The 57671-nt window shown below is 36.4% G+C and carries 51 protein-coding genes, 1 pseudogene and 1 other annotated feature (2 of these 53 running past the window's edge); of the genes and pseudogenes, 44 read left to right on the forward strand and 8 right to left on the reverse strand.

Annotated elements, in window-relative coordinates:
- The 3 genes from CBF33_RS03355 to upp form a co-directional block, all read left to right on the forward strand.
- Positions 1–558 carry the 3' portion of an L-threonylcarbamoyladenylate synthase gene (locus tag CBF33_RS03355; RefSeq protein ID WP_126761592.1) on the forward strand. The gene continues 483 nt to the left of window position 1, outside the view, so the window shows 558 of its 1041 coding nt (coding positions 484–1041); the start codon falls outside the window, past its left edge; its stop codon occupies positions 556–558.
- Between the two features lie 39 nt (positions 559–597).
- Complete coding sequence (glyA, locus tag CBF33_RS03360) at positions 598–1836, forward strand: serine hydroxymethyltransferase (RefSeq protein ID WP_126761594.1); 1239 nt, start codon at positions 598–600, stop codon at positions 1834–1836.
- Positions 1837–1911: 75 nt separating this feature from the next.
- On the forward strand, positions 1912–2541 hold the full coding sequence (gene upp / locus CBF33_RS03365; RefSeq protein WP_126761596.1) for a uracil phosphoribosyltransferase: 630 nt from the start codon (positions 1912–1914) through the stop codon (positions 2539–2541).
- Between the two features lie 28 nt (positions 2542–2569).
- Here the strand turns inward: upp and CBF33_RS03370 are convergent, their stop codons facing one another.
- Positions 2570–2800, reverse strand: coding sequence for a hypothetical protein (locus CBF33_RS03370; protein ID WP_126761598.1), 231 nt, complete (start codon positions 2798–2800; stop codon positions 2570–2572).
- Between the two features lie 151 nt (positions 2801–2951).
- On the opposite strand from CBF33_RS03370, the gene CBF33_RS03375 reads away from it, so the two are divergent.
- From CBF33_RS03375 to CBF33_RS03435, 13 genes are all read left to right on the forward strand, one after another.
- Positions 2952–3377, forward strand: coding sequence for a hypothetical protein (locus tag CBF33_RS03375; RefSeq protein ID WP_126761600.1), 426 nt, complete (start codon positions 2952–2954; stop codon positions 3375–3377).
- Between the two features lie 2 nt (positions 3378–3379).
- Positions 3380–3976: a hypothetical protein gene (locus CBF33_RS03380; protein ID WP_126761602.1), complete on the forward strand. Its 597-nt coding sequence runs from the start codon at positions 3380–3382 to the stop codon at positions 3974–3976.
- Between the two features lie 100 nt (positions 3977–4076).
- Complete coding sequence (locus CBF33_RS03385; RefSeq protein WP_126761604.1) at positions 4077–5258, forward strand: FtsW/RodA/SpoVE family cell cycle protein; 1182 nt, start codon at positions 4077–4079, stop codon at positions 5256–5258.
- A 19-nt stretch (positions 5259–5277) separates the two neighbouring features.
- Positions 5278–5628: an arsenate reductase family protein gene (locus CBF33_RS03390; protein ID WP_126761606.1), complete on the forward strand. Its 351-nt coding sequence runs from the start codon at positions 5278–5280 to the stop codon at positions 5626–5628.
- 12 nt (positions 5629–5640) lie between these two features.
- Entirely contained in the window at positions 5641–5970 is a 330-nt protein-coding gene (locus CBF33_RS03395; protein ID WP_023605798.1) for a glycine cleavage system H family protein, read from the forward strand.
- A 50-nt stretch (positions 5971–6020) separates the two neighbouring features.
- Positions 6021–6271, forward strand: a binding site (T-box leader).
- Between the two features lie 57 nt (positions 6272–6328).
- Complete coding sequence (locus tag CBF33_RS03400; protein ID WP_126761608.1) at positions 6329–7366, forward strand: methionine ABC transporter ATP-binding protein; 1038 nt, start codon at positions 6329–6331, stop codon at positions 7364–7366.
- A complete protein-coding gene (locus tag CBF33_RS03405; RefSeq protein ID WP_023605800.1) occupies positions 7353–8045 on the forward strand; it encodes a methionine ABC transporter permease in 693 nt (230 codons plus the stop codon). Before CBF33_RS03400 ends, CBF33_RS03405 begins: the two co-directional genes overlap by 14 nt.
- A 15-nt stretch (positions 8046–8060) precedes the next feature.
- Positions 8061–8882, forward strand: a complete 822-nt coding sequence (locus tag CBF33_RS03410) for a MetQ/NlpA family ABC transporter substrate-binding protein (protein WP_126761610.1) — start codon at positions 8061–8063, stop codon at positions 8880–8882.
- Between the two features lie 160 nt (positions 8883–9042).
- The gene (locus CBF33_RS03415; protein ID WP_126761612.1) at positions 9043–9420 is read left to right on the forward strand and encodes a DUF1033 family protein; all 378 of its coding nucleotides are present in this window, start codon (positions 9043–9045) and stop codon (positions 9418–9420) included.
- A complete protein-coding gene (locus CBF33_RS03420) occupies positions 9350–11434 on the forward strand; it encodes a DNA topoisomerase 3 (protein ID WP_126761615.1) in 2085 nt (694 codons plus the stop codon). Before CBF33_RS03415 ends, CBF33_RS03420 begins: the two co-directional genes overlap by 71 nt.
- Positions 11435–11519: 85 nt before the next feature.
- Entirely contained in the window at positions 11520–13832 is a 2313-nt protein-coding gene (locus CBF33_RS03425; RefSeq protein WP_170167738.1) for a DNA translocase FtsK, read from the forward strand.
- A gap of 167 nt (positions 13833–13999) precedes the next feature.
- Positions 14000–15478, forward strand: a complete 1479-nt coding sequence (locus tag CBF33_RS03430) for a DUF1538 domain-containing protein (protein WP_126761619.1) — start codon at positions 14000–14002, stop codon at positions 15476–15478.
- A complete protein-coding gene (locus tag CBF33_RS03435; protein WP_023605805.1) occupies positions 15478–16134 on the forward strand; it encodes a P-II family nitrogen regulator in 657 nt (218 codons plus the stop codon). Before CBF33_RS03430 ends, CBF33_RS03435 begins: the two co-directional genes overlap by 1 nt.
- Positions 16135–16192: 58 nt before the next feature.
- Here CBF33_RS03435 and CBF33_RS03440 read toward each other — a convergent pair whose 3' ends face one another.
- Positions 16193–18286, reverse strand: coding sequence for a cation:proton antiporter (locus CBF33_RS03440; RefSeq protein WP_126761621.1), 2094 nt, complete (start codon positions 18284–18286; stop codon positions 16193–16195).
- A 121-nt stretch (positions 18287–18407) separates the two neighbouring features.
- Between CBF33_RS03440 and rlmN the strand changes: the two genes are divergently transcribed.
- The 19 genes from rlmN to clpB all read left to right on the forward strand — a co-directional run bounded on the left by rlmN (position 18408) and on the right by clpB (position 42194).
- Positions 18408–19481: a dual-specificity RNA methyltransferase RlmN gene (gene rlmN / locus CBF33_RS03445; RefSeq protein WP_126761623.1), complete on the forward strand. Its 1074-nt coding sequence runs from the start codon at positions 18408–18410 to the stop codon at positions 19479–19481.
- A 69-nt stretch (positions 19482–19550) separates the two neighbouring features.
- Positions 19551–20519, forward strand: coding sequence for a PhoH family protein (locus tag CBF33_RS03450; protein ID WP_023605808.1), 969 nt, complete (start codon positions 19551–19553; stop codon positions 20517–20519).
- 5 nt (positions 20520–20524) lie between these two features.
- Positions 20525–22699 carry an HD family phosphohydrolase gene (locus CBF33_RS03455; RefSeq protein ID WP_126761625.1) on the forward strand — a complete coding sequence of 725 codons (2175 nt, stop codon included), beginning with the start codon at positions 20525–20527 and terminating at the stop codon, positions 22697–22699.
- Positions 22699–23166 (forward strand): rRNA maturation RNase YbeY, encoded by a 468-nt coding sequence (gene ybeY / locus CBF33_RS03460; RefSeq protein ID WP_126761627.1) that lies wholly within the window; start codon positions 22699–22701, stop codon positions 23164–23166. The genes CBF33_RS03455 and ybeY overlap by 1 nt, the downstream gene beginning before the upstream one ends.
- On the forward strand, positions 23147–23542 hold the full coding sequence (locus tag CBF33_RS03465; RefSeq protein WP_126761629.1) for a diacylglycerol kinase: 396 nt from the start codon (positions 23147–23149) through the stop codon (positions 23540–23542). Before ybeY ends, CBF33_RS03465 begins: the two co-directional genes overlap by 20 nt.
- Before the next feature lie 21 nt (positions 23543–23563).
- Positions 23564–24466 (forward strand): GTPase Era, encoded by a 903-nt coding sequence (gene era, locus CBF33_RS03470; protein ID WP_023605812.1) that lies wholly within the window; start codon positions 23564–23566, stop codon positions 24464–24466.
- 40 nt (positions 24467–24506) lie between these two features.
- Positions 24507–25295, forward strand: a complete 789-nt coding sequence (gene recO, locus CBF33_RS03475; RefSeq protein WP_126761631.1) for a DNA repair protein RecO — start codon at positions 24507–24509, stop codon at positions 25293–25295.
- Between the two features lie 272 nt (positions 25296–25567).
- Positions 25568–26470, forward strand: coding sequence for a glycine--tRNA ligase subunit alpha (gene glyQ, locus CBF33_RS03480; RefSeq protein ID WP_126761633.1), 903 nt, complete (start codon positions 25568–25570; stop codon positions 26468–26470).
- Complete coding sequence (gene glyS / locus CBF33_RS03485) at positions 26470–28554, forward strand: glycine--tRNA ligase subunit beta (RefSeq protein ID WP_126761635.1); 2085 nt, start codon at positions 26470–26472, stop codon at positions 28552–28554. Before glyQ ends, glyS begins: the two co-directional genes overlap by 1 nt.
- Before the next feature lie 111 nt (positions 28555–28665).
- Positions 28666–30522: a DNA primase gene (gene dnaG / locus CBF33_RS03490; protein WP_170167739.1), complete on the forward strand. Its 1857-nt coding sequence runs from the start codon at positions 28666–28668 to the stop codon at positions 30520–30522.
- Between the two features lie 20 nt (positions 30523–30542).
- Positions 30543–31655: an RNA polymerase sigma factor RpoD gene (gene rpoD / locus CBF33_RS03495; RefSeq protein ID WP_023605817.1), complete on the forward strand. Its 1113-nt coding sequence runs from the start codon at positions 30543–30545 to the stop codon at positions 31653–31655.
- Positions 31656–32104: 449 nt separating this feature from the next.
- The gene (locus tag CBF33_RS03500; RefSeq protein WP_170167740.1) at positions 32105–35383 is read left to right on the forward strand and encodes a Cna B-type domain-containing protein; all 3279 of its coding nucleotides are present in this window, start codon (positions 32105–32107) and stop codon (positions 35381–35383) included.
- A gap of 121 nt (positions 35384–35504) precedes the next feature.
- Positions 35505–35930, forward strand: a complete 426-nt coding sequence (locus CBF33_RS03505) for a hypothetical protein (RefSeq protein WP_126761641.1) — start codon at positions 35505–35507, stop codon at positions 35928–35930.
- A 30-nt stretch (positions 35931–35960) separates the two neighbouring features.
- Positions 35961–36677, forward strand: coding sequence for a tRNA (adenine(22)-N(1))-methyltransferase (locus tag CBF33_RS03510; protein WP_126761644.1), 717 nt, complete (start codon positions 35961–35963; stop codon positions 36675–36677).
- Complete coding sequence (locus CBF33_RS03515; protein ID WP_126761646.1) at positions 36667–37470, forward strand: Nif3-like dinuclear metal center hexameric protein; 804 nt, start codon at positions 36667–36669, stop codon at positions 37468–37470. The genes CBF33_RS03510 and CBF33_RS03515 overlap by 11 nt, the downstream gene beginning before the upstream one ends.
- 13 nt (positions 37471–37483) lie before the next feature.
- A complete protein-coding gene (pepT, locus tag CBF33_RS03520; protein WP_126761648.1) occupies positions 37484–38722 on the forward strand; it encodes a peptidase T in 1239 nt (412 codons plus the stop codon).
- A complete protein-coding gene (locus CBF33_RS03525) occupies positions 38722–39003 on the forward strand; it encodes a DUF1294 domain-containing protein (protein ID WP_023606146.1) in 282 nt (93 codons plus the stop codon). The genes pepT and CBF33_RS03525 overlap by 1 nt, the downstream gene beginning before the upstream one ends.
- A gap of 19 nt (positions 39004–39022) precedes the next feature.
- Positions 39023–39487, forward strand: a complete 465-nt coding sequence (locus tag CBF33_RS03530; RefSeq protein WP_126761650.1) for a hypothetical protein — start codon at positions 39023–39025, stop codon at positions 39485–39487.
- A 115-nt stretch (positions 39488–39602) separates the two neighbouring features.
- Positions 39603–42194, forward strand: coding sequence for an ATP-dependent chaperone ClpB (gene clpB / locus CBF33_RS03535; protein ID WP_126761652.1), 2592 nt, complete (start codon positions 39603–39605; stop codon positions 42192–42194).
- Positions 42195–42235: 41 nt separating this feature from the next.
- On the opposite strand, the gene CBF33_RS03540 is transcribed toward clpB, so the two are convergent.
- Positions 42236–43456 (reverse strand): GNAT family N-acetyltransferase, encoded by a 1221-nt coding sequence (locus CBF33_RS03540; RefSeq protein ID WP_126761654.1) that lies wholly within the window; start codon positions 43454–43456, stop codon positions 42236–42238.
- 177 nt (positions 43457–43633) lie between these two features.
- Between CBF33_RS03540 and lepA the strand changes: the two genes are divergently transcribed.
- Positions 43634–45460, forward strand: coding sequence for a translation elongation factor 4 (lepA, locus tag CBF33_RS03545; protein WP_126761656.1), 1827 nt, complete (start codon positions 43634–43636; stop codon positions 45458–45460).
- 101 nt (positions 45461–45561) lie between these two features.
- Here lepA and CBF33_RS03550 read toward each other — a convergent pair.
- Positions 45562–45780: pseudogene (locus CBF33_RS03550) on the reverse strand (tyrosine-type recombinase/integrase); the annotation flags it as partial.
- A 188-nt stretch (positions 45781–45968) separates the two neighbouring features.
- Here CBF33_RS03550 and CBF33_RS03555 point away from each other — a divergent pair.
- Positions 45969–46163: a hypothetical protein gene (locus CBF33_RS03555; RefSeq protein ID WP_126761658.1), complete on the forward strand. Its 195-nt coding sequence runs from the start codon at positions 45969–45971 to the stop codon at positions 46161–46163.
- 80 nt (positions 46164–46243) lie between these two features.
- Here the strand turns inward: CBF33_RS03555 and CBF33_RS03560 are convergent, their stop codons facing one another.
- Together CBF33_RS03560 and CBF33_RS03565 are read right to left on the reverse strand one after the other, a co-directional pair.
- The gene (locus tag CBF33_RS03560; RefSeq protein WP_126761660.1) at positions 46244–47005 is read right to left on the reverse strand and encodes a DUF1828 domain-containing protein; all 762 of its coding nucleotides are present in this window, start codon (positions 47003–47005) and stop codon (positions 46244–46246) included.
- Positions 47006–47020: 15 nt separating this feature from the next.
- Positions 47021–47458 carry a DUF6978 family protein gene (locus CBF33_RS03565; protein WP_126761662.1) on the reverse strand — a complete coding sequence of 146 codons (438 nt, stop codon included), beginning with the start codon at positions 47456–47458 and terminating at the stop codon, positions 47021–47023.
- Between the two features lie 1001 nt (positions 47459–48459).
- On the opposite strand from CBF33_RS03565, the gene CBF33_RS03570 reads away from it, so the two are divergent.
- The 3 genes from CBF33_RS03570 (at position 48460) to CBF33_RS03580 (ending at position 50698) form a co-directional block, all read left to right on the forward strand.
- Complete coding sequence (locus tag CBF33_RS03570; RefSeq protein WP_126761664.1) at positions 48460–49377, forward strand: Kiwa anti-phage protein KwaB-like domain-containing protein; 918 nt, start codon at positions 48460–48462, stop codon at positions 49375–49377.
- Positions 49378–49397: 20 nt separating this feature from the next.
- Complete coding sequence (locus CBF33_RS03575) at positions 49398–50006, forward strand: hypothetical protein (protein WP_244919678.1); 609 nt, start codon at positions 49398–49400, stop codon at positions 50004–50006.
- A gap of 251 nt (positions 50007–50257) precedes the next feature.
- Positions 50258–50698, forward strand: coding sequence for a hypothetical protein (locus CBF33_RS03580; protein ID WP_126761666.1), 441 nt, complete (start codon positions 50258–50260; stop codon positions 50696–50698).
- A gap of 391 nt (positions 50699–51089) precedes the next feature.
- Here the strand turns inward: CBF33_RS03580 and CBF33_RS03585 are convergent, their stop codons facing one another.
- Both CBF33_RS03585 and CBF33_RS03590 read right to left on the reverse strand, forming a co-directional pair.
- Positions 51090–52073: a DNA/RNA non-specific endonuclease gene (locus tag CBF33_RS03585; protein WP_425330195.1), complete on the reverse strand. Its 984-nt coding sequence runs from the start codon at positions 52071–52073 to the stop codon at positions 51090–51092.
- Positions 52074–52474: 401 nt separating this feature from the next.
- On the reverse strand, positions 52475–53296 hold the full coding sequence (locus CBF33_RS03590; RefSeq protein ID WP_126761668.1) for an EbhA: 822 nt from the start codon (positions 53294–53296) through the stop codon (positions 52475–52477).
- Between the two features lie 418 nt (positions 53297–53714).
- Here CBF33_RS03590 and CBF33_RS03595 point away from each other — a divergent pair, with 418 nt between their 5' ends.
- The 4 genes in view from CBF33_RS03595 to CBF33_RS03610 are tightly spaced (at most 21 nt apart) and all read left to right on the forward strand, a layout consistent with a single transcriptional unit that may run on beyond the window.
- Positions 53715–55145 (forward strand): 6-phospho-beta-glucosidase, encoded by a 1431-nt coding sequence (locus CBF33_RS03595; protein WP_126761726.1) that lies wholly within the window; start codon positions 53715–53717, stop codon positions 55143–55145.
- Positions 55146–55166: 21 nt separating this feature from the next.
- Positions 55167–55481 carry a PTS cellobiose transporter subunit IIB gene (locus CBF33_RS03600; protein ID WP_126761670.1) on the forward strand — a complete coding sequence of 105 codons (315 nt, stop codon included), beginning with the start codon at positions 55167–55169 and terminating at the stop codon, positions 55479–55481.
- A 16-nt stretch (positions 55482–55497) separates the two neighbouring features.
- Complete coding sequence (locus CBF33_RS03605; RefSeq protein ID WP_126761672.1) at positions 55498–57480, forward strand: BglG family transcription antiterminator; 1983 nt, start codon at positions 55498–55500, stop codon at positions 57478–57480.
- A gap of 21 nt (positions 57481–57501) precedes the next feature.
- A protein-coding gene (locus CBF33_RS03610; RefSeq protein WP_126761674.1) for a PTS cellobiose transporter subunit IIA crosses the window boundary here: on the forward strand, positions 57502–57671 show its 5' portion. The gene runs 166 nt beyond the window's last position; 170 of the gene's 336 nt are visible here — the first part of the coding sequence; the start codon lies at positions 57502–57504; the stop codon falls past the right edge of the window.

Consider the following 57671-nt stretch of genomic DNA (forward strand, 5'->3'; position numbering starts at 1 on the left):
GCAGGTGTCGTCGACGATGGTGCCACACGAGTAGGAGTTGAATCAACCGTTTTAGATTTGAGCAGTGACGTTCCCACGATACTTCGTCCAGGTGCGATTACTTTAGAAATGTTAAAACCATTGGTACCTGAAGTTGTAGAAGATACGCATTTAAAAAATCAGGAAGCAGCTCCCAAAGCTCCGGGAATGAAGTATAAACACTACGCCCCTGATACACAAGTCGTCATGGTAGCTTCAGAAGATTGGCCAAGTGTTAAAGAATGGTTACAAACAACTCCTTTAAATGTAGGGCTTTTGGCGACGGCTTCAATATACGAATCGCTTGATAAAAACAAGATTGTTTGGTTCTCACTGGGGAATAGAGATTCTGTTTCCACCGCTTTAAGTCATCTGTATGCTGGGTTACGTGACTTGGATGAAATAGAGCCAAAGTTAGATGTGATATTAGCTGAGATGATGCCAGAAGAACATGAGGGGGTCGCCTATATGAATCGGTTGAAAAAGGCGGCAAATTATCAATATTTTAATGAATGGTCACAGGAAAATGAAAAAATATGATACAATTAGCTAAAGAAAGTCAAGAAAGAGGGCGATAGTATGAGTTTTAAAGAAAAAGATCCGATGTTATGGCAAGCCATTGCAAATGAAAAAAAACGTCAACAACGTAATATTGAATTAATTGCATCTGAAAACTTTGTTTCGGAGGCGGTAATGGCTGCACAGGGAAGTATTTTAACAAACAAATACGCTGAAGGCTATCCGAATAAACGTTACTATGGCGGATGCGAATATGTGGATGTTATCGAGCAATTGGCTATCGATCGTGCTAAAGAATTATTCGGTGCAAAATTTGCCAATGTTCAACCTCATTCAGGCTCTCAAGCAAATGCCGCAGCTTATATGGCGTTAATTCAACCAGGGGATACCGTTTTAGGAATGGATTTAACGCATGGTGGACATTTAACGCACGGTTCGCCAGTGAACTTTAGTGGAAAGACGTATCAGTTTGTTCCTTATGGGGTTGACCCTGTTACTGAAGTGATTGACTATGAAGTCGTTCGAATTAAAGCACGTGAAGTAAAACCTGCCCTTATTATAGCTGGAGCAAGTGCGTATGGTCGTGAAATTGATTTTGCGAAATTCCGTACCATTGCAGATGAAGTCGGAGCTAAGCTGATGGTCGACATGGCACATATTGCTGGACTAGTTGCAGCTGGGTTACATCAAAATCCAGTCCCTTATGCAGATGTTGTCACAACGACAACGCATAAAACTTTGCGTGGCCCTCGTGGAGGCTTAATCTTAACAAATGATGAAGCACTTTCTAAAAAAATAAATAGTGCTATTTTCCCTGGTTTACAAGGTGGACCACTTGAGCATGTGATTGCCGCAAAAGCTGTTGCTTTCTATGAAGCACTAGATGATACGTTTGTTGATTATCAAAAACAAGTGATTGCCAATGCAAAAGCGATGGCTCAAGTCTTTAACCGCTCAGAAAAAGCACGATTGATTAGTGGCGATGTTGATAATCACTTACTCCTAATTGATGTTTCTGAATACAAACTAACAGGAAAAGAAGCGGAAGCTATCCTAGATAGTGTTCATATGACTGTCAACAAAAATACTATTCCGTTTGAAGTATTAAGTCCTTTCCAAACGAGTGGTATTCGCATAGGGACACCTGCTATTACGACCCGTGGTTTTAAAGAAGCGAATGCGACACGTGTGGCGGAATTAATCGACCAAGCACTAATGCACCCTAAAGATGAAGGTGTTTTATCTAATATTGAAAAAGAAGTGCGCGCTATTTCTGAAAAATTCCCACTTTATAAATAAATCCGGAATTAGGGTAGTTATTTTAAGTAGAATGCTTTACAATAGATAAGGATAAAAACGAAAAGGAGAATCATTATGGGAAAATTTCAAGTCATGGATCATCCATTGATCCAACACAAATTAACAATCATTCGCGATAAAAATTGTGGGACAAAAGTATTTCGAGAAGTTGTTAATGAAATTGCTATGTTAATGGCGTATGAAGTATCACGTGATATGCCTTTAGAGCCGGTTGAGATTGAAACACCGATGGGTAAAACAACACAGCACGTGTTAACAGGTAAAAAGGTAGCAATTATTCCTATCTTAAGAGCAGGAATTGGAATGGTTGACGGCATGCTCGAATTAATTCCAGCAGCAAAAGTTGGTCATATTGGGATGTATCGTGATCATGATTCTCTAGAGCCAGTTGAATATTTTGTTAAGTTACCTTCAGATATTAGCACACGTCAATTACTAGTTGTGGATCCAATGCTTGCAACTGGTGGTTCTGCTATCTTAGCAGTTGACGCGCTTAAAAAACGCGGGGGAACAAACATTAAATTCGTTTGTCTTGTGGCCGCTCCTGAAGGGGTAAAAGCACTACAAGAAGCTCATCCAGATGTTGATATTATCACTGCAGGACTTGACGAAAAACTAGACGAAAATGGCTACATTTTCCCAGGTCTAGGAGATGCTGGTGACCGATTATTCGGGACAAAATAACAACAAAAAAAGATTAGTCTTTGTGGGACTAATCTTTTTTTATGTGTAAGTCGTCATAACTTACTACTAATTTTCCTTCACTTTGAAACATTAAATCATCATTATCTTCGGTTTCATCAATTTCGATGATTGCGGAGTTGGTGAGTTGTTTAAATACCGTACCTGATTCGACTTCACCATCATGAACAAATGTAACGGGTGTCTCTGGAGTAAAAGCTACTCCTTCTTCACTAACTGCTTTTTTTGTCGGTCTAAACATAGCCTCTCAACCTTTCTTAAAAACATATAGGACGACATATATACTAATAGTATAGCACATTTATTAATAAAAATCGAATTAGGACGTTTTATGAAGAGAGTCGATTAGACGTAGATTTTAGAATATAGTAAAATGGCATGGAGGTGAAGACATGAAAAAGTTAAAACTAACGATGATACTATTAATAGGCACTCTCTTCTTTTTAACAGGCTGTCAAGCATCAGGGCAAGAAGAAGCTAAAAATAAAGATAATCAAGCGCTGATAGGAAAGTGGGAGCTATCTTTAATAAACGAAGGAGTGGCAGAAGAAAAATCAGATGGCTTGATGACTTTTGATGAACACGGAAAAATGTTTAGAACGAGTAAACATGAAACATCGGGTACCAAAGCGTACTACCAAGTGAAAGCGGATCGCCTTTATTTTGCAGATTCAAGTAAAGCACTTCAAGAGCAAGTAAAACAAGAAGGCTCGTTACACTACGACCTTGAATGGGAAAATGATTCGCAAGTGGTATTGTGGCATGCTGACCATGATTTTGGTTTTTTATTAAAAAAGGTAGAAGAAGAGGATAAATAATTATGAAAGAAATTTGGCAAAATAGCCTAATTGTTACGACGTCACTAGTCATTTTTTCTCTCATGCTATATTTTTTTACACCGTATATTCGATTAGAACAGTTTCAATATGGAGAAGATTCAGTTCTTAAAGAAGAAAAAATTGAAGTGAATAAACACCTTGTGTTGACTCGAATACAAACTGATGATTTTATCTATTTTAAACACAAAGAGAGAGAGAATACGCCTATTGAACAGGTTAAACTTTTGGTGATTGAAGGTAACAAACAGGCGGAAGATTGGCAAAATCTATTAGCGGCAGAATCTAAAGCGACAGAACAATGGCTCGTTTTGCCTTTAAACCAGTGGCGTGAGCCAACTTACGCTGATATCAAACGACAAGTAATGGTTTTATTGGAGCGCGAAGATATCGAGGAAGTAGTTATTTGTTCAGATAAAGATAGATATGACTGGCTTTTAAACCCATTGACGAAGGAGATACAAGAGCAAAATAAAGCGTGGTCGGTTAAGTACGAAGCTAGTTTAAATACTTTTAAACCTAAAAATTTATGGTATCACTCTGATTTTAGTTATTTGTTTTACTGGTCAGTTAATCCCTAGTTGTTTTATTAGTTTTCTTTAAGCTCACGATAAAATGCTAGCAACTTATAGTAGATTGACGTATGATAATAAGAGATATTTAGAAGAAATGAGCGATGAGATGAATAATAAATTAAAAACTTTTGATAGTCGAATTGACTATGGTATTATACTTCCTGTTTTTATTTTATCATTGGTTGGTTTGTTATCATTGTATGTATCATTAGTCAATGACCCGCTAAATCCTAATGTTTTGACACTGATGTTAAAACAAATGCTTTGGCTTTTATTAGGAGCTGTTGCGATAATCGTTGTCATGCAATTTAGCTCCAAAATGTTATGGAAAGCGACGCCTTATTTTTATGGCTTTGGTCTGTTTATCATGACGATACTATTAAAGTTTTACGATAAAAACTTATACAATAGCACGGGGTCAAAAAACTGGTTTAATTTAGGGCCTCTTTCCTTTCAACCTTCAGAGTTAATGAAAATAGCTTACATATTAATGCTAGCTTATATCGTAACCAAGCATAACAGTGAAAATAGTCATACTTTAAAAAATGACGGTATTTTGATTGGTAAATTATTTTTAGTAACAGTACCTGTTGCCATCCTATTGAAATTACAACAAGACTTAGGAACGATGCTTGTCTTCGTCGCTATTTTAGGTGGCGTGTTTTTAATGTCAGGTATTTCGTGGCGTATTATCGTACCCACAGTCGTTGTTTTTATAGCACTTGGATCAGGGATTATCTACTTAATGTTGTCTGAAAATGGGCGTCAGTTTTTATACGATGTGGTTGGGGTTAAACAGTATCAGTTTGCCCGGATAGACTCATGGTTAGATCCTTTCCATGATACAGCAGGAAAATCTATGCAACAAGCACAGGCCTTGATTGCAATAGGGTCTGGGGGCCTTTTCGGTAAAGGATTTAATGTTTCAGAAGTGTATGTTCCCGTTCGTGAATCTGACATGATTTTCACGGTCATTGCGGAGAATTTCGGATTCATCGGAAGTGTTTTTGTTATTTTTACGTATTTTATTTTAATTTATCAAATGATTCGTGTATGTTTTGATACAAACAATGAATTTTATGCGTATATCGCGACAGGAATTATTATGATGATTTTGTTCCATGTGTTTGAAAATATTGGGGCTAATATTGGTTTATTACCATTGACAGGGATTCCGTTGCCTTTCATAAGTCAGGGAGGGTCTTCACTCTTAGGTAATATGATAGGGATAGGCCTAATGCTTTCGATGAGGTTTCAACAAGATGATTATATAAAATTACAACGATAACAAATAAAGGAGATTTTAGATGATTACTTATTACTGGTACAAACGTTGTTCAACATGTTTAAAAGCAAAAGCTTGGTTAGACCAAGAAGGAATTGAGTATGATATCATAGATATGGTTGAGACACCTCCTACAAAAGAGCAATTTGTAGAGTGGATTAACACTAACGATTTACCACTACGTCGTTATTTTAATACGAGCGGTCAAGTTTATCGCAAAGAAGGCTTAAAAGATAAAATCGATGGCATGTCTGTTGAAGAAGCCGCAGAACGCTTGAGTCAAAATGGTATGCTAATCAAGCGACCATTAATCATTCATAATGGAAAAGTCATACTTGGATTTAAAGAATCTGAATATGAGCAATTAAAATAGGAGTCGAATAAAATGAAAAAATTAGTTGGAAAATACTTTTGGATTAAACAAGAAGATGAAGGTTATCGTATTGGATTAACCAATCGCGGGCAAGATGATTTAGGGACGATTAGTTTCTTAAGTTTACCGCGCGTTGGAGAAGAGCTTGAAGTCAACGAGTCATTTGCAGATGTTGAATCGGATAAGACCGTAACAGAATTATTAACACCGCTTGCTGGTACTGTAGCAGCAATTAACGAAGAGGCATTAGACGACCCAACTGTCGCCAATGCTAAAAATGAAGATTTTGCTTGGCTTATGGTTTTAAATGGTGTTGACAAGAAAGACTTTGAAGCATTATAAACTTGACAAGCTAAAAACCGCTTGCTATAATGCAGTTACTTTAAATAGCAAACAATGCTTTGAAAAGAAGAGTACATTTGAACGGCACGTTTAGAGAGTCTGGTTAGGTGAAAGCAGATCGTGAGATACAGATGGAAGATGGTCTTGGAGCATGATAGATGAGCACTTTGCAAGTCTATGACGGTGACACCCGTTATCGTGTCTCGGTATAACATTTTTTTAATGCGTACCGATAGAGGTCATAATTGTAAGATTATGATAAACAAAGGTGGTAACACGAACTATACGTTTCGTCCTTGTGTCGTTTGACACAAGGACTTTTTTTATGCACTCAAAGCTGAGAAGGAGGGGGTTCAACATGATACAGTTACGAACAGTTAATAAAGAGTTTAAAACAAAAAAAGGAACGGTTCATGCGTTAAAAAATATCGATTTTCGAGTAAAACAAGGTGATATATATGGCTTGATAGGCTATTCGGGTGCAGGCAAGAGTACGTTAATTCGCTTGCTAAATGGGTTGGAATTACCGACGACAGGTGAAGTCATTATTAATAATCAAGTCATTAATGAACTAGGTAAAAATGATTTAAAAGCATTTAGAAAGAAAGTCGGCATGATTTTCCAACATTTTAATTTATTATGGTCACGAACAGTCTTAGAGAATATTCAGCTGCCATTAGAATTAAGTCATAAAAATAAAGAAGAGCGTGAGGCGAAGGCAAAAAAGCTCATTGAACTTGTTGGTCTAACAGGTAAGGAAAATGCCTATCCAAGTGAACTCTCTGGTGGGCAAAAACAACGTGTAGGGATAGCTAGAGCGTTAGCTAATGACCCAGAGATTTTACTTTGTGATGAGGCAACTAGCGCACTAGACCCTCAAACGACGGACGAAGTATTAGATCTATTAAAACAAGTAAATGAAGAGTTGGGTATTACGATTGTCATGATTACCCATGAAATGCATGTAATTCGTAAGATTTGTCATCATGTCGCTGTAATGGAAGCAGGACAGATTGTAGAATCCGGCTCCGTCTTAGATGTTTTTTCTCAACCCAAAGATGCTGTGACGAAGCGTTTTGTTCAAAAAGAAACATTACCAGGCATTTCATTAGACAAGAAAAACTTACAAGAATTGGCACAATCTTTCAAAGATGGGAAGTTGGTGCAACTGACGTTTACTGGTGATAAATCCCAACAGCCATTAATCTCACAAGTGATTAAACACCATGATGTGATACTTAATGTCATTCAAGGTCAAATACAAGCAGTCCATGAAGGCTCAGTTGGAACCTTGATTGTAGAGATGGTAGGTCCAGACGAAGCGGTTGTAAGTGCGCTAGAATTTTTAAACGAACAAGGCGTAAAAGTGGAGGTGGCCAACGATGAAAACGAGTAGTTTTATGGAAACGTACTTCAACTTTGAAAAAGTTAAAGAGATTGATTTTTTACAAGCAACGAAAGAAACACTTTATATGACAGTCATCTCGATGATTTTGGTTATTTTAATTGGGTTTACGATTGGTTTACTCCTTTTTTATTTAAATCGTAAAGATACGTTAGGACATAAAATCATGTATCAAGTTGTGTCGATTGTGAGTAGCGTGTGCCGCTCAATTCCATTTATTATTTTGATGATTCTGATTATTCCTTTTACAAAAGCTTTATTAGGGACATTTTTAGGAACGCAAGCTGCGATTCCCGCATTGGTAATTTCAGCTGCACCGTTTTATGGAAGAATGGTTGAAATAGCCTTAAGGGAAGTTGATCAGGGTGTTTTAGAAGCGGCAGAATCTATGGGGGCTTCGACAGTTCAAATTATTACCAAAGTTTTAATTCCGGAAAGTAAGCCCGCTTTGATTTCAGGAATAACTGTGACAACGATTACGATGATTGGCTTTACCGCTATGGCGGGTGCTATTGGTGCTGGTGGATTAGGTGGACTTGCATACTATCAAGGTTACTCGCGACAAAATATGACGGTAACGATGTTCGCAACCATTTTAATCTTAGTCTTAGTTTTTATGATTCAATATTTAGGTGATTGGTTAGTTAAGAAAGTAGATAAACGTTCATAAGAAAGAGGGATGAAAATGAAGAAAAAATGGTGGAGTTTTGTCGTGGTATTAGGGGTTGTATTAAGTCTGGCTGCATGTGGTAAAAAAGAAGAGACTTCTTCGGATTCTGTATTAAAAGTAGGTGCGTCACCAACGCCACATGCTGAAATTTTAGAGCATGTGAAACCCAAATTAGCTGAGGAAGGTATCGACTTAGAAATTGTGACTTTTGAAGATTATGTCTTACCGAATAAAAGTTTAGCTGAAAAAGAGATTGATGCGAACTATTTTCAACATATTCCATTCTTTAATTTGACAGTGAAAGAAAATGGCTATGACTTTGTCAATAAAGCCCCTATTCATATTGAATTATTGGGACTTTATTCGCAACGTATTAAAGATGTAAAAGAACTAAAAGACGGTGCGACTATTATTGCGAGTAACTCAGAATCAGATTGGGGACGTATTATTACTATTTTACAAGAAGCAGGCTTAGTCAAAGTTAAAGAAGGAACAGATTTGCTAACCGCAACATTTGAAGATATTGAAGAAAATCCAAAAAATCTGGTATTTAAAAATAATGTCAATCCAGAATTGTTAGCGGCTGCGTATCAAAATGATGAAGCTGATTTGATTGCGATTAATGCAAACTTTGCTGAAGGTGTGGGTTTAACTCCTGAAAAAGATGCGGTGCTTGTTGAGCAAGATAATTCGCCTTATGCTAATATCTTAGCCGTCCGTAAAGAAGATGAAAATGATCCAAGAGTCAATGCGTTGTTAAAAGCGTTGCAAGATCCTGAAACACAAAAATGGATTGAAGACAAATGGAACGGAAAAATTAAACCTGTTTCAAAATAAAATCATCATTTAACTATCAAAAATCATTTAAGTTCTTACTTGAATGATTTTTTGATAACGGCATTAAGGATAATGGGCGTTTTATCACAAGTAGAAGAGTTGAACTTATTTAGAAAAAAGCCTACACTTGTAATACTATAAAAAACGAAGGTGATAGGGAATGTATCAAGTAATCGAAATGTATGGAGATAGTGAGCCATGGTGGTTTTTTGAGGATTGGGAACAAGATATAGTGGATTGTAGCGAGTTCTCTGATTTTTTAACAGCGCACACGCACTATCACGCTCTCTATCAAAAACACGAACGTGAATATCCAATGAAAAAAGAAAAGGATTATTTTTTAGCCGCTTTTTGGAAGGAAGGCGACCTTTTATTTTGTGAAGATTGCGATGAGGATTTACAACAGTATAAAGGCTTGCTACTATTAAAGAATGGAAAAAAAATAACGATGGATGGGATAGAAATTAATGAAACAACTTATTATAGCGGAAAAACCAAGTGTTGCCCGCGATTTAGGCAAGGTGCTGGGAACGAATAAAACAACTAAAACGTATTTAGAAGGGCCAAATGTGATTATCACGTGGGCGTTAGGTCATTTATTAACATTAAAAATGCCCGAAGATTATCATCCAGAGTGGAAGACTTGGAGCATGGAAACGTTGCCGATGATTCCAAAAAAATCTGGGATAAAACCACTACCAAAAACACGTGGACAGCTGCAAAGTATTTCAAAATTATTGAAACGCTCGGATATTGAGGAAGTTGTCATTGCAACTGACGCTGGACGTGAGGGTGAGTTAGTAGCGCGTTGGATTTTAGAATATGCACGGTATCAAGGTCCAGTTAAGCGTTTGTGGATTTCCTCTCAAACAGATAAGGCCATAAAAGACGGCTTTAGAAAACTACGCCCTTCACAAGAATTTGACGCGTTATATGAATCAGCTTTAGCTCGTTCTCAAGCGGACTGGTTGGTAGGTCTAAATGTCAGTCGTGCTTTAACGGTCAAATATGAAGACAGCTTGTCAGCGGGTCGCGTGCAAACGCCGACGCTTGCGATGGTGAGAAAACAAGAAAGAAAAATAGAAACCTTTCGTCCAGTTAATTATTTTGAGTTGAAAGTCGTTTCAGGTGGATTAAGCTCTCGCTTGAGTTTAAAAGATAACGTTTTGTCGTTTCGTTCGCAAGAAGAGGCAGAGAAAGTAGAAAATGCTGTCAGAAATGAAAGTTTAACTATCACAAATGTCGAAGAGAAGCGTCGTAAAGAATGGTCGCCGCTCCCGTACGACTTAACTGAATTGCAACAAGTAGCAAACCAACGCTTTGGTTATTCAGCGAAGAAAACACTAAATATTTTGCAAGGATTGTATGAGCGTCATAAAATTGTCAGCTATCCAAGAACGGATTCTAAACACTTAACGCAAGATATTGAAGCGACGATGAAAGACCGCTTACAAGCGGTTACGCATTATCTTCCAGCGAAAGGAAAAGAAGCTTTAAAACAAGGAGCGACAGTTAAAAATAGAGCGGTTTTCCAAGACCGTAAAGTCACCGATCATCACGGATTAATACCGACTGAGCAATTAGCACGTGCAGAAAAATTAGATAATGACGAACAACGCATTTATTTACTGATTGTTGAGCGATTTTTAGGCTTGTTTTTCCCGCCAAGTGTCAAAAAAACGCAACGTTATAGTTATCAATTAGGAACGTATTCAGGGAAGTTTGAAGAGAGTTTTTATGAAGAGTTAGGTTGGCGACGGGATGAGAAAGAAGGGCATTTGACAGCTTCATGGAAAAAAGGAGCGACAATTCCTTTTGATATTACGACGGAAGCTAAAGTGACAACACCTCCTTCTCCTTTAACGGAATCTATGTTACTGAGTCATATGGAGAAACATAATTTAGGAACACCAGCCACGCGGGCAGAAATAATTGAACGATTAATTCAATCGGAATTAATGCTACGTGAACGCTCACGTTTACAAGTGACGCCTAAAGGAAAACAATTACTAGAATTAGTGAATCCGTCACTTGTCACACCCGAACTGACAAGTCATTGGGAGCAAGCACTTGAAAAAATTGCCGCTGGAACGTTGAAACGTACTGAATTTATCCGAGACATTGAAAAAGAAACGACACAACTGGTAAAAGAGATTAAGCAAAGTGAGAAGAAATATACTGATTTTGCACTGACGACTAAAAAATGTCCAGAGTGCCAAGAACCATTACGAGAAAAACGTACACGTAATGGGATGATTTATGTTTGTTCAAATGTAGAATGTGATTATTCGCGACGTAAAGACCCTAAAGTGTCGAATAAACGCTGTCCTCAGTGTCATAAAAAAATGGAAATTTTAGAAGGTAAAAACAGTGCCTTTTTCAAATGTAAGCACTGTGCGATTACTGAAAAAATGACAGGCAAAAAAGAACGTCGAAAGAAAATGACAAAACATGAAGAACGTAAGCTAATGAAGAAGTATAATCAAGAAGCAGAAGCAGAAGAAAGTCCGTTAGCTATCGCTTTGCGACAAGCAATGGAAAAAGAGAAATAGACAGAGCCGATTGTGGTTCTGTTTTTTTTGATGTCACGTGTTTCTTCAAAATAGTGTATAATAAGAAACGTCAAGGAGGATGAAAATGGCAAAGAAAAAAACGAGAAAAAAGCGTACCAAAAAACAGCAAGCGCAAGATGAACGTTTGATGTATCTAGGTATCGGCTTTGTTTTTATTATTATCGGCTTATTAGCTATTTTTAAATTAGGATTTCTAGGTATACTAATCGCTAATGTTCTACGTTTCTTAGTAGGAAATACCTTTCCAGTTATGGGCATTTTCTTAATGTTCTATGGTTTTATCATTATGATAATGGGCAAAGAAGTCTCACTGAAACGACCCAAGATTTTTTATGGCATACTGGTTATTTATTTAAGTTCGCTATTATTTATTCATGCTTGGTGGTTTAGAGGACATATATCTGAAGAAACGCATATTATTAGTTTAACGTTTCAAAAATTGCTGACAGATATTCGCGCTAACACGATAGAACAAACAGTAGGAGCAGGTCTGATTGGCGCTACGTTATATACGGTCACACATTTTTTAGTTGCTCAAGTAGGAACGTATATTTTAAGCGTGATTGGATGGATAGCAGGGGCTATTTTGTTATTTGATATTCAGTCCAGTCAAATCTTAGCCGCTTTAAGCAAGATAAAGGAAAAAGGTCAGACGTCTATCCAAAAACTCAAAACAAAGCGTCAACAAAAAACAACAGATGCTCCGACTGAACGTGATAAAAAAACAAAATCACCTTCGATGTTAAATAAAGTTCAGGAAAAATTTTCAGAAACCTTTGTTGATGAAGCTGACACGGAATCTGCTGTTGAGCCTGAACAAACCGTTTTAGAGATAGATAGCTATCAAGAGCGTTATCAAGAAGAAGAAAAACAACTAGAGATTGCACAGGAAGAAGAAGTAGAAAATGAGCTAGTCGAATTTGAACTAGCTGGTGAAACTGAAAATCTCGACTATCATTTGCCACCGTCAGCATTGCTCAATGATATTCCTTTAACCGACCAAAGTGCAGAGTATGATTCGATTGAGAAAAATGTTGAGATTTTACAACAAACGTTTCAAAGTTTTGGCGTGGACGCTAAAGTCGTTCGTGCGAGTTTAGGACCGGCGGTAACGAAATATGAAATACAACCCGCAGTAGGGGTCAAAGTCAGTCGCATTGTTGGCTTAACTGATGATTTGGCATTGGCTCTTGCGGCAAAAGATATTCGTATGGAAGCGCCGATTCCTGGAAAATCTTTGATTGGTATTGAAGTACCGAACAATACGGTTAGTACGGTTTCTTTTCGAGATATTATTGAGTCGCAATCAGCTGAAGATAATCATCTATTAGAAGTACCGTTAGGACGAGATATTTCTGGGCAAGTGATTTCAGCGAATCTAGGAAAGATGCCACACTTATTAATTGCGGGTTCGACTGGGAGCGGGAAATCGGTTTGTATCAATGGGATTATCACAAGTTTACTGATGAGAGCGAAACCGCATGAAGTCAAACTAATGATGATTGATCCGAAAATGGTGGAGTTAAATGTCTACAACGGGATTCCTCACTTACTAACCCCCGTCGTTACAAATCCAAGAAAAGCTGCCCAAGCGTTACAAAAAGTTGTAGAAGAAATGGAGCGTCGTTACGAACTTTTTGCGGCGAGTGGTGTGCGAAATATGGGTGGCTATAATGATATGGTTCGTCAACATAATTTGGAAGATGGCGAAAACCGCCCTGTTTTACCATATATTGTCGTTATTGTAGATGAGTTAGCAGACTTAATGATGGTGGCGAGTAATGAAGTTGAGGATGCGATTATTCGGCTAGCTCAAATGGCGCGTGCAGCTGGGATTCATATGATTTTAGCGACACAACGTCCAAGTGTGGATGTTATCACTGGGATTATCAAAGCCAATGTTCCGTCACGTATCGCGTTTGCTGTATCAAGTGGAACGGATTCACGAACAATTATTGATAGTAATGGTGCTGAAAAACTTCTCGGACGTGGTGACATGTTGTTCTTACCAATGGGTCAAAACAAACCTACCCGGGTTCAAGGAGCCTTTATTTCAGATTCAGAAGTGGAGAAAATTGTCTCTTTTGTTACAGAACAGCAAGGTGCAGATTATCAAGAAAATATGATGCCGTCTGATGAGGTGACAACGACTAATCCAGCTGAGTCTCAAGATGAACTTTATCAAGAGGTCGTCGAGATGGTAACTGAGATGGAATCAGCAAGTATTTCAATGATACAACGTCGATTTAGAGTTGGTTATAACCGTGCAGCACGACTCATTGATGAACTAGAAGCGAATGGTATTGTAGGCCCCTCTGAAGGTAGTAAGCCTCGTAAAGTTTTGGTTAGCAGTATCGAAATAGAAGAAACAGAATAAAATTAAACACAGTAGAGATGGAAGACGATATTTCGTTTACTGTCTATCTACTGTGTTTTTTATAGGTAAGTTAATAAAGGTTTTGATTAAGGTATGTTATACTATTAAGTAGCTTGTGAATTTCAATAGAGAGGAACAAAAATCTATAAGACGAAAGAGGGAATGCTTTGAGTGTATTAAAGTCTAAATTTAAAGATGTGGTGATGTCGGTACTGCCAATTAGCTTATTGGTTGTTATCCTTCACTTTACTATAGTGCCGTTAGAAGGACCGGTATTTGGTCGTTTTATCTTAGGTTCTGTGAGTCTGATACTAGGTCTAACAATTTTCTTGCTTGGTGTCGATATTGGGATTACACCGATAGGGATTTATCTGGGGAAAGGCCTTGCTAGATCAAATAAGTTATCGATTGTTGTCATAGCGTCATTAATCTTAGGGTTTTCCATATCAGTGGCAGAACCCGATTTACATATATTAGCTGGACAAGTAATGGAAGTGACGAGTGGCGTTATTGATAAAATGAATCTGGTAGTCGTTGTCTCGATTGGCTTAGCGTTTATGGTTATGATTGGACTGGTACGCATTATCAAGAATATTAAACTAAGGATGACGTTTATTATTACGTATCTTCTCATTTTAGTAGCTGCTATTTTTTCTTCTTTTGAGTTTCACGCGATTGCGTTTGATGCTTCTGGTTCCACTACTGGCGCGATGACTGTTCCGTTTATCTTAGCGCTAGCAGTAGGTGTTGCGAGTTTAAAAAGAGATAGTGAATCAGCTGAAGAAGATAGTTTTGGTTTGCTTGGATTAGCATCGGCAGGAGTGATTTTTTCAGTCTTGCTTTATAGCATCGTGACACAACCCGGAGATTTATCCGGTTCGCTAGGCGATACGAGTATTCAGTCGACACATATTTTCCGTGTTTACTTCAGTATTTTACTTACGGTAAGTAAAGAAATCGTGCTAGCCTTACTTCCTATTGTGTTTTTCTTCTTTTTATATCAAATCCTTTATTTAAAAGCCCATGCTGAAATTATTCGCCGCATTATCGTCGGTCTGATTTATACGTTTGTTGGATTAGTATTATTCCTAACGGGTGTCAATGCTGGTTTTATGGACGTAGGAAAAATTATTGGCCAAACGATTGCCACTCAACACAGCTCAACTTTTACCGTCTTGATTGGTTTTATATTTGGTGTTGTGACGATTTTAGCTGAGCCAGCTGTACACGTGTTAACCCATCAAATAGAAGAAGTTACGAACGGTTATGTGCGCCGTCCATTAGTCTTACTGGCTTTGTCGATTGGAGTAGGCTTGTCAGTGTCGTTATCCGTGATTCGAATAATGAGTGATCATTTGGAACTTTGGCATTTCTTATTACCGGGCTACATGATATCATTAATGATAACCTTTTTAGTCCCAGAATTATTTGTTGGGATTGCGTTTGACTCAGGAGGAGTGGCGTCAGGACCGATGACAGCCACATTTATTTTATCTTTTGCAATGGGAGTAGCTGAAGCAATGCCAAATGCAGATGTTCTAGTAGACGGATTTGGTATTATTGCAATGGTTGCTATGACGCCATTGATTGCCTTGCAATTATTAGGGATAGTCTTTAAAATGAAATCACGTAAGGAGGGGCTATAATGGCAAGTTTATTATTAACAACGATTGTTGATGTAGGAAAAGGCAGTAAAGTGTTAAAAATCGCAAGAAAACATGGCATAACTGGGGGCACTATTTTCTATGGAAAAGGAGCTGTCAATGATAAGCTATTAAAATTATTAGCCTTGACCGATGTAAAAAAAGAGCTTGTTTTAACCATTGGTAAAGAAGAATGTGTGAGAGAAACAATTGAAGATTTGAGGAAATGCTTAAAATTAGATAAAAAAGGACAAGGTATTTGTTTTACAATGGGAATTGGACAATATGTTGGACTTCATTATGAAGAAAAAAAGGGTGATCGAGACATTATGGCAAAAGGAGAACAAAGTATGTTTGAATTAATCACTGTCATTGTTGAACGTGGTCAAGCAGATGACGTCATCGATTTAGCAAATGATGCAGGTGTCGAAGGTGCCACAGTAATTCATGGGCGTGGTTCAGGTATTCATGAGCGTTCGAAAGTATTCGCCATGTCGATAGAGCCAGAAAAAGACGTCGTATTGTTAATTACAAAGAAAAGCGATACGGCAGAGGTCATTCAGTTAATTGACCGAGCATTAGATTTAGAAAAACCGGGTTCTGGCGTGTTATTTGTGCAGCCAATCATGGACGCTATCGGTATTTATCGGGAAGATTAATTATTGACAATATAAAAAACAGGAACGAACTGTCATGTGTTACAGTTCGTTCCTGTTTTTAATTTTTTTCAGCTAGCTCACGTTGCAGCAGTGTTCCTTCATAATACAATAAAGACTGACGCAGTCGATTAGCTGTGTCGAGTGTGATTTTACCAGAGGTATACAAGTCATGAATTGTTTTGCGTTCACTATAAACAGTCATATTATAAAGCTCTAGCAATTGTTCATCGTAATCTTCAGAAGGTTTCATCTGTGAAAATTTAATCCGTTGTAATTTGTAATAATACTCATGCTGTTTTTGCTGAGCGATTTGCTTTCTTAATAAATCAGGTTCCTTTTCAGCATTTAGTTGGATTTGATATGTTTTTAAAGCTTGTATCGCTCCCTTAGTTGCTTGGTATTCAAAGTTTAACCACGATGTTTCGTGATGACTTTGCCAACGTTGCTTCATGAATGTTTTTTCTAGTTTTTGTAAAGTATTATAGGAAATACGATGAAAAAAGTAACGCCAATTTGAATAGAGAATAGATTCTTTAGAATTTAAAAATGATAAGTAGTCCTTTCCAGTGGCCAACGAGACTTTTTCCGATTCGATTAGACGATGGATGGCTTCTTTTTCACCATTAATCGCAATTTGTTGGATTAACCTCTCGGTGTCGGCATATAAATGATGGGTATCGTTACTGTGACTTTCTTTATGAAGATGTTGTAAACGTCGATTTAACTCATGAATTAAGTCACTCGTCACACGTTCATTTTCAGCTGTTTCAATATTTTTTAGCGATTTAATGGCATTTTGAGTCATTAATTTTCGTGCTTCTAATTCAGTTAACATGCCGGTGTCTTGATAAGCGTCTACTAAGCTATTTTCACGATAACCTTCATCTCCTACTAAAAGTAACTTTCCTTTACGCTTTGTCATAATCGGAAGGGTAAACGTAGCCACAAGAAGACTTGTGACAACTACACCACAAGCAAGAGCAATCATCAGTGCGCGTTCTTTAAAAAAACGACCATTGTCCATGATGAACGGCATTGACATAATAGTTGCCATTGTGACCGCTCCGCGCACACCGGTAATTCCTGTTAAAAGAGCTTCTTTAAAAAGTGGACGTGTCACTTTCGGATGGTTTTTATCAAAAAAATTCCACCACATATAGGCGTATGACCAAAGAACACGCACGGATAAAAGAACAAACCAGATTGCTAAAATCCAAATAATGAGTAGGGTGTTATTAATATTAGGATTCGCAATGGTTTCACTCATTGCGTCAGGAAGCTCAACACCGAGAATCACAAACACAACACCATTTAAAATGTAGACAAGTATTTCCCACATTCTCTCCGTGACTAATCGTGTTTCAGAGTAGTGACTTTTAAAGACGGTAGTTTGATTAATCGCAATAATTCCTGCAGCCACAACGGCAATGACACCCGACGCATGAAAATGTTCTGCTGTAATATAAATAACAAAAGGAGTCAGTAATTGAATAATTGCATGTAAGACAACATCTTGAATTCCTTGATGAGCCAGAAAAAGTTTGAGGAAATGGATGAAGATCATTAATAGAATACCAATAAGAGCACCGACGAGTGAGATGTAAAAAAAGTTGCCAATCGCTTTAGTGAGTGAAAAATAGCCTGTCATAAAAGCAGCTAACGCGTATTTAAAGGCAATCAATCCACTAGCATCATTAATCAAACTTTCACCGCTGATTAAGTTCATTAATTTTGGTGGGAGTTTGACTTGCTCGGCAATGCCTTGAACAGCAACCGGGTCTGTGGGAGATAGAACAGCTATTAGTGCCATGGCAAGAGGTAAGGGGAATGAGGGAATCAGCCAGTGAACAAACCAACCGCCAAGAACGGTTGTAAAAAAAACAAGCACAATAGCATATCCAAAGATTGGCGCACGTAGTTCCCATAATTTATCTTTCGGGTAGTGCTTAGCATCATTGAAAAGTAATGGCGCAACAAATAATAACATGAACCAGTCCGACTGTAAGGTGATTTTAACATCAAAAATAAGGGCAATGCTTAGTCCTATGATAATTTCGATTAAGGCAGTAGGTAAAAATAAAATATAATGACTTAATATATTGGAAATAACAACCAATCCAATAATCATAATACTAGAAACAAGTATGGTCATAGTTTTCACTCCTTTTTTTTATTATAACAAAAAACGTAGGTTGTGAAATCTTTTTTTGAAATTGCAATTCTGTAATTTTTGTAATATAGTGAACAAATAAACACAAAAGAGGAGTTTTTTAATGAAACCATCAATTTTTGATTTAACGTATGATGCTTTGACAGAATGGCTATTAACCAACGGAGAAAAGAAATTTAGAGCTACACAAATTTGGGATTGGTTATATGTTAAACGTGTCACGAACTTTGAAGAGATGAGCAATCTCTCTCATGCTTTGATTGAAAAATTATCAGCGAGCTTTATAATGACACCGTTACAAACGGTCGTCGAGCAACAATCTGCAGATGGTACGACAAAATTTTTATTTGAATTACAAGACAAACATATGGTGGAGACGGTGTTAATGCGTCACCATTATGGTCTGTCTATTTGTGTGACGACACAAATTGGTTGTAATATCGGATGTAGTTTTTGCGCGAGTGGCTTGTTGAAGAAAAAACGCGATTTAAATGCAGGGGAAATTGTCGCTCAGCTTGTGACTGTTCAACGTTTCCTTGATTCTCAAAACAAAGGAGAACGCATTAGTCACGTTGTGGTAATGGGAATTGGCGAGCCTTTCGACAACTATGATAATGTCATGACGTTTTTAACTATTGTCAACGATGCCAAAGGGCTAGCAATCGGTGCGCGTCATATGACGGTTTCGACAAGTGGTTTGACACATAAGATTAAAGAATTTGCCGATGAACCACTGCAAGTCAATCTAGCGATATCCTTACACGCGCCTAACAATGAGTTGCGTACATCTATTATGCGAATCAATCGCAGTCATCCGCTTGAAAAATTAATGCCTGCAGTTGATGAATACTTAGCGAAAACAAATCGTCGTATTACGTTTGAATATATCATGCTGGCTAATGTCAATGACCAACCAGAACATGCTAAACAGTTAGCGGATTTGTTAGCAGATAAGCGTAAACTAGCGTATGTCAATTTAATTCCTTATAATCCAGTGAGTGAACACGACCAGTACCAACGAAGCTCAAAAGAAGCGGTTCTTGCTTTTTATGATGTCTTAAAAAAACGTGGCATTAACTGTGTCATCCGTAAAGAACAGGGAACAGACATTGATGCAGCGTGCGGTCAGTTAAGAAGTAAGCAATTGAAAAAGCAAGAGTCACAAGTAAAACAGTAAGATTCTTTTTAAGTCGCTAGAAGTGTGGTATTATTTAAGAGATATAGGAAGAAAAAGGAGCGACAACTGTTGACAGAAAATACACCTGTAACTTTAGAAATAAGTGTGACAAGTCAAGAAGAGGCGAGCCAGTTATTAGGGCCGCAAGATAAACATGTTACGCTTTTAGAAGAAAACCGACACGTAACGATTAATGCTCGAGGCGAAACAATTCAGATAACAGGAGCTCCTGAAGATGCTCAAATTATTCATGATGTTTTAAAAAAATTACAGCTACTCACATTACGTGGCATACCTGTAAATACAGCAGATGTCGTGACGGCATTAAAAATGGCCAATAAAGGGACACTTGCTTATTTCACAGATTTATATGAAACAGAAATCTTAAAAGATAAAAACGGCAGAGCCATTCGAGTTAAAACATATGGTCAAAAAAAATATGTTGAAACGATTAAAAAGAAAGATGTCACCTTTGGGATTGGCCCAGCTGGAACGGGTAAGACATTTTTAGCCGTTGTCATGGCTGTATCTGCTTTAAAAAAAGGTGAAGTCCAAAAAATTGTTTTAACACGCCCTGCTGTAGAAGCAGGTGAAAATCTAGGGTTTCTACCGGGAGATTTAAAAGAGAAAGTCGATCCGTATTTACGACCGATATACGATGCTCTTTATGCCGTATTCGGTGTTGAACATACTACGCGTTTAATGGACCGTGGTGTGATTGAAATTGCCCCGTTAGCGTATATGAGAGGACGCACGCTTGAGGAAGCATTTGTGATTCTTGACGAGGCTCAAAATACAACAATCGCCCAGATGAAAATGTTTTTAACGCGTCTAGGGTTTCAATCTAAAATGATTGTAAATGGAGATGTTTCACAAATCGACTTGCCTAAAGGCGTCATGAGTGGACTCGTTCATGCTGAACAAAAACTCAACCGTATCCAACGGGTAGGATTTGTTCATTTTGATTCAAGTGATGTCGTCCGTCATCCCGTTGTATCGGAAATCATTAATGCTTACGGTGAAAAGGATAAGGAGTAGACAACATGTATAAATTTGAAGGGCTAAAGGAACGATTTGGAAAACGATATATCTTAATCATATCGGTTATTTTTGGGATATTACTATTCTTGTTTCTATACAGTAATGTACGCCCTAAAGACTTGGATATTCGTGAAGGTCATCTAGCAAGTGAGACGATTCGAGCGAACAAGAGTATTGAGAATAAGGCGGAGACAGAAGAAAAGAAACGGTTAGCCGAAGAGGCAGTCACGCCCAAGTATAACTTCGATGAAAGTATCGGGCATTTGCGTGTTGAAGCGACGATTCAACTATACGAAGATATTAATGAAACACGCCGTGAGTTAAAAGAACGTTATGATGCAAAAGTTGCGAAAGCTAAAAAAGATGAAGTCGTGAAATATCCGACTGTTGAGGAACACGTAGCCCTTTTAAAAAGCAAGTTTGAAAAAGTGAGTGCTGAAGCGTTAGCTTATTATCAAACCATTCCGAACGTCTTTTATGAATCTGTATTCCAGTTAGATGATGAGAAATTAGCACTAGTACGCGATACCAGTGTCAATATTATTGAAGAAACAATGAAAGAGCATATTCGCTCGGATAATATTGCGAGTATCAAACAGAACGCTTACGACCAAATTCGTTTATCAGAATTAGATAATAATGAACAACAATTAGTTCGCTATATTACAGATAATGCGATTGTGGTAAATGAAGTACTCGATGAAAAGAAAACAGAAGAGATGAAAGAAGCAGCACGAGCGAATGTCAGTCCTGTGATGATTTATTACGGTGAAGTGATTGTTAGAGAAGGCGTACAAATTGATAGCCGCGCTTATCAAAAACTCAAATTACTGGGATTAACAAATCAAACACCATCGATGTTTCCAGTAGTAGCGCTTGTATTATTAATCGTGCTTCAAATCGCTCTCTTACTGTGGTTGGTTAGAACAACAACGCATGAAAAACAGCAATTCCGTTTTATCAATTTTTATGTGTTTATGATGTTAATTAGTGTCTTATTAATGAAAGCAGTAGCCGTTTTCTTGACTGAGAACCTTTCATTTGTGCCGATGATTTTCCCAGCGGGCTTTGTGCCATTAATATTAAACCTTTTTATAAGTCGTCGAGCCAGTGTTCTTGGCGCACTATTTCAAGTAGCGTTTGCGTCCTTTGTTTTTTATGACCTAGGCGGTACGAGTACGATGGTAATGATTACGATGACCTATCTATTTACTGGATTAATGGCTACATTAATTCAACGTGAACGCATAGGGCGTCAAATCGCGCCGGCAGTAATTTGGCTGATTTTATTCCCAGTTATATTTGTCTTTATTATGACGATTTATCAAGGAATGAATTTAGGCGATGATTATATGGTTGCTAGTTTGTTAAGCGCGTTTATTGGCAGTTTATTTAGTTATCTGATGTCTATTGGTTTGCATCCATATATTGAATTATTATTAAATGACGATAGTGTCCTAGTGCTAAATGAATTAAGTAATCCTAACCATCCTTTATTAAAACAACTTTTAGAGGAAGCGCCAGGTACATATCATCATAGTATGATGGTTGCTAGTCTTAGTGCCAATGCGGTTGCAGAAATAGGCGGACGTTCGTTATTGACACGAGTTGCTTGTTATTATCACGATATCGGTAAAATTAAGCACGTCAATTTCTTCGTTGAAAACTTACCTGCAGGAGCAGATAATCCACATAACTTTTTACTCCCTGAAGATAGCAAAGAAATCATTTTTTCTCATGTTTCGGAAGGGGTAAAAATACTAAAGAAAGAAAAAATGCCAGAATTAGTCATAGATATTTGTCAACAGCATCACGGGACTACCTTGATGAGTTTCTTTTATGCGAAAGCTAAAGAACGCAATCCAGATGTGACAGAAGCAGATTTTCGTTATCCGGGACCACGTCCACAAACACGTGAAGCAGCGGTTGTTAGTTTAGCGGATACGTGTGAAGCTGCAATACGAGCGATGAAAGAACCGACGAATGAAAAAATTGCAGAATTCGTATATGATTTAGTTGAACGAAGAATATTAGATGGACAGTTAGATGAATCAGGCTTAACTTTAGCTGAAATTCGTATAGTCGAAAAATCGTTAATTAATGGTTTATGTAGTACTTTCCATTCGCGAATTGAATATCCGAAAATGAAAAAAGAGTTGAAGGAGAGCGAGAAATAATGGAAGTAAGCGTAATAGATCAAACAGAATCTTTAAGTACAAAAGATATCGAACAAATTTTATCTTTATTAGAGCATGCAGCAAACTATCTTGATATTGAGTCAGAGGCAGAACTGTCACTTACATTCATGGATAACCGAGCGATTCAAGTTTATAATCGTGATTATCGTGGTAAGGATGTCGCAACTGACGTTATCAGCTTTGCTATCGAAGATGATGTAGAAGGACTTGAGATGATGTCAGAACTTGGCATACCTCGAAATCTAGGAGATATTTTAATCTCGACTGAAAAAGCAAAAGAACAGGCATTAGAGTATGGGCATAGTGAAGAGCGAGAACTTGGTTTTCTCGCGCTTCATGGCTTTTTACATCTAAATGGATACGACCATATGACGCCAGAAGATGAAGCGGAAATGTTTGGCTTACAAAGAAAGATTTTAGATAGTTATGGCTTATCAAGATCGTAAACCGCAACTTGAAAAAAACAAACGCTTTTCTCAAGCGTTTATGCATGCTTTTGATGGGTTGAAATGGGCGTTGAAAGAAGAACGTAATTTTCGTACGCATGTCGCACTTGGCGGTGTGGCGGTTGTAGTGGGATTTTTCTTTCAACTAACGCAACAAGAATGGCTTTGGATGATAACGATGATTTTTCTCGTGTTATTGATGGAGTTACTCAATACGGTGATTGAAAACATTGTTGATTTTATTACCGAGCATGAGTATCATCCATTAGCCAAAAAAATTAAAGACTTAGCAGCAGGCATTGTCTTACTAACAGCTTGTTTAGCAGTAGTCGTCGCTCTTATTATCTTAGTTCCAAAGATAATGGCGTTTTACTAAAAATGGAAAAGAGGATACGAAATGACAGATAGCTTTCGTTCAGGTTTTGTAGCGATAATTGGTCGCCCAAATGTAGGGAAATCGACGTTATTAAATCGAATTATTGGTCAAAAAATCGCGATTATGAGTGACAAAGCACAAACGACGCGTAATAAAATCCAAGGAGTGTACACAACTGACGACAGTCAAATTGTGTTTATTGACACACCGGGTATTCATAAACCTAAACATAAGTTGGGAGACTTTATGGTTGAAGCAGCATACAGTGCTTTACGTGAAGTAGATGCTGTTTTATTTTTAGTCAGTGCTGATCAAAAAAGAGGACCTGGTGACAATTTTATTATCGAACGACTTAAAAATGTAGAAGCGCCTGTGTTTTTAATTATCAATAAAATTGATACGATTCATCCTGATGCACTATTTGAGATTATAGAGGATTATCAAGCCCTCATGCCTTTTGCGGAAATCATGCCGATTTCTGCTACGGAAGGAAATAACGTTCCTAAATTATTAGAAACATTGGAAACTTACTTAGAAGAAGGACCTCAATATTACCCAGCTGACCAAGTAACCGATCATCCCGAGTATTTTGTTGTGAGTGAATTGATTCGAGAAAAAGTTTTACATTTAACTCATGAAGAAGTGCCTCATTCCGTGGCAGTTGTGGTCGAAGACATGTCGCGAGATGAATATGATAAGATTCATGTCCGAGCGAATATTATTGTCGAGAGAACGAGCCAAAAAGGGATTATCATTGGTAAAGGCGGAAAGATGTTGAAAAACATCGGTATTAAAGCACGTAAAGATATTGAAAATCTTCTTGGTGACCATGTCTATTTGGAATTATGGGTTAAAGTAGAAAAAAACTGGCGTGATAAACAACGCCAGCTTCAAAGTTTTGGTTATCGTGAAATGGATTATTAGCAGTTGCTAGTAATCCTTTTTTTAGAAAGAAGGCGTTCCGATGAACTATATGGAAGAGACCAAAGCATTGCTTCTTTTTACACGTAAACATCGTGAGAAAGATATGCTCGTCAAGTTATTTACTGAAAAATATGGGAAGAAAATGTTCTTTGTAAAAAACGTGACACGGAAAAACCATCCGTTACGTCCGGCATTATTAGCTTTTACTGAAGCTAATTATATCGGGACGTTGAAACAAGAAGGGCTATCTTTTTTAAATGATGCGAAAGACATCCGATATTTTAGTCAGCTTCAACATGACATCTTTTTAAATGCTTACGGTACATATATTTTAAATCTAGCTGATTTGGCAATTGAAGATAATCACTATGACCCGGCCTTATATGGCTTTACACGAGATGTATTACGTTTAATAGATGAAGGAAAAGATCCAGAAATCTTAACTAACTTATATGAAATTCAGTTGTTAGAACGATTTGGTGTCAACTTTGATTGGCGAGCATGTCAAGTATGTGGGACGCATCAAGGTGTTTTTGATTTTTCAAGCCAGTATCACGGGTTGCTTTGTGCGAATCACTTTGATTGTGACCCACACCGTTATCATTTTGATCCTAAAGCGGTGCATGTATTAAGGCTATTGGCCAACGTAAGTTTGGAACAATTAAATCAAATTCACGTTAAGCAAGTGACAAAGAATCAATTGCGTGAAGCGATTGACCAGCTTTATCATGATTTTGTTGGCGTCAAACCGAAAAGCAAACGGTTTATCGATCAAATGAAAGAGTGGGAAGGATTATTAAAACCTTCAGACACTGAAAGTCATGACTAAACTATTGACAAAGCAAGGGTTAAGAGGCTATGATAAGGTAAATGAATCATTACGTTGAGGGAGAAAAAGTAAAACAGTTTTTACTTGAAAAGAGAAGTTGATCGAGGCTGAAAGTCAACTAGTAATCGTTTTATGTAGGCACTTCTGAGTAATTTTAAAAAAGCTGCCAGGAAACTGGAAGTAGGGTGGAACCGCGATAAATCGTCCCTATGTTTAACAACGTTGTTAGACATAGGTTTTTTATTGTCTAAAATACAAAAAGGAGCTACGTCATGAAAAAGAAATTAACCGTTCAAGAAATGATTTTAACTTTACAAAAGTTTTGGTCAGAACAAGGCTGCTTGTTACTACAAGCCTATGATACAGAAAAAGGGGCAGGTACTATGAGTCCGTATACTTTTCTACGTGCGATTGGACCGGAGCCATGGGCAGCGGCATATGTAGAACCTTCACGTCGTCCTGATGACGGTCGTTATGGTGAAAATCCAAACCGTTTATATCAACATCATCAGTTTCAAGTTGTAATGAAACCCTCACCAGATAATATTCAAGAATTATATTTAGAAAGTTTAAAATTACTTGGAATTGACCCATTAGAACACGATATTCGCTTTGTTGAAGATAACTGGGAGAATCCTTCTATGGGATGTGCTGGTCTAGGTTGGGAGGTTTGGTTAAATGGGATGGAAATCACTCAATTTACATACTTTCAACAAGCAGGCGGTTTAGCGTGTCATCCCGTGACTGTCGAACTAACATACGGAATTGAGAGATTAGCTTCATACATTCAAGAAGTAGAAAGCGTTTATGACTTAGAGTGGACGGAAGGGATTAAATACGGAGAAATCTTCGGACAACCTGAATTTGAACATTCAACCTATTCATTTGATACAAGTAATCAAGAAATGCTTTTAACATTATTTGAAATGTATCAAAGAGAAGCACAACGCTGTATTGATGAAAATTTGGTTCATCCAGCTTACGACTATGTTTTAAAATGCAGTCATACGTTTAACTTGTTAGATGCTCGTGGAGCGGTTTCGGTAACCGAACGAGCAGGGTATTTATCGCGTATACGTAATATGGCCCGTCAATTAGCTAAGAAATTCGTCGCGGAACGTGAAAAATTAGGTTTTCCATTATTAAAAGAAGTAGAAGAAAAGGAGGAAGCATAATGACGCACACATTTTTACTTGAAATTGGTTTAGAGGAAATGCCTGCTCGAGTTGTGTTTCCAACCGTTAAACAGTTAAAAGAAAAAGTAGCAACATTTTTAGAAGAAGAACGTCTCACATATGACATGATAAAAATGTACGCAACACCAAGACGTCTCGCGTTTGAGATTGTTAATTTAGCTGATAAGCAAACAGATATTTCTGAAAAAGCAAAAGGACCTTCTAAGAAAATTGCGCAAGATGCAGAGGGGAATTGGACCAAAGCCGCACAAGGATTTGCTAGAGGACAAGGTGTCACACCAGATGATTTATATATTGAAGTGGTAAAAGGAGAAGAGTATGTCTTTGTCGATAAGTTTATCGAAGGTAAGGCAGCACGTGAAATCTTGCCAGACATCATGACGGTCGTTAAAAAACTTCATTTTCCTGTAACGATGCACTGGGGAAGTCATGATTTTGAATATATTCGTCCGGTTCATTGGTTAGTAGCTTTGTTGGATGATGAAGTGGTCAACATGTCATTTTTAGATGTGGAAGCAGGTCGCATTTCACGTGGACATCGTTTCTTAGGTGGAGAGGTGTCAATTGCCTCAGCTACCGACTATGTGGAAGCATTAAAAAAGGAATATGTGATTGTAGATAGTGAAGAACGTATGGCTATGATACGAGAAGACATACAAGCACTGGCTAAAAAACATCAGTGGCAAATAGAACAAGATAAAGGGTTATTAGAAGAAGTTACAAATTTAGTCGAATACCCTACAGTTTTTGTCGGGCAATTTAAACCGGCATATTTAGAGATTCCCGATATCGTCTTAGTCACAAGTATGCGTGAACATCAACGTTATTTTGACGTCCGTGACCAAAATGGAGCATTACAGCCTTACTTCATTGGTGTCCGTAATGGGAACAATGAGCATATTGACAATGTGATTGCAGGAAATGAAAAAGTGTTGAAGGCAAGACTAGAAGACGCAGACTTCTTTTTCAAAGAAGACCAAGCCGTTGCCATTGAAACGCAAGTTAAAAAGTTAAAACATGTTACGTTCCATGAAAAAATAGGAACGATGGAAGAAAAGGGGCATCGCGTTGAAGCGATTGCTCAATTAATTGCCAAAGAAGTTGGTTTAAGTGAAGCAGAACAAGAAGATTTAAGACGTGCTAGTCAGATTTATAAATTTGACTTAATGACAAATATGGTTGGAGAGTTCCCAGAGTTGCAGGGGATTATGGGAGAAAAATATGCCTTGATTCAAGGTGAAAGCCCAGCTGTTGCGACGGCCATTCGTGAACATTATCTTCCTACTTCTAGCGATGGTGACTTACCACAAACAGATATTGGTGCTGTTTTAGCCATTGCCGATAAGTTAGATACTGTGATGACGTTCTTCAAAGCAGGACTATTTCCAACGGGTAGTAATGACCCTTACGCACTTAGAAGACAATCTTACGGTATTATCCGAATCATAGAAAATAAACAATGGGGTTATCCTCTACTTCACTTGCACCGTGAAATTGCCAAAATCATTAATGAAGACAGTAGTTACTACGGTGTTTCTCTTGAAGATGGAGACGATAAGCTAGTTGACTTCGTGAAAGGACGCTTGAAGCAATTCTTAGCGTCACAAGAAATCCGTCATGATATTATTGAAGCCGTTGTAAATGGTGAACAAGAAGACTTGTTGAAAATGATTGAAGCTGCGCGTTTATTAAAAGACAGTCAACATCGTGAAGACTTCAAACCAACGATTGAAGCATTGACACGTGTGATGAATTTAGCACGGAAAGGTCAAGAGATGATTGCGGAAACATTAAGTGAAAAAGTTGATCCGGATTTATTTGAAAATGAACATGAAGCCTCTTTATATAAAGCGGTCGAAGAAATGTCAGATTTAGAACAGTCGGATATGGCTGAACGTATGACTGCTCTACGTGAACTGGCACCAATTATTGAACAATATTTCGCAGAAACTATGGTCATGTCTGATGATGAAGCCGTACGTAATAACCGCTTACGTCAGTTAGCTAAGATATCCGATATGATTTTAACGATTGCAAGCATTGACTTACTGTTGACGAAGTAACAAAATATTTCTCGAAACAACATAGTGTGGTATAATAATAAGAGTAGCTAAAGTCGCACATACAATTTGTTTGTGCGACTTTTGATGACTAGATGGAAAGGAAGAGAGAGCATGTCTAATCGAATTCCTGAAGAAGTGTTGCAAGATATTCGCGAAAGTACGAATATTGTAGACGTTGTCGGTCAGTATGTCCAACTTAAAAAGTCAGGAAAAAATTATTTTGGTTTGTGCCCTTTTCATGAGGAAAAATCTCCTTCTTTTTCAGTGGTAGAAGATAAACAAATATTTCATTGTTTTGGATGCGGTAAAGGCGGCAATGTTTTTCGTTTTATCGAAGAAATTGAAGGCTATTCATTTCCACAAGCAGTCGAGAAAGTCGCGGAAATGTCCCACTTGACGGTAGAGTATCAGTTTGACCGACAAGAAGACAGAGAAGCGAGTCCTGAAAGACGCCTTAATCAACTCTTAGTAGCGATTCATCAGCGAGCAGCAGATGTCTATCATCATTTGTTAATGAACACTCAGATGGGGGAAGCCGCTTTAGATTATTTAGAGAGTCGTGGCATGACACACGACCAGCTAACGCATTTTCAAGTTGGACTTGCACCTAATCAACGTGAGTTTTTAGAAAAAATACTAGTGCAAGAAGGTTTTAATTCAGAAGAATTGAAAGCGAGTGGTCTTTTTTCTGAAACTGATGATGGCCGTTTGCTCGATCGATTCTTCGGCAGGATTATGTTTCCAATCCATAACGATCACGATCAAGTGATTGCGTTTTCTGGAAGATTATTTGAAGAACAAGGAGAATCAGACCGTAAAAGTCCTAAGTATCTTAATAGTCCTGAAACCAGCCTATTTAATAAAAGGAATGTTCTTTATAATCACCGTGAGGCAAAAAAAATAGCGCGAAAAACAGGCGAAATTATTTTGTTTGAAGGATTTATGGATGTGATTGCTGCATGGGGAGCCGATGTCCAAAATGGTGTCGCTTCAATGGGAACGAGTTTGACGAATGAACAAATTCAAATGTTAAAAAAATCTTGCAGTAAACTGTTAATTTGTTATGACGGTGACAGTGCGGGACTTAATGCTAGTATGAGAGCATTGGAAGTGTTAGAAACGCAACGACATTTTGATGTCAATGTGATGAAATTGCCCAATGAGTGGGACCCGGATGAATTTATTAAGCGAGAGGGCGCTGAGCGTTTTCAGAATTTCATAAAAAATCAACGACAAACTCCCTTTTCTTTTAAAACAGGTTACTATGAAACGCAGTACAATCTGCAAACAGAACAAGGTAAGATAGATTTTATTCAAAAAGTATTGCAAGAATTATCCAAGGTTTCGTCGGTAGTCGAACGTGATTTATATATTCAACAAATTGCAAAAGATTACGAATTGACAGAAGACGCGATTCGTTCAGATTTATCTCAGTATATTTCGTCGAATCGAGCGTCCGCAAAGGCTAAAGAACGACGAGAAAATCGAACGCGAGATGTCATAATTGAAAACCAAGTTGTCAGTACCCCACAAAATAAGGTATCATTATTAGAGAAGACTCAACAAATGTTATTATATCGAATGATGACGGAAGAAGATATCTTGCGACGTTTTCAAATGAGAGAAGATTTTTCTTTTTTAGATGTCCAATATCAAGAAATATTCAATCATTTAATCGATTTTAAAAGTTCTTATTCGGGTGCTGATATAGGTGGTTTTTTAGATTATGTAAAAGAGGACTATCTTAAGAAATTGATTGTCACGATTATGTATTTAGAAATGTCAGAAGAAAGTAATGAACAAGAAATAGTCGACTATGAACGTGTCTTTAAACGATATCGTTTACTTCGAGAAATAACAAAATTGGAAAAAGAGCTTGTAGAAGTGCAAAAGAATGGGGATATAGATAAACAATTGACCATTAGTTTATCGTTGATTGATAAAAAAAGACAATTAGATGTGATTTAAACATTAGAGGAGGCCATACTGTGGGACAACAAGAGAAAAAAACAAAATTGACGTACGATCAAGCGGTAACGTCTTTAATTAAAGAGTATAAGCCAAAAGGATCGGTACAATATGATGAATTAACAGATCGTATTGCAACCCCTTATGAATTAGGTGCCAAAGGTATGGATAATTTAATTCAACGTATCGAAGATCAAGGGATTAGTGTCGTTGATGAAGATGGCGAGCCAGCAAAACAAAGCTTAGCCTCTGAAGAAGAAATAGATAAAAAAGAACTAGAAGATATGTCGGCACCAGCAGGCGTTAAAATCAATGACCCAGTCAGAATGTATCTTAAAGAAATCGGTCGTGTTGACCTTTTAACAGCGGAAGAAGAAGTAGAGCTTGCTTTACGTATTGTAGATGGTGACCAAGAAGCGAAACAGAAATTAGCAGAAGCTAACTTACGTTTAGTTGTAAGTATTGCCAAACGCTACGTGGGTCGTGGTATGCAATTCTTAGATTTAATCCAAGAAGGTAATATGGGATTAATGAAAGCGGTAGAAAAATTTGACCATACAAAAGGGTTTAAATTCTCTACCTATGCCACATGGTGGATTCGTCAAGCGATTACCCGTGCAATTGCTGACCAAGCTCGTACAATTCGTATTCCTGTGCATATGGTGGAAACTATTAATAAACTAATTCGTATTCAACGTCAATTATTACAAGATTTAGGACGCGAACCAACACCTGAAGAAATCGGTGCTGAGATGGATTTACCAACTGAAAAAGTACGCGAAATCTTAAAAATATCTCAAGAGCCTGTATCGTTAGAAACACCGATTGGTGAAGAAGATGATTCTCATCTAGGAGACTTTATTGAAGACCAAGATGCCACCAGTCCAGCTGATCATGCGGCTTATGAAATGTTAAAAGAACAACTAGAAAGCGTCTTAGACCAACTAACCGATCGTGAAGAAAATGTATTGCGCTTGCGTTTTGGTCTGGATGATGGACGTACACGAACTTTAGAAGAAGTTGGAAAAGTCTTTGGTGTTACGCGTGAACGTATTCGACAAATCGAAGCGAAGGCTTTAAGAAAACTACGTCACCCTTCACGTTCTAAACAATTAAAAGATTTCTTAGAATAATGAGAATGATTCTAATTAAATAATTAATACTGAAAACAACGTTTATTCATTTAGACGTTGTTTTTTTGTATAAAAATTTAAGTGATGTCAATGAGAAGAATAAGATATGTGCTGTTTATCACTAAACAAAAGATTGAAATATAATTTTACAAAATAATTATCTTATCAATATTGTAACCGCTTAATAATTTATTATTAAAAATATTGTGATAAATAAATAGAACAACATTGTGATGTTCAATATTAGTAAATAGCTTTACTTATTGATATACATGGAATAAATATGTAATTATAAAATCACAATCAATTCATTTTTTGCACATGAATCCGCAAAAAGTGAATTGGAATAAAATTCCTTTGTTGGTATCTTAGATGGCAGATGAAAAAGAAAGCCGGATTAAATAAACACGGTAATCTTTATCTGAACTAAAAAGAAAAGGATGAAGGAAATGCATAAATTTAAATTGACTAAACAATCAAGTATGGCGTTAATCATAGTTTTCTCAATGGTGTTCTCATTATTATCACCTACTATGACGCTTTTCAAAGCTTCAGAAAATGACAGCGTGATAAAAAATCTCACAATCATTCCGAAGAAGCAAGAATCATATAAACCAGGAAATTCCATTATGATAAGTGCTGATTGGGAATTGCCTGAAGATAACGCTGAGAAGATGTGGGAAGCAGGCGATACGTTTGAGTTAAAAATTCCCGAAGGGTTGACACCTAAAGATATGCCGATTGAATTGAAAGATCCTAAAACGGGAATTATTTATGGAACAGGTCGCTATGATGCGAGTAAACAAGGGTTTGTTTTTACGTTTACAGATGAAATAGAAGGAATGAAAAACCGTAAAGGCGGTTTCATGCTTGGATTTACAGTCGACGAACATGACAATGACACAGCTACGGATGTACCACTTGTTTTTGAATCGGATAATCAACATACAATTAATCTTGGTACGATCAACGTAGGTCAAGGGTCTGAAGTTGGAATCGAAGACCAATATATTCCTAATGGCGATCCGATAACTGAAGATTTAGTTCAAAAAGGAGCTATGGGTGCAGTTGATTATTCAACGGGAATCGTGACTTGGTATCTACGTGTTAACTATGATGGTAAACACGTTGGAGAGATAAACGTTCAAGATAAGATTGGCGATCACCATGTTTTAATAAAAGACAGTGTCCGTGTTTATGAACGTTTTACAAATGGCACTAATGTGTTTCCAGCTATTACAGGTCCAGATGGCGAAGACAAGACGGATGTAACAGACTCCCTACTTTTAACAACTCATGATAAGGGGTTTGATGTGACGGTTCATACGCGTGACATAGGACTGGACTCAAATGGAAAGATGGTCAGATCATATTACGAACTAGAATATAAAACTCAGTATGATGGTACATCGGACGAGCAATACGTGATGTTAAATAATACGATATACGGAAAAGCAGGCGATCATGAGCGAGAGTCAGAAGCAAGTGCTGAATACTATGCATCTGGGTGGGGAAGTGCGACAAACGCACAAGGCTATCTAACATTGAAAAAAATTGATAGTGACACAGGTGAGGGATTAGCGGGAGCTGAATTCCGCTTAGTACATGGTACATACCCTGATCAAGCATTTACTGTTACGACGGATGAAAATGGCGTAGCAAAAGTTGAAGGCGGTATGTATGGAGATAAAGTATTAGAAGGTAAGTATAAAGTAACCGAAATAAAAGCTCCTTCAGGTTATCAAAAACTAGAAGAAGACAAATGGGTACTTGTAAAATTTGACGATGAAATTCAATCGTATGAAATAGTTATTGAAAATGATAAATTACCAGAAGAAACGCCAGAATTGACTCAAATAACAGTAGAAAAACAATGGGTTGGGTTAGCGGATGATGAAGAAAAGCCTGATATATTGGTGGAATTATTTGAAAAAGGAAATAAAGAACCTATAAGAACAGCTATCTTTAAAAATGGTAGAGAGTCATTTACATTTAAACAGCTACAAAAATATGTTTTAGATGAAGATGGTAAAGATACCGATGAAGAAATTGAATACACTGTAAAAGAAACGATTATTGATAAAAAAGTTGCGAAAAAATTTAAAGAACCAACTTATACTTATGAAGATGGCAAAGTGGTAGTAGTGAATGCCAAGAAAGATAAAGTATCTTATACTGCTGAAAAAGTTTGGGTAGGTGGACCAGAAGTTAAACCAACTATCGAATTACAACTTTATCAAAATGATGAAGCATTTGGCGAGACAGTAGTATTGGAAGATGGTAAAACGACTTATACATGGACTGATTTAGATGAAACAGATGAGCATGGAGAAGATTATCAGTACACTGTAAAAGAAGTAAATGTACCAGAAAATTATGAAGCTTCAATTGAAGGAAATATCATTACTAATACTTATGTTAGCCCAGAGACATCTAAAACTGTTAAAAAAGTTTGGGTTGATGGACCAGCTGAAAAACCAGCGATACAAATTCAACTTAAACAAAATGGTCAAAACTATGGTGAAGCTATTACTTTAGAAAACGGAGAGACAGAATATACATGGGATAATCTACCGTTAACTGACTCAAACGGAAATGACTTCATTTATTCTGTTTCAGAAGTAAACGTACCAAGTGACTACAATGTTTCAATCGATGATTTTGTTATTACTAATACGTATGTTGTTCCTAAAACAGATATTACGATGGAAAAAGTTTGGGTAGGTGGTTCCATTGTTAAACCAACTATCGAAGTTCAGCTTTATCAAAATGGAAATGCCTATGGCGAAGTTATCAAACTAATGGATGGAGAGACAACGTATACATGGAAAGATTTACCGGAAACTGATCGTTTAGGAAATCGTTATAACTACACAGTTGCGGAGATTTATGTTCCAAATGATTATATTTCTACTGTAAACGGAATGACAATTACGAATACTTATGATCCAGAAGATCCAATTGTTTTACCAGAAGAACCAGAGGAACCAGAAGAACCAGAGGAGCCGACGGAACCAGAAGAACCAACGGAACCAGAAGAACCAACGAAACCGACAGAGCCAACGGAACCAGAGGAACCAACGAAGCCGACAGAGCCGACGGAACCAGAAGAACCAACGAAACCGACAGAGCCGACGGAACCAGAAGAACCAACGAAGCCGACAGAGCCAACGGAACCAGAGGAACCAACGAAACCGACAGAGCCAACGGAACCAGAGGAACCAACGAAACCGACAGAGCCAACGGAACCAGAGGAACCAACGAAACCGACAGAGCCGACGGAACCAGAGGAACCAACGAAGCCGACAGAGCCAACAGAACCAACGGAACCAACAGAACCAACGAAGCCGACAGAGCCAACAGAACCAACGGAACCAACAGAACCGACGGAACCGACAGAGCCAACAGAACCAACGAAGCCGACAGAGCCGACGGAACCAGAAGAACCAACGAAGCCGACAGAGCCAATGGAACCAACGGAGCCAACAGAACCAACGGAGCCAACAGAACCAACAGAACCAACAGAACCAACGGAACCAACAGAACCGAAAAGTTCAAGCCCATCAAAACCAGTAGAGTCAGTAAGTGATAGTGATAAAAAGGAAGAAAAATCTACGAATCAACTACCACAGCTGAACGAAAATCAATCAGTACTACTGACGATGCTAGGTTTAATCATGGTAGCAATGAGTTTATTTTATGGCTATGAGAAACATATGAAAGAATAATATAAAAACTTCTTAGAAAATTTTCTAAGAAGTTTTTTTTTAGAAGTGTTTGTTATAGGTAGTTAAAGAGAGGTAAAACTGTTACAATGAGTACTAAGAAAAAAACTAAGGGGTGAGCGATTTGAAAAAAATAATGATTGGCACAACGTTACTTTTAGGAACATTGTTTTTAGTTGCGTGTCAAAATAAAACAGAAGATGTGAGTGAAGCAACAGAAGAATCAATAGTAGAAACACAAACAGATTCTGAAACAGTGTGGCATGCTACTGTGAAAGAAGATGCAACGAAAAGTCAAGAAACCATTATGGTGATGATTGAACAAATTGACCCGATACAAGATTCTGAAGAGATTTCTAAAATGGTAGGCGAGCAAGGTGTACAGTTAAATATTTCTGAAGACCAATTAAAAGACGGCTTAACAGTCGACGAGTTGAAAAAGGGAGAATCAGTCAGTGTGACACTATCTGAAACACCTATCATGACGAATTCTTTACCCCCTCAAATACCTGGGAACTCTGTCGTGGCAGTTTCAAGGGTTAATAAATAGAACGAAGATTGAAATGGATGGATACTAACTATGAATGAAGCACATTTATCAAAGAGATTACAAATTGTGGCAAATTACGTACCTAGAAGGAGCCGTTTAGCAGATATTGGCTCAGACCATGGTTATTTGCCAACTTGGTTATATTTGAATGGTCGTTTAGATTTTGGGTTGGCTGGAGAGGTCGTAAAGGGGCCTTATCAGTCAGCAAAGAAAGTCGTACAAAAGAACGATTTAGAACAGGTAATTTCTGTTCGTCTTGGGGATGGTTTAGATGTTATTCAACCAGAACAAGATGAGATTAGTGTCATTACCATTGCTGGTATGGGCGGTGTTTTAATTCGCGATATACTAGAACGAGGTAAACGAAATAAAAAGTTAACGGGAAAAGAACGATTGATTTTACAACCCAATGTTGCTGAAAAATCGTTAAGGGTTTGGTTACAAGTCAATCGCTACGAGATATTGGCGGAAGAGTTAATTGAAGAAGATGGTAAACGTTATGAAGTTATTGTTGCAGAGCGCGATAATGACAACACCGTATTAACTGATAAAGAGTTGTTTTTCGGGCCTTATTTATTAAAAGAAAAATCATCTGTCTTTGTTAAGAAATGGTGCGACGAGTATCAAAAAAGATGTTATGTTTTAGAGCAACTTAAAAAAGCAACAGTGTCGCAACACGAGCGTATAAAATTTATTGAACAAGAATTACATTGGATTAGAGAGGAGATAAAAGTGGATGAATGCTGAGGTATTTATTCAACAGTTTGAGCGACATTTTCCTTTGTACCTAGCAGAAGAGGGCGATCCAGTTGGTTTACAGATAGGAACCTTAGATAAGGAAATAGAGCGTGTCATGATTACTTTAGATGTGCGACCAGAAGTAGTAGCGGAAGCCATTGAAAAGAACATTGATTTGCTTATTGCGAAGCATCCGCCTATTTTTCGACCAGTTCGTGATTTAGTCATAGATAGTCCTCAAACGAAGATGTATGCGGATCTTTTAAAACACGATATTGCAGTTTATGCAGCACATACTAATATGGATATCGTGCCGGATGGTTTAAATGACTGGTTTTGTGAATTGTTAGGAATAAAGAGGACAAGTTATATTAAAGAAACTCACTTTATTGATGGGCATAGCTATGGAATTGGTAGAATCGGGGAATTAGATGAGCCGATGTCATTACAAGAAATGATTCAGCATGTGAAAGAGACCTTTCAGCTTGATGGCTTGCGTGTCATTAGTCCGGTAGAAGATAAGCCAGTGAGTTGCGTAGCAATATGTGGGGGGAGCGGTGAGAAGTTTTACCGAGAGGCGCTGAAAAAAGGGGCCGATGTATATATTACCGGAGATGTCTATTATCATACGGGGCACGATATGATAGCAGACGGTCTTACGGTTATCGATGCAGGCCACTACATTGAAGCCTATTCTAAGAAACATATTGCAAATATGTGTCAAAATTGGAAAAAAGAGTATAATTGGGATGTAGAGATTTGTTATTCTGAAGAAAACACAAATCCATTCAAATTTTATTAAGAGGAGAGATACTATGTACGACAATTTAGTACCACGTTTTATCAAATACGTCAAAACAGAAACACGTTCTAATCCAGAAAGCACGACGATTCCTTCTACAGAATCCCAAGTGGCATTTGCTAAAACGCTAGTAGAAGAATTAAAAGAACTAGGTTTATCCGATGTCAAATATAATGAGAAAAATGGCTTTGTTACAGCAGAATTGCCAAGTAATACAGACAAAGAAAATGTCCGCAGTATTGGGTTTATTGCACACATGGATACAGCAGATTTCAATGCAGTCGGCGTTTCCCCTCAATTTGTAGAAAATTATGACGGGAAATCTGATATTCCTTTAGATAAAGAAGGTAAATATAAACTAACAGTTAAAGATTTTCCTAACCTTAAAAACTATAAAGGCCAAACGCTGATTACCACAGATGGCAGCACTCTTTTAGGGGCGGATGATAAAGCGGGTATTGCTGAAATTATGACGGCAATGGAAATTTTATTGAACTCGCCAACGATTAAACATGGAAAAGTAAAAGTGGCGTTTGGTCCAGATGAAGAAATCGGCACTGGTGCAAATCACTTCGATGTAGAAGATTTTGATGTTGATTTTGCCTTTACGATGGACGGCGGACCAGTAGGTGAGTTGCAATATGAAACATTTAGTGCTGCTCAAGCGAAAATTACTATTCAAGGTAAAAATGTCCACCCTGGAACTGCTAAAGATACAATGATTAATGCTTTGAAACTGGCGATTGATTTTGACAATGCTTTACCGGCAGATGAAGTGCCTGAAAAAACAGAAGGATACGAAGGCTTTTTCCACTTGATGCAATTAGCAGGTAATGAAGAAGAAGCTACGATGAGCTATATTATCCGTGATCATGATCGTGAAAAATTTGAAGCACGCAAACAAATGATTTTAGATATTCAAAAAGAACTTAACAGTCGCTTTGATGAAGAGCGTGTTTTAGTTGAAATGTCTGATCAATATTACAATATGAAAGAAATTATTGAGAAAGATATGAGTATTATTGATTTAGCAAAAGAAGCTATGACATTATTAGGTATTGAGCCTAATACAGAACCTGTACGTGGGGGAACAGATGGGTCTAAGATTTCCTATATGGGACTACCGACACCTAACATTTTTGCAGGTGGTGAAAACATGCATGGTCGCTTTGAATATGTAGCGGTTGAGAGCATGGAAAAAGCAACGGATGTCATTGTTGAAATTGTACGATTGAATGAGGAAAAAGCGTAATGTTTTTTTCTTCATCCCCAATACCAGCCTACTTGCTATTTGTAAATCTTTACTTGTTTTTTATCATGTATTTAGATTGGCAACAAGCAAAAAAAGATGGATGGCGAATTCCTGAATGGCAAATGTTGACTGCTGGATTGTTAGGTGGTGGCGTTGCGGGATTACTTGCGATGAGTATGTTTCAGCATAAACGCGAACGCAAACGTTTTGTGATAATTTTCCAATTAGGGACAATCATTGGATTGATATTACTTGGCACCTATCTTGGGTGGATTAAATAGCATTTGAAAGGAATTAAGCATGTTATCATTTAGTGAGAAAAAAGCCATATTCGACTCTTACCCAGAATTAACGGTACAGGCTATATCGATGAATCGTTTAAACTATCATTATGAAGATAGTCAAGTAGCCAAAACAGTGGTCGTGAAAAATCTTCATCCTAAAAGTCATAATGTGATGATTTATGCAGGGTATTTACCAGCGTCTGAGACGCAAAGTGGTTATATCAGTGCGATTGATGAAGATGAAAAAACGATTCGATTATTGGTAAATGAGGCAATGGATTATTTACAAAAATTACCGAATGGTTTTGAAGAGGGCTACACAGAAGTGTGGCGAGATGATCGCGCGGATGAATTGAAGTTACAACATCAAAACCTTGCATGGGTTGTGATTATGACATCAGGAAGTGTCGAAGCGGTCTTTAAAACAAAAGAGGCAGCAGAGAGTTATTTAAAAGAAGAAGGTTTTCACTTTTATCAATAAGAAACTTACTTGGGAGCAAGTGTTCTCAAGTAAGTTTTTTTTAATAGTTTTTCTTTGACCTTTATTGACCAAAGAGATATAATAATAATTGTAAAAGATTAAAGGAGGGAACCCTATGGCAGAACAAATGACAACGGCTGTTCAAGAAGCACTTGGACAAGCTCAGCAAATTGCGATGATGCGACATCATCAAGAAATCGATGTGGCCCACTTATGGAAATCATTCGTACAACCGGGTGAATTTTCTTATAACTTTTATCAAGATTTAGGTGTTCCGATGGAAGAGTTTCAACAAAAGATTGAAACTGTCTTAGATGAATTACCCGTAATCGAAGGTCAAAATGTGCAGTATGGCCAATCATTTAGTCAAAACCTTGGTCATCTATTTCAATCCGCTAATGAGATAAAAGCTTCGTTTAACGATGATTATCTTTCAACGGATGTTTTACTTTTAGCTTTAGCCAAGATGAAGCACTATCCACTAAGTCAATTTTTAAACACTTATAATGTCGATGATAGAAAAATAAAAGAAAGGATTGATGAGATGAGAAATGGTGAACGTGTCACTTCCGCTAACCAAGAAGACCAGTACGATGCTTTAGACAAGTATGGTATTGATTTAGTTAAACAAGTACGTGAAGGAAAACAAGACCCAATTATCGGACGTGATGATGAAATCCGTGATGTGATTCGCATCTTGTCACGAAAGACAAAAAATAATCCTGTATTACTAGGGGAGCCAGGTGTTGGTAAAACCGCTATTGTAGAAGGATTAGCACAGCGAATCGTGCGCAAAGATGTCCCTGAAAATTTAAAAGATAAAACAATCTTCTCGCTCGATATGGGTGCATTAATTGCGGGAGCTAAGTACCGCGGTGAGTTTGAAGAACGATTAAAAGCAGTTCTTAAAGAAGTCAAAAAGAGTGACGGGCAGATTATTCTCTTTATTGATGAGATACATAATATTGTCGGAGCTGGTAAAACAGAAGGCAGTATGGACGCTGGTAACTTATTAAAACCGATGTTAGCACGTGGAGAGCTACATTGTATTGGAGCGACAACGCTTGACGAGTATCGTGAATATATGGAAAAAGACAAAGCGTTAGAACGACGTTTCCAACGTGTATTAGTACCCGAGCCAACTGTTGAGGATACGATTAGTATTCTGAGAGGATTAAAAGAGCGTTTTGAAGTGCATCATGGTGTCAATATTAATGATAATGCGTTAGTTGCTGCGGCAACCCTATCCAACCGCTATTTAACCGACCGCTTTTTACCAGATAAAGCGATTGATTTAGTCGACGAAGCATGTGCGACCATTCGCGTGGAAATGAACTCTATGCCAACTGAGTTAGACCAAGTGACTCGTCGTTTAATGCAACTTGAGATTGAAGAAGCTGCTTTGAAAAAAGAACATGATGATGCAAGTAAGAAACGCTTAGCTATTTTACAAGAAGAACTGGCAGAATTGAGAGAAGAAACGAATAATCTCAAGATGAAATGGGAAACAGAGAAAGAAGAAGTCAATAAAGTTAGTCAAAAGCGTGGTGAACTCGAACAAGCACGACGTCAGTTGGAAGATGCCGAAAATGATTATGACTTAGAAAAAGCCGCTGTTTTACGTCATGGCACGATTCCACAACTTGAAAAAGAATTAAAAGAACTAGAAGAAAAAAATGCTGCAAATGATAGTCGCCTTGTACAAGAATCAGTAACAGACGAAGAAATATCCGTTGTAGTTGAACGCTTAACAGGTATCCCAGTGTCACGCTTAGTCGAAGGTGAACGCGATAAATTACTTCGCTTGAATGAAACGTTACATCAACGTGTTATCGGTCAGGACGAAGCAGTAGACGCCGTTGCAGATGCTGTTATACGTTCGAGAGCAGGCTTGCATGATCCAAACCGACCATTAGGCTCATTTATATTCTTAGGACCAACGGGGGTAGGTAAAACAGAATTAGCCAAAGCTTTAGCAGAGAATCTATTTGATTCAGAAGAACATATGATGCGCATTGATATGAGTGAGTACATGGAAAAACACAGTGTTTCTCGTTTAATCGGTGCTCCTCCAGGATATGTAGGACATGAAGAAGGCGGTCAGTTAACTGAAACGATACGTCGTCAACCGTACTCCGTTATTCTTTTTGATGAGATTGAAAAAGCGCATCCGGATGTCTTTAATATACTACTACAAGTATTGGATGACGGTCGTCTAACAGATTCTAAAGGACGCGTGGTTGATTTTAAAAATACCGTGTTAATTATGACAAGTAACATTGGTTCACAACTTCTATTAGAAGGGGTCGAAGACGGTAAAATCACGGAAAGTACTCAAGAGAGTGTCATGCAATTGCTGCAAAGTCACTTTAGACCAGAATTTTTAAACCGAGTAGATGACACGATTCTATTTACCCCGTTAAGCATGAATGATATTAAAGGAATTATCGTGAAGATGACACGACAATTGGCTGAACGTTTAGAAAAACAAGAAATTACATTAGAAATTTCTGAAGCTGCTCAAGACTGGATTGCTGAAAATGCTTATGATCCAATCTACGGAGCAAGACCTATTAAACGTTTCTTAACACGTCACGTCGAAACACCTTTAGCAAAAGAGATTATCGCCGGTCATTTAATGCCGAATACGGTCGTGACTATTACCGTTGAAAATAATGAATTGAGGTTTGAATCAACTGAAAAATAGGAAAACACCGTGTACCCATTAGAGGTGCACGGTGTTTTTTCTTAAAAATAATCACTAAAGTAGGCCGTTTGATTTGGAATGATTTTTTCTAGTTGTTTAATCACAATTGCTTCTGTTTGAATACGACCTAAATGATACAGATAGCGTGGACGTTTATAGCTCATCAGCATTGTCGTGAGCGTCTGGATATCAAGACTTACTTTGGTTCCAATCGGTTCATTCGTCACTTGAATGTTACCTTCTTCAGTCCAGCTAACCGAAAAAATCCCGTTATTCCACTTTGCAATGGGGTCGAATATCTCAAAATGAAACGGCTCTGCTTCATTTTCAAACGGATAGTGAGCGAGAAACTGTTCGACATCTACAATACGTGCCATAAAGAAAGGCTGAATGGTTTCAGTGATATCACTATCATCAAGCGTGAAGGCTATCGGCTCATTTTTATATGTATTACCGACGACTTGGTCAATCATAGAGAAATGAGCGGTAATAAAATTCCAAAGACCAGTACGGGCTTCTTGGTTTAAATAAATCATTTCCTTAATATGAAACGTATCTTCAGCTAACCAATAAAAACAAAAGCCAGTAGGATTGTCTTCACTATCATAATACACGGCTGCAATGCGTTCTTCTTCGTTCTCCCAACGCCAATATTCATCCCAATTGAGTTCTGAGCGAATCATCGCACCATGTGTTTGTTTTGCAAAGGAATCATACGCTTTTTTTACGTCAGGATGGTCGTGGTCGAGCCGTTCGATATAGCCGGGAACAGGAACAACTGCGGGTAGCTGAGAGTCCTTTATTGAAAACGTCATTTTATCAGAGATGATTTCCCATCCTTTGCGTCTGTAATAGGGAATATTATAAGGATATAGGTACGAAATCCATTGATTACGCTCGCGCATATTAGTCAGAGCGACTTCAATAAGCTCTTTCATCAAGCCTAAATTAGAATACTCGGGGTAAGTTCCCACCCCCGTGACACCCCCCATGTTAAATGGGGTACCGTGGATATTAACTTCACACGGATAGACGGCGATTTGTGAAATTAAATCATCTCCATCAAACCAGCCAATCACATCCGACGTTGCTAAAACAGGACGTTTTGCACGGGCAATTTCTTGCTCGTCTTCGTAACCTCCTTCTTCAATATCAGCATCTGTCACTTGAAAAACGTAGCGAAGTAACTCGTTAAATTGGCTTAAATGAGATATATCAACGGTTTTTAATTGTAATTTTTGTTTAATCTGCTCTCGATTCATGTTATTCCCTCACTTTGTTGGTAGCCTTAGTATACCAAATTAATAAAAAGATAGGGAAATAAATGCCATCTGTCTAAAAAACATGATAAAATTTAAGGGGGATAGCAAAAGACTTTTACAATCGGCCTTAAGATTGCTATAATCATAGGGTGATTGAGTAGAAAGTAGGAATAGATAATGAATTTAGAAGAAATGAGAAAAAGACAAGAGAAAATCAGGAATTTTTCGATTATTGCCCATATAGACCATGGTAAATCTACCTTGGCTGACCGTATCTTACAACAAACAGAAACGGTGTCCGAACGTGAAATGCAAAATCAATTATTAGATTCAATGGATTTAGAACGTGAACGTGGGATTACTATCAAACTAAATGCTGTCGAATTAACGTATACAGCTAAAGACGGCGAAGAATATATTTTTCATTTGATAGACACACCAGGTCACGTCGACTTTACGTATGAAGTGTCACGAAGCTTAGCGGCTTGTGAAGGGGCATTATTAGTTGTTGACGCAGCACAGGGAATTGAAGCTCAAACCTTAGCTAACGTTTATTTAGCAGTTGATAACGACTTGGAAATTTTACCAGTCATCAATAAAATCGACTTGCCTGCAGCTGACCCTGAAAAAGTCCGTGCAGAAATAGAAAATGTTGTAGGAATTGACGCATCAGAAGCTGTTTTAGCAAGTGCTAAATCAGGCATTGGAATTGAAGATATTTTAGAACAAATTGTTGAAAATGTTCCAGCTCCGGATGGCGATATTGAAGCACCGCTAAAAGCGTTAATCTTTGACTCGGTTTATGATAGCTACCGTGGTGTTGTACTGAGTGTGCGTATCGTAGACGGTATGGTCAAGCCTGGTGATGAAATTATGCTAATGCAAAACGGTAAGAAGTTTGAAGTGACGGAAGTCGGCGTCTTTTCACCGAAAGCTATTGCTCGCGATGTTTTATCAGTGGGAGATGTTGGTTACATTACTGCAAGTATTAAAACCGTACAGGATACACAGGTAGGGGATACTGTTACCTTAGCAGATAATCCAGCAACAGAAGCGTTATCTGGTTATCGTAAAATGAACCCGATGGTGTACTGTGGCTTGTATCCAATTGATAATTCTCGATACAATGATTTACGTGAAGCACTTGAAAAATTACAATTAAATGACTCGGCCTTAGATTATGAAGCAGAAACTTCACAAGCTCTTGGTTTCGGTTTCCGTTGTGGTTTCTTAGGATTGCTCCATATGGATGTGATTCAAGAACGTTTAGAACGTGAGTTTAATTTAGAACTTATTACGACTGCACCATCTGTTATTTATCATGTCAATAAAACGGATGGCACACAGGTAATCGTGGATAACCCAGCTGAGTTTCCTGAACCGGGTGTGATTGAGTCAGTAGAAGAACCCTATGTAAAAGCTAGTATCATGGTTCCGAATGACTATGTTGGTGCTGTTATGGAGCTGTCACAACGCAAACGTGGCGACTTTGTCACAATGGACTACTTAGATGACTATCGCGTCAATGTTGTCTATGAATTGCCACTATCTGAAATTGTATTTGATTTCTTTGATACACTGAAATCACATACAAAAGGGTATGCTTCTTTAGATTACGAGATTATAGGTTATAAAGAATCTCGTCTTGTTAAGATGGATATTTTATTAAATAATGAAAAAGTCGATGCACTAAGCTTCATCGTTCATCGCGATTTCTCTTACGAACGTGGTCGCGCGATTGTTGAGAAGTTGAAAAAACTTATTCCGCGTCAACAATTTGAAGTGCCCGTTCAAGCTGCGATCGGACAAAAAATTGTGTCACGTTCTAATATCAAAGCCTTAAGGAAAAACGTTTTGGCTAAGTGTTATGGTGGTGACGTTTCCCGTAAACGTAAACTTCTTGAGAAACAAAAAGAAGGTAAAAAGCGGATGAAGTCAATAGGATCTGTAGAAGTACCGCAAGAAGCGTTCATGGCCGTCTTGAGAATGGACGAGGATGAATAGTTGAAATAGCAAGGTTTATAAGTTTTTAAACTAAATAAATATGATGTTTGCCCACCATTTGCCCACCATATACAAAATATGATGGCTTTGGTGGGCATTTTCTATGCTTTTTGAGAGAGTATATTTTCGAAGATATCGACTGTTTCTTTTTTCATTTTTTTAGTCACGTGAGCATATGTATCCATAGTCGTTGATAAGCGAGCGTGGCCAAGTCTTACTTGTATGTCTTTTGGTTTTGCTCCATTCTCAAGCAGCATCGTAGCGTGAGTGTGTCTAAAAGAATGAAAGTTATAGTCTACACCACTTTCTTTCCGATATTTTTCTATTGTGAATGAAGTGAGAGTCAGAAAAGAAAAGGTACAACTTACTCAATGGGTTTTTATGTTTATAGGTTAAAGAACAATACTGAGGTACCATCTAAACCAGAAATTAGTAAACCTCAATCGGCACCTAGCAGTTGGTATGCTGAAAAGCGACATTCAAATCTAATCAAGGTAATAAAACTATTATGATTTTAGATTGTGTACCGAATGAAAAGATTATTGGTAAAATCTATCCGAGTGATAAAGTAAAATATGATGCCGTTAAACATGAAGCTGGATATGTATGGGTAAGACAACCGAGAAGTAAGGGATATGGGTATATTGCTATCGGAAAAGATAACGGAGTAAAAAGAACAGAATCATGGGGCCCGTGGTATTAATTTTTTGCGTATGTTAAAAGTTGATCTTGCTTAAATGAAAGCGTGAAAAGCCGCTAACTATTAATTTAGTTAACGGCTTTTTATTTATATCCTAACAACTTCTCTTTTTTTGACCATGGAATTATTTTTAAGTCAGCATCTTTAGCAACTGCCAGCGATTTGTCAGGAATTTTTTTTCCATTTAAATCGTTACCAATTAAAATGTACTTTGTCTGTGGTTTGTTTGTTATTAAATCCTCTTTTACATATTTTTGCGCTGCTACTCTATCAAATGAGGGGTCACCTAGAAACTGAAAAATAGTATCAGGTCTGCTTTTAGTTTTTCCTACTGAATAGTCTACATGATGTAGTATACCAGAAGCACCAATCATGTGTGGTTTTTCAGTGCCACCAAATTCATTTTCATACAAAAAACTATATACATCTTCAGCAAACATAGTTTTTGTTTTACTTTGTATAGTAAATAAAAGATCATACACCTTCAAAATACCTTGAATTAGGTTATGTTTTTTTTGAGGGAAATCTTTTGGGTTTTCAGCTATAACGCAAAGTTCATCATCAAATTGAGAAATACCAAAATCTTTTTTTATTGAATCTAACAAATTCATTCTAGTTTCAGTTAATTTAAATCCAGCCATTTCTAATTCTTGAATGGTTACTCCATCATCAGTAATTCTAATTTTCCCAGAATTCAAGTACTCTATATAAATAGCTATTCGATCATTTATATGATTTTTAAAAGGTGTTAATATTTCGCTCGCTTTTTCTAATTCTGTAACAGAATACTTTTTTTCATACCACGCAAAATACTCCTTTAATAAATTAGCTGTTTGCGAATTCATAAATATTTCTCCTTTCTACGCAATAGGTATTTGTATATTTGCTATGTCTACATTACAAAATAATAAAATAGCTATTAAACTATCTCTTAATTCATGAATTAAAACTTCGTCTGTAATATAACTTAATGGTTCGACTATCTTCCCATCATTATGAGTTTCATCAAAAATATGCACATGAGGAGTTTCTATCAAATTCTCGTGTATATCTTCATGTGGAGAACCTGTCATATCCAACCTTATCATTCTTCCGAGTTTCTCAGAAAAAAAGGTATAAGACAAAGGATTCTCTCGCACACGTCCTTTTCTATTAACCAACAATTTGTAAATATCTTCTTCATCATTATTATTCATAAATTTAGTATATGCCTGTTTTCTATTCTCAGGAATATTTAGAGAGTTACTCTTTAATGATTTTAAACAATTGATAATCTCATTCAGAATTTCATCATTCAATACCAGCACACTCCTTTATCAAATAATACCATCAGAGTGTAAATTGTTAAATAGGAACGAATGTTCTAATTTATTACTGTTATTATATTTATAATTTTGTATTCTATGCCAAACAACCCACTTCGAACTCTTTCTCAAACGAAGTAGGGTTCTTGATAAACATTTTCTTAACAATAAGTTGTTTTCTACTATTATAAACACCAAACAATGCAACCTTTGTTTTTCCATCTTTGAAAAAAGAAGAGAGTTACATATAGAAGTATCACCACAAATGCAATTGATAGAGTCACCATTAACAAGCAAAGAAAAGCGTACTAACATTTCAAGAAAAAAACTGACTAGTTTTTTTTATCTACTATCTCTGTTAGATTGTTTATTATATAAATCGCCTCGACTATTGTTGTTCTTATTATACGAACGAACGTTCCTGTTAGTCAAGGGAGACAAAATATATTCCGACATTCTTTCCATGAAAAATAGAATGTTGTGGAAGTTATTAGAATTATATAGAAGTTATAAACAGATTAAAAAACCATTGAAAGATTGAAACAAGAAGCTGAAAATATGGCGGTACAAGAGATTGAAGAAACAAATATCAATCTAGGCATTGATAAGAAACCAACTTTTATCATCGAACCTTTAATTTTAGAGAGATTTAAAATTATAATAAAAGAAATGTTGTAAAGTTTAAGATTATTAATTCATATTTATGAGGATTGCGCTATTAAAATAAGAATAACATTAAAGTCGTCCGTTATATTTCAGTGATAGGATGAATATTATTCATTGAATATTAATACAAACTATCAAATCTAAAGTTTGTGAGACTATTGATTAAATTTTAATATTAAAATTTATATTGTGCAGGGAACGTCAGTTCTGATATAATAGGTATATTCTCCTTTGAGATTATATTAGCTAAGGCATAAGATGCTATTGTTATCCTAAGCCTTTTTTGGTTTAATGTTATATATCTAATATAATCTTTTGGAGGAGCTTAAATGAATATTACTGAACTAAGACAATTTATTAATAATCTAAATCATGCTAACCCTGACTCAATTATTTTAAAGTTAGTCGTTAAGAATAATGATGTGTATCAAAGTTATAATGTTGTTCTCGACCTAAATTTAAGGTTAGAAATAAAAGAAATGTATTCAAATCATTTAGCTACTAGATTATATGATTTGGAGCAAAAATTGTATAATCCTAATATAGTTCAAGATGGTTGTGTAGAAGTGTGTGACCTAGAAGTAGCTAACATATCTGAAGTTATAGAAAAGTTGGAGGATGAGGAATATAATCTGGATGATGTTGAAGATTTGGATTTAAATAATGTTAATTTTTATGTTTTGAAATTTTCTGAATCCAATAATAAGGCATATATTTTTAGAAGATTTAATAAGCTTAAAAAACTTAGAAGAGGTTTTTTTGGAATAATAGATGGTAATACATTTCATAAATTAGATAACACTTTGGTTTTGGGACTCGACAGTGAGATAGATACGTTGGTGTATGAGGAAGAAGCTCTTATAGTAAATAGATTTGCTTTACAAACTATTTTTAATATGAATGATTATTTTATAGATAGAGCTACACAGGCATTAGACCAAGTTGAAAAGAGTAATGTAATAAGTAATTTCATTAATTTTAGAAATGATTGTATTGGGGATCGCCAAGCTGTTAAGAGAATTACAAAAATAATGAATACACCTAATAGGTTGGAAGACTTTATAAAACATGCCGATAGACTTCCTGAAGTTATTCGAGAAGCTAAATTAGAAGTAACTGTAGATGTTAATGGCTCTTTGGAATATGATGGAACAAGAGAGATTAGAAGTGAGATACTTTTTTGCATGGCTGATGCATATTATCTTTCGTTACTACTTCAAAGAATAGGTGAAGATGTAGCTCAGTAAGTAAGAAAGGAACGGTGATTATGAGTGTAATACAAAAAACGATGCGAATTATTCGGAAATTTACATTTTATCTATCTTCTTTTTTACCTTTATACTTATTGTTATTTATTCAGAATGTTGAAATAAGAGATAAGAATCATAAAAGATTAAATGTCCATGCTTTTTTTTCACAATTCTTTATCACTTCATCCGGTAGTGTAAAAGTGTTTTGGATAGCATTAACTATATTAATTGTGTTGAGTATTCTGGGCATAGTTATTTTTGTAAAGGTATACAGAAAATCTCCTGGTCGAAGAGTAACATTAAAAGCTGTTGACTATGTGCACGAAGATACTATGGGATATATTGTTACTTATATTGTTCCTATGATATCTATGGATATTCACAGTTATCGTAGTTTGTTAGTTAACTTCTTGCTTTTCTTAATAATTGGTAGCTTCTATGTAAAGAATGATCAAATTTTTATGAATCCTCTGTATAATTTTTTAGGATATAATGTTTTTTCTGCAGAGGATAGAGTATACATAACTAGAATAAAAAAGCATGAAATTCGTGTTATCTCTAAGAATAATACTTTTGTTAGAATAAATAATATTCTTGGAGATATTTATTTGTTAACCAAGGATTAAAGAAAATATATAGTGCCCTTAATAATGAAATTTTTGAATATGTTATTGAATTACATACTTTTTCAGGGTGTATTCTTTATGTTTACACGTATGATCATGATAAGAGGTTTTTTTTTGGTTGAGAGTATGAAGTTCTTAGGATTAGAAATTGGTAGTTGGGCAGATTGGATAGGAATTGTTGTTACATTCTTAACTATATTTTTAACTATTCGATATTATAATAATGATAACAAAAAGATTTCAAAGTAGTATTGTATCCAATTTTTACCCAAGAAGAAGACGGAATTATTAGTGTTCAACAAAGGCCTGTAAGCTTGGAATTTTATGCTGTGAATTTTTCTAAAGGTCCTGATTTAGTATACTTTTTTACAATTCGAACAAAACGAAATTTTTTTCAAAAACATTTCAGAAAAGTACCTGATATTAATATCGATTGGGATTTTTCGTTTGGTAATAGAGTACCCGACTATCAGTCCGTAGAACCTAGGAATAAAACTAAGATAGAGCATTTCGAGATTCACTGGTTTTATGATGCTGCTCTCTTGGCATACCGTAAGACAAAGAATAAAAAATTTATGGAAAGAGTTTTTTTAGAAATATTGTATGTTAATGTTGATGGAAAAGAGTTTTCTAAAAGTGTTATTTTTCCTGTGAAAGAGCTATTAGAATATAGTAATGATAAAGAGAGATAATTTGGTATCTTTCAATCTAGTTAGACTTACATATTACATGTTTGATTTTTTGACTTTAATATCATTCACTTGATGGTAGCGATTATTATTTATCGATATAAACGTAATTATTTTCCGACATCCTTCCCACATAAATCGGAAAATTGTAGAAGTTAATAGAACTGTTTAGAGATTCTAAAAGAATATAACTTCCAATAAATCATTGATATAGGAAGGTTTTAGAAGTGATTAGAATAAGGAAAAGGCCAGTAGGAAATCTTGTTATTATAAGAAGCGTTCATGGCCGTCTTGAGAATGGACGAGGATGAATAGTGAGAGAGTAATGTTTTATATTTTAAAAAGGACTGATGAATCATTTTTTGATTCATCAGTCCTTTAAATTATAGAGCCATTAATAACAAACCTTACAAGGTGTTAATCCTCTTGCATTAGCCTCCTCTAGTGAAGCAGGTGTGAAATTACCATTTCCATGCGCGTGTGTATGGTATTTTTCTCCTGTTGGTGTAACATAGACCGTCTGATTTTGATTGACAGGAGTCTGTACTTGCTGTTCAGATTGTTGTGGCGGAATAGGTTGTTCAACTATTTCTTGTTCAGCGGAGCTAATTTCGCTTGAGCCATCAGCGTAGTTTAATGTCACACCATCTTGTATATTAAAAATATACACATTAAATTTAATGGTATCGCTGTTGATTGATTGAGCTCTCATGCTTACTCCACGGGCTAGTAGTTCGTTATCTCTAAAAACAGGAGTAACCGAATATCTGACATAATTATTAGGTGATTGATCTAAATAGTATTTGACATCCATTTCATGACGTAGCATTTCAGGACTATTTAATTGTCTAGTACCAGTAATTAGATTTTTCCAGTTATCATTCTCTCCAGCAAGTGCATGGCCAATTAAGTGAGAACGATTGTATAAGTAGCCACTTTTTATTTTTTTGTTTTTCCATCCAGTCGGGGTTACTTTAGAAATGTCACCTCTTTTTTCGGTAGGCATAAGGCTTTGGTTTAGCATGGCTTCAGCTGACGTCGCTCTGTTTAGACTATCTAAATCACCATACTTTTCCCAAGCACCATTTGCGAGTGACAATTCATCGTCAGAAAAATTTGGATGATTGTTATTTATTATAATGGTTTGTATACCTTCAAACTCTTTGTACGCAAGCTCGGATGTATCAAAACTTTTAGTTTCTTGTTTTGGTTCTTCAGTTGGTACTACTTCTGTGGTGTTGATTGTAACTGATATTTCTTCATTTTCTGACAATGGCGTGGTTGATTTCGTAGATGAACTAGTTTCAGATGTAGTGGTGGCCTGCTTATTGTCTACAACATTTGTAATCGAGGACTCTGTGTCAGTTACCTTACTAATGTTGTCATCAGTTGCTGCATTTATAAGACCACTGGATAGAATGAGACCAAAGGAAATAGCTGCATAGGTCATATATTTTTTAGCTTTGACAGGTTGTTTTTTAGTGAATGATTGAGCTCCCAAAAATCCACATATTACAAAACTTATAAATCCTGCTAAGATGAAAAATGTTGAAAACAAACTGGTTAAAATAATAAGTGCGATAACGCCAATTACTATCTGTTTAGATTTGCTATCGTATTGTTTCGTTTTTTTACGTGAACTTCTTTTTTTCTTTTTCATGATTATCCTCCAATATGTTATAATAACAAACATAGAAAGATGTTAAGTTTATCGGAGTAAGAGACAAGTGTACCCGCACTTGTCTTTTTTTAATTTATATAACTAGTATTGAAAGATTGTTATTCTAAAGATGTTAATACTTTGATTAAGTCTTTTTCCAATTCTTTCTGTTGTGTTGCTGTTAATTTGTCAGATGTTCGGACGACAAGAGTGCCTATAACGGTATGGGATCCAGAACTTAAGGCACTACCATCAAAACCACTTAAATAATCATTTCTTCTATAAGCGTCTTCTTCAGTAGGGTAAACTTCAATCGAACCGCCCGCATCAGTACCCTTGTCAATCAAATCACTACCAAAAATATCTTCTTTGTTAACATTTTTATGCGAGAAATAGACTGTCGCAGTATAACCGCCAGCTTTATTTAAATTTCCATTAGGATCATTCTCTTCAGTAACAGATGCTATTTCTCCGATGTCGGCTAATTGCTGTAATTTTAAAATAATGAAATCCTCAGTAGGATTAGTAATCTGAGCTAACTGTTTGAAACTATTTTCAACAGCCTCAGTTTTGTCTTTTAAATTTTTAATTTCATTAGCATAATCTAACGGTTGTTTAAGCTTCATTGTTTCTTTTTCTACTTCTTCTATTTTCTTTGGTGTATCAGGATTTTTTCTTGTAGTTTCTTTCGCTTCAGAAATAGCAATTTGCAAATCAGTCAAAGTCTGTTCATTTAGCGGTTGTTTGTTCGAGTCAAGAGATTTTTGAGCATTTTCAATTTCTTTGTTTAACTCATTATTTTTCTTTTCAACTACTTCTTTTTCTTTATTAAAATCCATTACAGCGTTATCATAAGGTACTTTAATTTGTGAATACCAATAATAGCCACCTATTCCAATAAGTAGTAAGCTCGTTAATAACAAAATTCTTTTTTTAGTCAAAATCATCATCCTCCTCAAGTATTTATTTTAAAATTTTGATAGATAAAAAAACACGTTTTAACCACTAATCATTATTCCTATTCATCAACGTACTGTTATCATCTAACAATAAAAGTGGTAATAAATTTTCTTATATATAACAATATTATTTGAATATTGTCTATAACTCATTGTACCAAAAAATAAATAAAAAAAGTAATAAAAATAGTGAGAATAACTTATTGTTTCAAACTAAATCAGTATATAGCTAAAATCAATTTTATGTTCATTAAATAAAGGAAAAAACTTCTTCCTAATTGTTTGTTTTATAGAAGAATGGAATCATTTTCCGTAGTACTAAGGAAATATTCAGTTTGTTTTGAAAGCGCTTGTAAAATATACTAAGTATATAAAATAACGATTTGAGGAGGAATAAATGATGACGAGTTTTCCAAAAGATTTCCTTTGGGGCGGCGCTGTGGCGGCACATCAATTAGAAGGAGCTTGGCAAACTGGAGGTAAAGGTGTCAGTGTTGCTGATGTGATGACAGTCGGCTCTCCAAGTCGATATCGTTCGATTACCGACGGTGTGTTACCAAATGAATACTATCCCAATCATGAAGGTATAGATTTTTATCATCGATACAAAGAGGATATCGCTCTTTTTGCAGAAATGGGTTTAAAGTGTTTTCGGACGTCGATTGCATGGACGCGTATTTTTCCTAATGGAGATGAAAAGGAACCAAATGAAGAAGGATTAAAGTTTTATGATAACTTATTTGACGAGTGTCTCAAATACAATATTGAACCCATTGTTACGTTATCTCATTTTGAGCTTCCGTATCATTTAGTAAAAGAGTACGGTGGTTTTCGTAATCGTAAGTTAATTGATTTCTTTTTACGTTTTTCAGAAGTATGTTTTAATCGCTATAAAGATAAAGTGAAATACTGGATGACGTTTAATGAAATTAATAATCAAGCTAACTACCATGAAGATTTTGCTCCATTTACCAATTCAGGTATTTATTATCAAAAAGGAGAAGATCGAGAGGCTATTATGTATCAAGCGGCTCATTATGAATTAGTGGCCAGTGCTAAAGCAGTAAAAATTGGTAAAGAAATCAATCCTGATTTCCAAATTGGGTGTATGATTGCGTACTCTCCCTTGTATGCAGTAAATAATAAACCAGAAAATACATTAATGTCTTTAAAATCAATGGAAAAACGTTATTATTTCTGTGATGTTCATGTACATGGTTTTTATCCAAATCATATTTTGAATTATTGGAAACGCAAAGGAATCGAGATTGATTTTACCGAAGAAGATGAGAAGGCATTAAAAGAAGGAACCGTTGATTATATTGGCTTTAGCTACTATATGTCTCATGCAGTTGAGCACCGTGAAGAAAATGAACATTATGATTATGACGAGACAAAAGATTTAGTTCGAAATGAATTTGTAGAAGTTTCCGACTGGGGCTGGCAAATTGATCCTGTAGGATTAAGATACTCGCTAAATTGGCTAACTGATATGTATCACTTACCGTTATTTATTGTTGAAAATGGTTTTGGCGCGTATGATAAGAAAGAAACGGATGGTAGTGTTCATGATGACTATCGTATTGATTATTTAAGTTCTCATATCAAACAAATGAAATTAGCGGTAATAGAAGATGGTGTCGATTTAATGGGATACACACCATGGGGATGTATCGACTTAGTTTCTGCTGGAACGGGCGAGATGGAAAAACGTTATGGCTTTATCTATGTAGATAAAGATAATAAAGGCAATGGTACATTAGAACGAAGTCGTAAAGATTCTTTTTACTGGTATCAAGATGTGATTAAAACAAACGGAAGTCTACTTTAAAATTTGAAGGAGTGTATGAAGATGAAAAAGGCATTAATTATCTGTGCAGCAGGAATGTCATCATCCATGATGGCAGCAAAAACAACTGAATATTTCACAAGCAAAGGTGAAGATATCATGGTCGATGCAGTCTCGGCGACAGAAGGAGAAAAAATGATTAAAACGAGTGATTTTGATTTATTCTTAATATCTCCACAAACTTCTATGTATTTTGATAAGTTTAAAAAAACAGGAGATGAGGTAGGGAAACCTGTTGTAAGCATCCCGTTTCCAGCCTATGTTCCTATACCAACAGGGATTAAACAACTGAGTGAAGTTATAGAAGAAAACATATAGAAAGTGAGGGGAGATAATGAGATCCAAAGAGAGAGAATTGCTTTTGCACTTGATACATCATCAAGAACAGTTTGTTACTAGCCAAGTCTTAGCCTCTGAGTTGTCATTGTCTGACCGCACTGTCCGCACATATATCAATCATTTAAAAGAATTAGTAAGCGAAAATGGTGGTGAAATATCTTCCAAGAGGGGATACGGATATTGTTTCCATATTGTGAACAAGTTGGATTTTGATCTTTTCTTAAATGAACAAGGACTTAATTTTAATTATGAAGAACATTCACCACATATTTCCGATATTACCGATCGAAAAAATTATATCTTAAATAAGTTACTTTTAGAAGAAGCTACGATTAATTTGGATGATTTAGCAGAAGAGTTATTTATTAGCCGTTCTTCTTTGAGTAAGGACATTCAAGAAATAAAAGAAAAGTTAAAATCATATCGTCTCACATTGTCTTCAAAACATGGCGTAGGGCTGTGGGTGGATGGTGACGAGCGTAGTAAACGTCATTTTATTTTAGATTATTTTTTTGGTAAAAATTATACAAATTCTTTAAAAAAATATCTAGGGAATAGTTCTTTCTTTGAAGATATTAGTTTCGAAGAATTGACGATTATTATTCTGGATGAGATTAGAGAAGAAAAACTAAAAATCTCTGATATTATCATTCAAAATTTGGTTTTACATCTTGCTTTGAGTATTAAACGATTAAAAGAGGGATTTGAGATAAAAGAGTTAGGAATTTCGGCGGATATTTCCGATCGAGTTGAATACCAAGCGGCTAAGAATATTGTCAATCGGATAGAAGATTTTTATCAAATACCCTTTCCGAGTGAGGAAGTCTCTTATCTGGCGTTACATTTGATGGCAAAATCGAATCATTCTGTTGTAGAAGAAAATCAAGAACTGTCTAATGAACTTAGTCAGGCTATGACTGCCTTAAGCAAGAATTTGTGTTATTCCATTAGTGAAGACTATCAGCTGAGAGTAGGTTTGTTAGATCATTTGAAACCGATGTTAGTTAGATTAGAACGAAATATATCATTAGACAATCCTTTAACAGATGAGATAAAAAAGAATTATACATTAGCATTTGAATTAACCAAAAAGTATCTAGGTCAAATGCCTTCGCTATCACATTATCACATTACAGATGACGAATGGGCGTACTTAACACTACATGTCATGGCAGCGATGGAAAAAGCAAAGGATATGGAAAAAATTCATGCACTGATTATTTGTGCCACAGGTTATGGTAGCGCCCAGCTACTAAAAAACCGAGTGATCAATGAATTTGAAAATCACATTACAGTGACAAATGTTCAAGGATATTATGAAATTAACGATGCCAGTTTAAAAGATGCTGACTTAATTATCTCGTCGATTGATCTTTCGACAATGGTGTTTCCAATACCCGTCATTCATGTCAGTGTTTTTTTAAATGATGAGGATGTAGCAAAAATACGGAAAACGATTCAACAAATCAGTACTAAAAATCGTTTGATTAACACGCCACAAATAAATAGTAAACAAAATCCATATAATGAAAAAATTATGATGGAACATATGGATGACAACTATTTTAAAGTGTATCACAATTCGCCGAGTAAATCGCAAGTGTTGAATGATTTAGCAGAGCTTTTAAGTGTCAATGAAGCGGAGAATTATTCGAAAGAGTTACTCGAACAAATTTATCATCGCCAACAAATGGGTCAAATTATTTTTAGTGAGAGTATTGTAGTGCCACATCCTGCGTTACCAGTGGGTATCTCGACGAAAATTGCTGTGGCGTTAATTCCAAAAGGCATGATATGGGATGAAGCTCAACAAATTCATTTTGTCTTTTTAATCTCCCCTTCCTATATTGAAAATCAAGGAATTACAGTCATAACCAAAGCTATTGTAAAACTAGTGGATTGTTTATCGCATCAAGAAGATATGTTAAAAAATCCAAATTTTAATCACTTTAAAAGATTATTTTTAGAACTTATTTAAAAGGAGAGAGGAGGAACGAGGATGACCGAAAAAGAGAATGTTATGAGTAGCGAGGAGATTCAAGTTGCTGCTTTTGAAATAATACTAAATAGCGGAAATGCACGAACAACCATACACAAAGCTTTTGCAGCAATGCGAAAAAAAGAAATCGAAGAAGCAGAAAAGTTTTTAGCAGAAGCTAATGAGCAGAT

It is taken from the genome of Vagococcus lutrae (genome assembly GCF_003987555.1).
Classification (GTDB): Bacteria; Bacillota; Bacilli; order Lactobacillales; family Vagococcaceae; genus Vagococcus_A; species Vagococcus_A lutrae.

Excerpts from the sequence above, each read along its gene's own strand:
- glyA (WP_126761594.1), top strand. The coding sequence starts at position 598 with ATGAGTTTTAAAGAAAAAGATCCGATGTTATGGCAAGCCATTGCAAAT.
- upp (WP_126761596.1), top strand. The coding sequence starts at position 1,912 with ATGGGAAAATTTCAAGTCATGGATCATCCATTGATCCAACACAAATTA.
- CBF33_RS03370 (WP_126761598.1), bottom strand. The coding sequence starts at position 2,800 with ATGTTTAGACCGACAAAAAAAGCAGTTAGTGAAGAAGGAGTAGCTTTT.
- CBF33_RS03375 (WP_126761600.1), top strand. The coding sequence starts at position 2,952 with ATGAAAAAGTTAAAACTAACGATGATACTATTAATAGGCACTCTCTTC.
- CBF33_RS03380 (WP_126761602.1), top strand. The coding sequence starts at position 3,380 with ATGAAAGAAATTTGGCAAAATAGCCTAATTGTTACGACGTCACTAGTC.
- CBF33_RS03385 (WP_126761604.1), top strand. The coding sequence starts at position 4,077 with ATGAATAATAAATTAAAAACTTTTGATAGTCGAATTGACTATGGTATT.
- CBF33_RS03390 (WP_126761606.1), top strand. The coding sequence starts at position 5,278 with ATGATTACTTATTACTGGTACAAACGTTGTTCAACATGTTTAAAAGCA.
- CBF33_RS03395 (WP_023605798.1), top strand. The coding sequence starts at position 5,641 with ATGAAAAAATTAGTTGGAAAATACTTTTGGATTAAACAAGAAGATGAA.
- CBF33_RS03400 (WP_126761608.1), top strand. The coding sequence starts at position 6,329 with ATGATACAGTTACGAACAGTTAATAAAGAGTTTAAAACAAAAAAAGGA.
- CBF33_RS03405 (WP_023605800.1), top strand. The coding sequence starts at position 7,353 with ATGAAAACGAGTAGTTTTATGGAAACGTACTTCAACTTTGAAAAAGTT.
- CBF33_RS03410 (WP_126761610.1), top strand. The coding sequence starts at position 8,061 with ATGAAGAAAAAATGGTGGAGTTTTGTCGTGGTATTAGGGGTTGTATTA.
- CBF33_RS03415 (WP_126761612.1), top strand. The coding sequence starts at position 9,043 with ATGTATCAAGTAATCGAAATGTATGGAGATAGTGAGCCATGGTGGTTT.
- CBF33_RS03420 (WP_126761615.1), top strand. The coding sequence starts at position 9,350 with ATGAAACAACTTATTATAGCGGAAAAACCAAGTGTTGCCCGCGATTTA.
- CBF33_RS03425 (WP_170167738.1), top strand. The coding sequence starts at position 11,520 with ATGGCAAAGAAAAAAACGAGAAAAAAGCGTACCAAAAAACAGCAAGCG.
- CBF33_RS03435 (WP_023605805.1), top strand. The coding sequence starts at position 15,478 with ATGGCAAGTTTATTATTAACAACGATTGTTGATGTAGGAAAAGGCAGT.
- CBF33_RS03440 (WP_126761621.1), bottom strand. The coding sequence starts at position 18,286 with ATGACCATACTTGTTTCTAGTATTATGATTATTGGATTGGTTGTTATT.
- rlmN (WP_126761623.1), top strand. The coding sequence starts at position 18,408 with ATGAAACCATCAATTTTTGATTTAACGTATGATGCTTTGACAGAATGG.
- CBF33_RS03455 (WP_126761625.1), top strand. The coding sequence starts at position 20,525 with ATGTATAAATTTGAAGGGCTAAAGGAACGATTTGGAAAACGATATATC.
- ybeY (WP_126761627.1), top strand. The coding sequence starts at position 22,699 with ATGGAAGTAAGCGTAATAGATCAAACAGAATCTTTAAGTACAAAAGAT.
- CBF33_RS03465 (WP_126761629.1), top strand. The coding sequence starts at position 23,147 with ATGGCTTATCAAGATCGTAAACCGCAACTTGAAAAAAACAAACGCTTT.
- era (WP_023605812.1), top strand. The coding sequence starts at position 23,564 with ATGACAGATAGCTTTCGTTCAGGTTTTGTAGCGATAATTGGTCGCCCA.
- recO (WP_126761631.1), top strand. The coding sequence starts at position 24,507 with ATGAACTATATGGAAGAGACCAAAGCATTGCTTCTTTTTACACGTAAA.
- glyQ (WP_126761633.1), top strand. The coding sequence starts at position 25,568 with ATGAAAAAGAAATTAACCGTTCAAGAAATGATTTTAACTTTACAAAAG.
- glyS (WP_126761635.1), top strand. The coding sequence starts at position 26,470 with ATGACGCACACATTTTTACTTGAAATTGGTTTAGAGGAAATGCCTGCT.
- dnaG (WP_170167739.1), top strand. The coding sequence starts at position 28,666 with ATGTCTAATCGAATTCCTGAAGAAGTGTTGCAAGATATTCGCGAAAGT.
- CBF33_RS03500 (WP_170167740.1), top strand. The coding sequence starts at position 32,105 with ATGCATAAATTTAAATTGACTAAACAATCAAGTATGGCGTTAATCATA.
- CBF33_RS03510 (WP_126761644.1), top strand. The coding sequence starts at position 35,961 with ATGAATGAAGCACATTTATCAAAGAGATTACAAATTGTGGCAAATTAC.
- CBF33_RS03515 (WP_126761646.1), top strand. The coding sequence starts at position 36,667 with ATGAATGCTGAGGTATTTATTCAACAGTTTGAGCGACATTTTCCTTTG.
- pepT (WP_126761648.1), top strand. The coding sequence starts at position 37,484 with ATGTACGACAATTTAGTACCACGTTTTATCAAATACGTCAAAACAGAA.
- CBF33_RS03525 (WP_023606146.1), top strand. The coding sequence starts at position 38,722 with ATGTTTTTTTCTTCATCCCCAATACCAGCCTACTTGCTATTTGTAAAT.
- CBF33_RS03530 (WP_126761650.1), top strand. The coding sequence starts at position 39,023 with ATGTTATCATTTAGTGAGAAAAAAGCCATATTCGACTCTTACCCAGAA.
- clpB (WP_126761652.1), top strand. The coding sequence starts at position 39,603 with ATGGCAGAACAAATGACAACGGCTGTTCAAGAAGCACTTGGACAAGCT.
- CBF33_RS03540 (WP_126761654.1), bottom strand. The coding sequence starts at position 43,456 with ATGAATCGAGAGCAGATTAAACAAAAATTACAATTAAAAACCGTTGAT.
- lepA (WP_126761656.1), top strand. The coding sequence starts at position 43,634 with ATGAATTTAGAAGAAATGAGAAAAAGACAAGAGAAAATCAGGAATTTT.
- CBF33_RS03555 (WP_126761658.1), top strand. The coding sequence starts at position 45,969 with ATGATTTTAGATTGTGTACCGAATGAAAAGATTATTGGTAAAATCTAT.
- CBF33_RS03560 (WP_126761660.1), bottom strand. The coding sequence starts at position 47,005 with ATGAATTCGCAAACAGCTAATTTATTAAAGGAGTATTTTGCGTGGTAT.
- CBF33_RS03570 (WP_126761664.1), top strand. The coding sequence starts at position 48,460 with ATGAATATTACTGAACTAAGACAATTTATTAATAATCTAAATCATGCT.
- CBF33_RS03575 (WP_244919678.1), top strand. The coding sequence starts at position 49,398 with ATGAGTGTAATACAAAAAACGATGCGAATTATTCGGAAATTTACATTT.
- CBF33_RS03595 (WP_126761726.1), top strand. The coding sequence starts at position 53,715 with ATGACGAGTTTTCCAAAAGATTTCCTTTGGGGCGGCGCTGTGGCGGCA.
- CBF33_RS03600 (WP_126761670.1), top strand. The coding sequence starts at position 55,167 with ATGAAAAAGGCATTAATTATCTGTGCAGCAGGAATGTCATCATCCATG.
- CBF33_RS03605 (WP_126761672.1), top strand. The coding sequence starts at position 55,498 with ATGAGATCCAAAGAGAGAGAATTGCTTTTGCACTTGATACATCATCAA.